Origin of the sequence: Cytobacillus sp. IB215316 (assembly GCF_033963865.1) — a bacterium.
GTDB classification, from domain to species: Bacteria; Bacillota; Bacilli; order Bacillales; family SM2101; genus Nanhaiella; species Nanhaiella sioensis.
The window spans coordinates 115,344-173,014 of the sequence record NZ_JAXBMC010000010.1 but is presented as its reverse complement, the minus strand read 5'-3'; the positions used below and the strand labels follow the sequence as shown (position 1 = coordinate 173,014).

Here is a 57,671-nt window from a genome sequence, read left to right as displayed (position 1 = left end):
TAAGATAGAAAAGTGGGTATACATCCTTTTAAGAATGTCTGCTTATCAAATGGTATACCTTGACCGAGTCCCTGACCGCGCGATCATTTTTGAAGCAGTAGAAATTGCCAAGCAACGGGGGCATAAAGGTATTTCTTCAATGGTAAACGGGGTTTTAAGAGCATATCAACGGGAAGGAGCTCCTTCCTTCGCAGAAATTACGGATCCTTATGAGCGTCTAGCTATTGAAACGAGTCACCCTAAATGGCTCATCAAACGCTGGGTTGACCAATTAGGTTATGAAGCTACTAAACAAATGTGTGAAGTAAATTTGATGCCTCCAGTTCAAACTGTTAGAGTGAATACGAATAAGTTGACGAAAGACGAGCTGTTAGCCCATCTAAATAATGAAGGATATGACGTTGTACAAGGTGATCTGTCAGACGATGCAATAAAAAGTATGAAAGGAAATCTTGCGAAAACAACAGCCTTCCAAGAAGGTTTGTTTACCGTCCAAGATGAAAGCTCTATGCTTGTAGCTAAATCTTTAAATGTAAAGGTGCATAACACTATTCTTGATGCGTGTAGTGCGCCAGGGGGGAAGGCTACACATATAGCGGAACTATTAAAAAATACAGGACGAGTTGTGTCGATTGATCTTCATAAACATAAGGTGAAGCTTGTTCAAGAGCAGGTAGATAGGTTAGAGCTGTCAAATGTTGAAACAAATGTGCTTGATAGCAGAGAAGTTCAGCAATATTATGCGCAAGAAAGCTTTGATAGAATTCTTGTTGATGCACCTTGTTCGGGGCTAGGAGTTGTTAGAAGAAAACCGGACATCAAGTATGCCAAGACAGAGGAAGATGTATTGAAGTTAGCGGAAATCCAAATGAGTATTTTAAAAGCTGTAGCACCTTTATTAAAAAAAGATGGGATATTGGTATATAGTACATGTACAATAGATAAAGCTGAAAATAGCGATGTCATCGATAAGTTCTTACTAGAACATGAAGATTATGAACAGGATTTAACAATTAATGAGAGGCTCCCAGAAAATGTACGTCCATATGTTCAAAATGGACAGCTTCAGCTTTTGCCTCATTATTTTAAAACAGATGGTTTTTATATAGCATGTTTAAGAAAGCGGGTGTAATGTAAATGGAAGATACAACAAAAACAGAACAAAAGAACAATACAACTAATGATGTGATTAAACCTTCTATTTACTCGTTGAAATTAGAAGAATTACAAAGCTGGCTCAAGTCGAATGGTGAAAAGTCTTATAGAGCTAAACAGGTTTTTGAATGGCTTTATATAAAAAGGGTTGATTCATTCGATGATATGACCAACTTATCAAAAAGTTTGAGAGAATTATTGGTGCAACATTTTTCGATCACTACTCTAAAAACGATTATTCAACAAACATCATCGGATGGAACGATGAAGTTTTTATTCGAATTGTATGATGGTTACTCAATAGAAACCGTGTTAATGACGCATAATTATGGAAATTCTGTTTGTGTAACTACACAGGTTGGATGTCGAATAGGTTGCACATTTTGTGCATCAACTTTAGGTGGTCTAAAACGAAATCTTACTGCCGGCGAAATCGTTGCACAAGTTGTAACAGTTCAAAAGGCGTTAGATGAATTAAATGAACGTGTCAGTCATGTTGTGATAATGGGTATTGGTGAACCATTTGATAATTATGATCAAATGCTATCCTTTCTAAAAATTATCAATGATGATGCAGGTTTAAACATAGGTGCGAGACACATTACAGTTTCAACGAGTGGTATTATTCCTAAAATTTATCAATTTGCAGATGAGAACATGCAAATTAATTTTGCTATATCACTACATGCACCAAATTCAGATATAAGAAGTAATTTAATGCCTATTAATAGGGCTTATAAATTGCCGGAATTAATGGATGCGGTACGTTATTATATTGACAAAACGGGAAGGCGCGTATCATTTGAATATGGTTTGTTTGGTGGGGTCAATGATCAAGTTGAACACGCAGAAGAGTTGGCCAAGCTGATAAAAGGAATTAACTGTCATGTGAACTTAATTCCAGTTAACTATGTGCCAGAACGCGATTATGTACGCACGCCGAAAAATCAAATATTTGCTTTTGAGAAAACGTTGAAGAAACGTGGAATCAATGTAACGATCAGACGTGAACATGGACATGATATCGATGCAGCCTGTGGTCAATTACGTGCAAAGGAACGTAAAGAGGAGACGAGGTGAACGTTGTGAATTCAGTATTTCTCACAGACAAGGGGAAAGTTCGTCCTCATAACGAGGATAATGGTGGGATATTCAAAAATCAACATGGAGATCTTCTTGTAATCGTAGCAGACGGTATGGGAGGTCATAGAGCAGGTGATGTTGCTAGTGAAATGACGAGTAATCAATTACGAGATTTTTGGGAGAACAATGAACGTATCAACACACCAGAAGAAGCTGAGAAGTGGATAATGGAGCATGTCGTGAAAGTGAACGAAGCCCTGTTTAAACATGCTCATGACAATCCTCACTGTAATGGAATGGGTACAACTTTAGTCGTAGCATTATGCACATCTAACTTTACAACAGTTGGGCATATTGGTGATAGTCGTTGTTACCTTCTAAATGATACGGGCTTTTCTCAGCTTACAGAAGACCATTCTTTAGTTAACGAATTGGTTCGTTCAGGTCAAATCACCAAAGAAGACGCAGAACATCATCCAAGAAAAAATGTTTTACTTAGAGCGTTAGGAACTGAGGAGGATATCAAACTCGACATAAAGACCATTATTTTAGAAGAGGATGATATACTCCTATTATGCTCCGATGGACTATCTAATAAAATATCAGAAGATGAATTTACCTCGACATTACAGTCTGACCTTTCGTTAAGTGAGAAAGCTCATGCATTCATCGATCTTGCTAACGAGCATGGGGGCGAGGACAATATAACGCTTTCGATCATCGAATATACATCGGAATATGAGAGCAGGTGATCTAAAATGTTAATTGGAAAACGTCTAAATGATAGATATGATATTGTTGAGGTGGTCGGTGGAGGGGGAATGGCTAACGTTTACCTTGCCAAAGATATGATTCTTGACAGGGAGGTTGCCATCAAAGTTTTGCGCTTAGATTTTTCTCATGATGAGGATTTCATAAGACGCTTTCGACGAGAAGCCCAAGCTGCAACGAGCTTATCCCACCCTAATATAGTGACGATTTATGATGTGGGAGAAGAGGATAATATTTATTACATTGTTATGGAGTATGTACGTGGAAAAACATTGAAGCAATATATTCAAGCATACGCTCCTTTGTCAGTGCAGGAAACTTTAAATATTATGGAACAATTGACATCAGCAATTTCTCACGCTCACCAAAACCAAATCGTTCACCGAGACATTAAACCACAAAATATATTAGTTAACAATAACGGAACAGTGAAAATTACGGACTTCGGTATAGCAATGGCATTAAGCTCAACTACGATTACACATACTAATTCTGTATTAGGTTCTGTTCATTATTTATCTCCTGAACAAGCGCGTGGTGGTTTGGCGAATAAAAAATCTGATATCTATTCATTAGGTATTGTCATGTTTGAATTGTTGACCGGAGAAATACCATTCTCTGGCGAGTCTGTAGTGTCTATCGCACTAAAACATTTACAATCAGAAACACCATCACCAAAAAGGTGGAATCCGGACATCCCTCAAAGTGTAGAAAATATTATTTTAAAATCTACTGCAAAAGATACGTTGCATAGGTATGATTCTGTAGACGACATGGAAGCTGATATAAGATCAGCTCTTGATCCACAGAAAATGACAGAAGAAAAATTCACACTGCCTGTTGAAGATGATGAGGTTACGAAAGCGATTCCGGTGTTAACTAACGAGAAGTTGTTAGCTAATGAAAAAACAAAGGTACAAGAGCCACAACAGCCACAACAGCCATCATCTGAGGAAACAAAACAACTTAAAAAAAACAAGCGAAAAAGACTTCCTATGATTATTACTACGACGTTTTTTATGTTAGTCATTGCGGCGGTCTTAGCTGTGACCCTTATTCCTTCTTTATTAACACCAGATGATGTTGCAGTACCCGACGTTAAAAATATGGAGTACGATGAAGCTGTAAAAAAGCTTGAAGCATTAGATCTTGTTATTACAAAAACAATAGATCAAACAAGTGATGAAGTCATTGAAAGCCTTGTTATTAAGACTGATCCTGAAGACGGTGCTATGGTAAAACCTGGTGCAGGAATAAATATTTATAGAAGCAGTGGGAAAGAAAAATTTGAGTTTGGTGATTATATAGGGGACGATTACAACAGAACAAAAGACCAATTGCAAGAAAAACATAATTTTACAGATGTTACTAAAAGGGAACAGTCAAGTGATGAATATGATGCTGGAATAATCATTGATCAATCCCCAGATCCGGATTCCCTTGTCATACCGGATGAGCAGGAAGTAATTTTTACTGTCAGTAAGGGACCCGAAAAAATAATATTGAAGGATTTGACTCTAAGATCACAAAAAGGAGTCAACGACTATGCTGAAGAAACAGGTTTAAATATTAAAATAGAAGATGAATTTGATGATGAAGTCGCAAAAGGTTTGGTTTTTAAACAATCACCACAAGAAGGTACAGAGTTAGATAAAGGTGCTGAAGTGATAGTTTATTTATCAAAGGGCAAAGAGGAAGAACCAGAAGAACCAGAAGAACCAGAAGAGACCATAAAGACGCTTGAACAAACTTTTATAATACCTTTTGAGCCTAAATATGACGGAGATACATTTAATGAAATTGTTATTTATATTGACGATGCGGAAAGATATATAAATGAGGTATACGATAAATTCGATATAACTGAAACGATTGATAAAAAAATTGAGTTTATTATAGAGAAAGGCGGCAAAGCAGAATATAAAATTTTGCGTGATAAAATAATTCTTTATGAAGAAACGATTCGATACAAAGATATTCAAGACTAGATAGTAGGAGTGAGTCAATGCTAGAAGGTAAAATCATCAAAGCTTTGAGTGGATTTTATTACGTGTATAACGATGGACAAACGGTTCAATGTCGAGGTAGAGGTGTATTTCGAAAAAAAAATATTACACCACTAGTTGGTGATCAAGTTGTCTATCAAGCAGATAATGATCAAGAAGGATATATATTGGACATTAAGGAACGGAAAAATGAATTGAACCGTCCGCCAATTGCTAATGTTGATCAGGCAATCTTAGTATTTTCTGCATTTGAGCCTGCTTTTAGCACAGCATTACTAGATCGTTTTTTAGTATTGATAGAGTCAAAGAATATTGAGCCGCTTATTTGTATAAGTAAAATTGATTTAGCCAGTGAGACATTGATTCAAGAAATTCACCAATATGCTGATGATTATCGCCAAATTGGATATGAAGTAGTTTTGACATCGTCGATTACAACGGAAGGTATTCAAAAGCTCACACCTTTCTTGAATAACCATATTTCTGTTTTTGCAGGCCAATCTGGTGTTGGGAAATCTTCATTACTCAATGCACTCAGGCCAGAGTTGGAATTAAAGACAGACGATATTTCTTCACATCTAGGGAGAGGAAAACATACTACACGTCATGTGGAGTTATTATCCATCGGTAATGGGTTAGTCGCCGATACCCCAGGATTTAGTTCTTTGGATTTTACCGATATTGAAGCGAATGAGCTTTCTTATTGTTTCCCCGAGATGAGCGACATAAGTTCACGTTGTAAATTTCGGGGATGCACTCATGTATCGGAACCTAAGTGTGCTGTAAAAGATGCTGTAAAATCCGGTACTATAGCTTCTTATCGCTATGATCACTATATTCATTTTTTACAAGAAATTAATGATAGAAAGCCGAGGTATTAATGTATGATAAAGGTAGCACCTTCAGTATTAGCAGCAGATTTTTCACGATTAGCGGATGAAATAACAGATGTGGTTGAAGGAGGCGCTGATTATATTCATATTGATGTGATGGATGGGCATTTTGTCCCAAACATTACGATAGGCCCTCTAATCGTTGATGCGATTCGTCCAATTACAAATATACCGCTAGATGTTCATCTAATGATTGAGAATCCAGATACATACATTCCATTGTTCGCAAAGGCAGGAGCTGATATTATTTCAGTTCACGTAGAAGCATGTCCTCATTTGCATAGGACCATTCACCTTATTAAAGAACACGGCGTGAAGGCTGGTGTAGTCCTTAATCCATCAACTCCAGTTGAATCAATTCAACATATTCTAGAAGATATTGATTTAGTATTACTAATGACAGTGAACCCAGGTTTTGGAGGTCAACAATTTATACGTTCAGTTGTTCCGAAAATAGAAGCAGTATCAAAGATGATCCAAGATAAAAGGTTACAAGTTGAAATTGAGGTTGACGGTGGTGTAAATGTTGAAACAGCCCCAATATGCGTAGAAGCAGGAGCAAACGTCTTAGTGGCTGGATCTGCAGTGTATAATAAACAAAATCGTAAAGAGGCTATTGAGAGTATCCGAGGGATAAACTAAACTCTCTTAATGGTAGCTTACATACGAACTTGAAAGGATATCTTTGGTGATATCCTTTTTTTACGTAGGCTACGGAGTTCTGCGTGTTATCCTAAAAACATAAACACATTTTCAGATCAATTTCGTGGTACTCTTTCTTCGATAAAACAATGATAATCGAATAAACAATAAATAGTTAAAATAATGTTGTAACAATTGTAACAAAGTTTATTAAAAGAGCTTTTACAAATATAACGTAATATAAAGATAGGTGATGGTAGGAATGATCATAAATATTGTAGGTGGAGGTCCTGTTCGTTATGTTCCGTCACTTCAGCAATATAACTGTGAAGAGTGCTTATGGGTTGGTGCTGACCGAGGTGTATTATATTTAATCCATTCAGATATTGTTCCGAGCCATGCATTTGGAGACTTTGATTCTATTACACCAGGTGAGATGAGGTATATTGAACAACAGCTAAAACACGTTCATATATTTCCGGAAGAAAAAGATTTAACTGATATAGAAATTGCTCTTCAATGGGCTCTAGCACAACAACCAACAACCATTCAACTGTTTGGCTGTTCTGGGGGGAGATTAGATCATCTGTTAGGCAATATACAGCTTCTCGTGAATGGACTGGCAAAAGACGTACAAATTCATTTAATTGATACCCAAAATAATGTGACGATGTATGAACCAGGTTCATACTCTGTAAAAAAACATGAAAGTTATCGTTACATATCTTTTCTTCCTTTTTCTAAAGAAATAGAGCAACTATCATTATCTGGGTTTAAATATCCATTAGAAAATTGTCATATTAAATTAGGGTCGACATTATGTATTAGTAATGAACTAAATGATGATCGAGGTACTTTTTCATTTACTAGTGGCATATTATTGATGGTAAGAAGCACAGACTGATACCGCTAATGAGAGTGTTAATAGGTACTTTTTTTGCATTCTTGAATATACTTATAGAGGAAATTATACAGAAAAATTACAGGCTTATTGAATCGAAATGTCATGCGTGGACCATTGGTGAGGAGGGAAACAATGAAATTTTATACGATTAAATTACCGAGATTTTTAGGTGGAATTATTAGAGCAATGCTTGGGACTTTTAAGAAAAAGGAATAGTAAAAAAAGCACCGATAGTCAGGTGCTTTTTTTACTGATGCAAACGGTTAATATACTTTATTAAACGCGTTCTACCTTACCAGATTTTAGAGCTCTAGCAGATACATATACACGTTTAGGTTTTCCGTCAACTAAAATACGTACTTTTTGAAGGTTCGCACCCCATTTGCGCTTTGTAGCGTTCATTGCATGGGAACGTGCATTACCTGAACGAGTCTTTCTACCAGTAACAACACATTTACGTGCCATGTCTATCTCCCTCCTAACTTCCATAAAGCTTTCAAAAAGACTTCAATATTTGCTATAAGAAATACTTATATAATTTACCACACATCAATTCATATTGCAACAGTTCAATAAGAAGCTTTCAAGAAAATCTACTTGACAGATACGTATTGGGGCAGATTATAATTAGCCGTCGGCTAATTTACAGTATTACTTTTAAAAAAATTGTTATTATAGTAAAATGACCTTAATCAGGTGTACAATTCCAAAGGAGGAACGTTTATGTCCATTGAACTAAAAACAAAATACGGGCAGATTGAAATCTTGAACGATGTGGTTGCAACGATTGCTGGCGGAGCTGCAATAGACTGCTACGGGATAGTTGGTATGGCATCAAAGAATCAAATTAAAGATGGCTTAACGGACATATTACGCAAAGATAATTTTACCAAGGGAGTCATTGTTCGACAAGAGGATGATAACCTTCAGATCGATATGTATATTATAGTTGGTTATGGAACGAAGATTTCCGAGGTTGCAAATAATGTACAAACAAAAGTGAAATATACGTTAGATCAAACAATCGGACTAGCAGTAGATGCTGTAAATATTTATGTACAAGGAGTTCGTGTTACGAACGCATAGTAAGGAGGAAACATCTTGTCTTTAACGAAATTAAGTGGAGAACGTTTTATTAAAATGGTCATCCAGGGGTCTAAAAATTTAGCTAATCATTCAAAACTAGTGGATGCACTAAACGTTTTTCCTGTTCCAGACGGTGACACTGGAACTAATATGAATTTATCTATGTCGTCTGGAGCAAAGGAAGTTTCCAACGTTACTTCCGACCATATTGGGAAAGTAGGAAAATCGCTTTCAAAAGGTTTGTTAATGGGCGCGAGAGGTAATTCTGGTGTTATATTATCTCAGCTTTTTCGAGGATTCGCTACAGCGATAGAACATAAGGAAAGTATTAACAGCGTGGAGTTTGCTGAAGCGTTTGCCTCGGGAGTTAAAACTGCTTATAAATCTGTGATGAAGCCTGTTGAAGGGACGATCTTAACAGTCGCAAAGGATGCTGCAAATCGAGGACTTTCAGCTGCTGAACATGAAACAGATATAATCCTGTTAATGGAAGAGATTGTGAAGGAAGCGAGATCTTCTCTTAGTAGAACGCCTGAATTGTTACCAGTATTAAAGGAAGTTGGGGTTGTTGACAGTGGAGGTCAAGGCCTTGTTTTTGTGTATGAAGGTTTTTTGGCGGAACTTAAAGATGAAACAATTATACAATCATCTACCATCCCTACTATGACTGAATTAATTAACGCAGAACATCATAAAAGTATACAAAGCCATATGGATACAGAAGATATTGAATTTGGGTATTGTACAGAATTTATGGTGAAGTTTAGTGAAGACAACCAAGATACGCCATCTTTTTCTCAAGAGCAATTTCGTAATGATTTAAGTGCACATGGTGATTCATTATTAGTTGTTGCTGATGAAGAGGTTGTGAAGGTCCACATTCACACTGAAGAACCAGGAGAAGTACTGTCATATGGGAAACGATACGGCTCTTTAATTAATATGAAAATAGAAAACATGAGAGAGCAACATAGTAATATAGTTAACACTACGGAAGAAATAATACAGCCAAGAGAGGTTGCTCAACAAAAGCCTTATGGAATTATTTCAGTAGCAATGGGGTCAGGAATTGCAGATTTATTTAAAAGCATTGGCGCACATTCTGTCATTGAGGGCGGACAAACGATGAATCCGAGTACTGAAGACTTTGTTAATGCGATAAATGAAGTAAATGCCGATAATATTATTATTCTACCGAATAATAAAAATATCATCTTAGCTGCTCAACAAGCAGCTACAGTTGTTGAAGGAAATGTAGTAGTCATTCCGTCTAAAACAGTACCTCAAGGTATGGTTTCATTACTGGCTTTTAACCCGACAATCGAATTAACTCAAAATGAACAGTTAATGACAGATGCACTAAGTGGTGTGAAAACTGGACAAGTTACTTATGCCATTCGTGATACGAATATTGATGGCTTAGATATATCCAAAAACGATTTTATGGGAATAAATGATGGCAAGATTGATGTAACGAATGAAGACAAAGTAGCTGTTGCGAAAGAATTGCTCGACAATATGATAGATGAAGATGATGAAATTATCACGATTCTCTTCGGTGAAGATGCTGCTGAAGACGAAGTAGAGGAGCTTGTCTCTTATATAGAAGCTCAGCATTCAGAAATTGAAGTTGAAGTGCATAATGGGAAGCAGCCTCTTTATTCATTTGTTTTTGCTATAGAATAAATGGCGTAGGTTAACAAATTATATCATTCATATACGCTCTTTCATTTTAATCTAGCTGATATTCTTCATCGCTAGAGTTTCTTCACCCATTCTCCAAAGATAAAGTCTTAGGTGAATGGGTGAAGCACTTATAATAGATAAAGCACTAAAAAGCAGCTACGTAATTATTATCGGCTGTTTTTACTTTGAATGTTTATTCATAGGCTGTTTTCGCATAGCTTGTCGTTCTAAAACGTATACGCTCGTAATCATCTAGCTTTTGTGGCATCTTTTCTGCTTTTAGAATGATGTTGAGCTCTCATAACATTGATTATATTGTCCAATTTTAGTAAAAATAGCAACCGTGTTTACAAAAAGAACTTTGTATAATTAGAAATTAACACGCATACAACTAGAATTCGGTGCATCCTTCGTGATAAGTGTTGTGGTAAATCACATCTTTATCCTGAATTATAGGAACAAGTATACGAATAGAAACTTATAATAATTAAAGGTGTTGCACTAGCTATGTTGTCTAGCACAGATGCTAATCCCATCGAGGTTGCTTCATCAATGCACTCGACATCAGAAAGCGCATTCATTGAAACGGCACCAGTATTGTCTTCTGGAAGCTACTTGTCTTTAGTGCATCTCAAATATGTTAATAAAGGGAGAAGTTTATTGTGAAATATAAAAGTGTATTTGATATTATTGGTCCTATTATGATTGGTCCATCAAGTTCACACACTGCAGGTGCTGCGAGAATAGGTAAAGTTGCGCGAAGTCTATTTGGGCGTCAGCCTAAATGGGCAAAAATATCTTTTTATGGGTCTTTTGCTGAAACGTATAAAGGACATGGTACTGACATTGCACTTGTTGGTGGATTGCTCGACTTTGAAACAGATGATGAACGAATAAAATCGTCGCTAGATATTGCCAATCAGTTAGGCATAAATATTATTTTCCGAAGAGCAGAAGCTATTACTGACCACCCTAATACTGCTAGGGTACGTATAGGAGATGATGATGGAGAATTAGAGCTAGTTGGTATATCCATCGGCGGTGGGAAAATTGAAATTATTGAACTAAATGGATTTGAACTTAAGCTATCTGGTCATCATCCAGCCATACTCATTGCTCATAATGACAAATTTGGAGCGATAGCTGCTGTTGCCAACGTATTAGCAAAATTTAAGATTAACGTTGGACATATGGAAGTTTCACGTAAAGAAAAAGGCAAGCTTGCATTAATGACAATCGAACTAGATCAAAATATTGAGCAATTTGTTTTAGATGAGCTTGATTCACTTCCGAATATATTACAAGTGACGAAAATTGTAGATTAAGAAAAGTATGTCCAGCTAAGTATATAAGGGGGAAATCTAAATGTTTCGTAACGTAGCTGAGTTAATTGAGTTAGCGAATGAGCAGAACGTAAAAATTTCTGAAGTGATGATTCAGCAAGAGATGGAAGTAAAGCAAAAGAGTCGTTCAGAAATACTCAATCAAATGGAAAAAAATTTAGAGGTTATGGAAAAAGCAGTTGAGAAGGGTCTTTCAGGAGTAAAATCATTTTCTGGATTAACAGGCGGAGACGCATTGTTATTACAATCATATATACAAAAAGGAAATTTCTTATCAGGAGAAACGATTTTGGATGCAGTAAGTAAAGCAGTAGCGACAAACGAAGTTAATGCTGCAATGGGAACGATATGTGCTACACCAACTGCTGGTTCAGCAGGAGTTGTACCAGGCACACTCTTTGCTGTCAAAAATAAGCTAAATCCATCTAGGGAACAGATGGTAGAGTTTTTATTCACTTCAGGAGCTTTCGGTTTTGTAGTAGCTAACAATGCATCAATTTCAGGTGCTGCAGGTGGATGTCAAGCTGAGGTGGGTTCAGCCGCAGGAATGGCAGCAGCAGCAATCGTTGAAATGGCAGGGGGAACACCTAGTCAATCAGCAGAGGCGATGGCTATTACGTTAAAGAATATGCTCGGCTTAGTTTGTGACCCAGTTGCAGGGTTAGTAGAAGTTCCTTGTGTGAAAAGAAATGCCATGGGGGCTGCAAATGCAATGGTTGCAGCAGATATGGCATTAGCAGGTATAACGAGTCGAATCCCTTGTGATGAAGTAATAGATGCTATGTATCAAATTGGTCAAAATATGCCAACTTCATTAAAAGAAACAGCGCGAGGAGGGTTAGCGGCAACGCCAACTGGTAAAGAGCTTGAACAAAAAATATTTGGCGTTTCGCTAGGTACAAGTGAGTAAGGAAATAACAGACTTAGTAACTTCAATTAAAGGAATTGGTGAAGAAACAGCACTATCATTAAATGATATGGGTATCCAAACCGTGTTAGATCTCCTTGAGTATTTTCCTTACAAATATGAAGACTATCAATTGAGGGATTTAGCTGATGTAAAACATGAAGAAAAAGTTACAGTGGAAGGGAAGGTCCATAGTGAACCTTCTCTAACTTATTATGGAAAAAAGAAATCTCGACTCACATTTCGTTTACTTGTCGGTAGGTATTTAATTACGGTAACCTGCTTTAATAGACCGTACTATAAAAAACAGCTTTCTATCAATGCAATCATCACCGTTACTGGCAAATGGGATCAGCACCGCCAAACAATAACAGTAAGCGAACTTTCTTTCTCACCTCATCAAAAAAATAGTGAGATAGAGCCAACCTACGCAATCAAAGGGAAGGTAACTGTTAAAGGAATGCGAAGATTTATGTCTTTAGCACTAAATCAATATAGCACATTAATTGAAGAAAATTTGCCTAGCTCTTTACTACAAAAGTATCGATTAGTTGGTAAGAAAGATGCTATACAAGCGATTCACATACCTTTATCACATGAAGATCTAAAACAAGCAAGAAGAAGGTTTGTTTACGAAGAATTTTTACTATTTCAATTACAAATGCAAACACTTCGAAAGTTCGAGAGGGAACAATCTATAGGAGTAGTCATGGAATATTCAAGAAATGAGCTTGACAGCTTTATTGATCAATTACCTTTTCCACTAACTACTGCCCAAAATCGTGTCGTCCACGAAATTACAAGTGACTTAGCGATACCCTACCGTATGAACCGGTTATTACAAGGTGATGTTGGGTCTGGAAAGACTGTTGTAGCAGCGATTTCGCTATATGCAACTGTGTTGGCAGGCTATCAGGGAGCCTTGATGGTTCCAACAGAAATATTAGCAGAACAGCATGAATCCTCATTAAAGCAGTTATTTAGTTCTTTTCCAATGCGTATTGAGCTGTTAACTAGCTCTGTAAAAGGGAAAAAGCGTAGAGCAATAATTGACCAACTAACACGCGGTGAAATAGATATTATCGTCGGAACACATGCATTAATTCAAGATGAGATTTCATTTAATAAATTGGGTCTTGTTATTACTGATGAACAGCATCGTTTTGGTGTAGCACAACGTAGAACGTTAAGAGAAAAAGGTGAAAATGCTCATGTTCTATTTATGACTGCTACTCCTATCCCTCGAACTCTAGCAATCACGGTTTTTGGAGAAATGGATGTTTCAGTAATAGACGAAATGCCAGCTGGAAGAAAAGAAATAGAAACGTACTGGGCAAGACACGACATGCTTGAGAGAGTCCTTGAGTTCATGAGGCAAGAACTGATCAAAGGGAGACAAGCTTATATTATCTGTCCGCTCATTGAAGAGTCTGATAAATTGGACGTGCAAAATGCGATAGATGTCCATAGTATTTTGACGCAGTATTTTAGCAATCAATATAATATTGGACTAATGCATGGTAAACTTCCTTCTGCTGAAAAGGAAGCTGTCATGAGAGACTTTAGTACAAATAACGTTCAAGTGCTTGTTTCAACAACTGTTGTCGAAGTTGGAGTAAATGTTCCAAATGCCACATTTATGTTGATTTACGATGCAGATCGTTTCGGGTTGTCACAATTGCATCAGCTTCGAGGCCGGGTTGGTCGTGGTGAGAATCAGTCTTATTGCATATTACTAGCGGACCCGAAATCAGAAGTAGGTAAAGAACGAATGAACATCATGACAGAAACAAATGATGGATTTAAGCTATCTGAAAAGGACCTAGAACTTCGTGGACCTGGTGATTTCTTTGGTAAAAAGCAAAGTGGCGTGCCAGAGTTTAAAGTCGCAGATATGGTACATGATTATCGTGCATTGGAAGTAGCGAGAGATGATGCTGCTAAGCTCATTCATTCAACGGCATTTTGGCAAAATAATGAGTATGAAGCGCTAAGAAATTATTTACAACAAACCGGTGCTTTACATGGAGAAAAACTGGATTAATAACAGATTGTTTATTTGCAAATTGAAGTAATTAATTATATACTACTATTAGTACCTAGTCATAATAATACGGATGGTGTTTTCTCATATGCGTAAAAATAAAAAAGTACGACAGGAGCAATTACAACAGACAATAACTGAAAATCCATTCGTCACCGACGAAGAATTAGCAGTACAATTTTCTGTGAGCATCCAAACGATACGACTTGATAGAATGGAATTATCGATTCCTGAATTACGTGAGCGAATTAAATATGTTGCAGAAAAGAATTTTGATGAACAAGTTCGTTCGCTTCCGATTGAAGAGGTAATTGGAGAAATTGTAGATATTGTTCCTGATGAAAGTGCTATTTCAATATTTGATGTAGAAAAGGAACACGTTTTTAAAAGAAATAAGATAATGCGTGGTCATCATCTTTTTGCTCAAGCTAACTCCCTTGCGGTTGCAGTTATTAACGATGAACTAGCGTTAACAGCCCAGGCAACAATCCGTTTCATGCGTCAAGTAAAAGAAACTGAGCGCGTGATAGCTAAAGCCAAAGTTATAGGTTTGGATAAGAAGAAAGGGAGAACAATAGTAGAAGTAACTAGCTTTGTCGGAGCAGAAATGGTTTTTTCAGGGGAATTTGAGATGTATCGTTCAAAAAGTAATTAAAAGGTAGGTCCAACAAATGAGAATCGCAATCGATGCAATGGGTGGTGACCATGCACCTAAAGAAATTGTTTTAGGCACACTAAAAGCACTAGAAGCTTTCCCTAACTTACATATTACTTTAATAGGGAATGAAGACAAAATTAAGACATATGTTTCTGAACAGAAACGTCTTTCCATAATACATGCCAATGAAATCATTGAAGCAACAGATGAGCCTGTAAGGGCAGTTCGTAGAAAGAAAAACGCCTCAATGGTACTTATGGCAAAAGAAGTGAAAGAAGGGCGTGCGGATGCTTGTATTTCTGCAGGGAATACGGGTGCTCTTATGGCAGCGGGTTTATTCATTGTCGGTCGAATCGATGGAATTGATCGCCCTGCATTAGCTCCCACATTACCAACTGCAGATGGACGTGGTTTTATTATGCTAGATGCTGGAGCTAATGTGGATGCCAAAGCTCAACATTTGCTCCAGTATGCAATTATGGGATCGATTTATGCTGAGAAAGTACGTGGTGTTCCATCACCTAGAGTGGGTTTATTAAATATTGGAACAGAAAAAAATAAAGGAAACGACCTTATGAAGCAAGTCTTTCCTTTATTAGAAAAAGCGTCATTACACTTTATTGGTAATGTTGAGGCGCGAGACTTATTAGAAGGGGTTGCAGATGTAGTCATAACAGACGGCTTTACGGGTAATGTTACATTAAAAGCAATAGAGGGAACAGCACAATCAGTTTTTTCTATGTTAAAAACAACATTAACAAGCAATTTTAAGAGCAAATTTGCAGCTTCTGTATTAAAGCCCCAACTGTTAGATTTAAAAGCTAAAATGGATTATTCAGAATATGGTGGAGCTGGGTTGTTTGGATTAAAAGCTCCAGTAATCAAAGCACATGGTTCTTCTGACGCCAATGCGATCTTCAACGCTATTCGTCAAGCAAAAGATATCGTTGATAACAATGTTACTGAATTAATAAAGAAACAAGTTGAATCTGATGATTGATAAGTAAAGAGAGGAATGATCATATGGGGAAAATTGCATTTGTTTTTCCAGGCCAAGGTTCACAAATTGTTGGTATGGGACAAAGCCTTGCACAAAAATATGACAATGTGGCAGCTGTTTTTAACAAAGCTGATGAAAAACTAGGTTTGTCACTAACTGACCTTATTTTCCAAGGTCCAGCTGATAAATTAACGCTAACGATGAATGCACAGCCAGCTTTATTAACGACGAGCATAGCTATTCTTGAACGGTTCAAAGAAGAAAATATACGACCTGATTATGTTGCCGGTCATAGTTTAGGAGAATATAGCGCACTTGTGGCTGCCGAAGCAATGTCATTTGAAGATGCAGTGTATGCAGTCAGGAAGCGAGGCGAATTAATGGAAGAAGCTGTTCCTGCTGGGGAAGGGTCAATGGCAGCTGTGTTAGGGATGGATCAAGGTCAGTTGCAAGAAATCACAACCCAAATTACAGCTGATGGATATCCAGTTCAACTAGCTAATTTGAACTGTCCTGGTCAAATTGTTATTTCTGGAACAGCTGAAGGAGTATCAATCGCAACAAAACAATGTAAAGAACATAGTGCAAAACGCGTCATCCCTTTAGTTGTAAGTGGGCCATTTCATTCATCACTCATGCAACCAGCTGCTAATAAATTCGATCACATACTGAACGAAATTACAATTAATCATGCAAAGGTTCCAGTAGTAGCAAACATTCATGCAACGCCATTAACGAAGAGCACAGATATAAAGCAAGCTTTAATTGAACAATTATATTCTCCAGTTTTGTGGCAACAGTCTGTAGAATACATGCTAGATAATGGTGTAGATACCTTTATAGAAATTGGTCCTGGTAAAGTTCTTTCAGGACTCATCAAAAAGGTAAACAGAAGGGTTAATGCCTATTCAATAAATGATGAAGAGTCAATGCTATTGACAATTGAAAGATTGAAAGGGGAATAAAAATATGACGTTGCAAGGAAAAATTGCCTTAGTGACAGGTGCATCTAGAGGGATTGGTCGTGCTATTGCATTGGAACTAGCGAAGCAAGGTGCTAGCGTAGTAGTTAATTTTGCAGGAAGTGAAGCTAGGGCTAACGAAGTAGTGGATGAAATTAAAGCACTCGGCTCTGAAGCAGTAGCGATGCAAGCTGACGTTGGAAATTCTGAAGCGGTATCTTCTATGATTAAAGACGTGATCGCTAAATTTGGAAAGTTAGACATTCTAGTAAACAACGCGGGAATAACGAGGGATAACCTGTTAATGAGAATGAAAGAAGATGAGTGGGATTCTGTCATTAATACAAATTTAAAGGGCGTATTCAATTGTACAAAGGCTGTTACACGCCAAATGATGAAGCAAAGAGCTGGAAGAATAATTAATATTGCTTCCGTCGTTGGAGTTGCAGGTAACCCTGGACAAGCAAACTATGTTGCTGCAAAAGCTGGTGTGATAGGTTTAACAAAAAGCTCTGCTAAGGAATTAGCTAGTAGAAACATTACAGTAAATGCGATAGCTCCAGGCTTTATTACAACTGATATGACTGATGAACTAAATGAAGATATTCGTAATGAAATGCTGAAACAAATTCCACTTGTGAAATTTGGTGAACCGACAGACGTAGCAGCTGTTGTGGCATTTATAGCTTCTGAAGCGAGTGGGTATATGACTGGACAAACATTGCATGTTGATGGCGGAATGGTCATGTAAAGAGCTTGGTAAAAAGGTGCTTTTAATATGGCTGTTATCGTAAAATTTGTTGATTTTTTAATTGAATATGAACAGCTAGATGATATTATTATCCGATTGTCCTAAAAAGAAGAGAAGGTACGACGAACGCTATATAAAGACGTGATCTCTTAAAATGAAAAACAACAATCGATACGAAAACAGCCTTTTAAAATAATACAACTAGTTTTTTGAATGAAAATACACTATAATATTTGAGGGGAGGTGAGCAATAATGGCAGATGTTTTAGAACGTGTAACTAAGATTATCGTTGATCGCCTTGGAGTTGAAGAGTCAGAGGTGAAATTAGAATCTTCATTTAAAGATGATCTTGGTGCTGATTCCCTAGATGTAGTAGAGCTAGTGATGGAGCTTGAAGACGAATTCGATATGGAGATTTCCGATGAAGATGCTGAAAAGATAGCTACAGTTGGTGACGCTGTTAACTACATAAACGGTCAGCAATAATTTTGTCTATTAAAAGTCCCGTTTAAGGCGGGACTTTATCATCATAATAGGTGCCATATTAGTACATAGGCAATAAAGTGCAATTGATCAACCTCTATAAGTGAACAATTCCTAACATCAAGTTTTGTTGGAGGTACCTAAAATAACATGAGAAAAACAGGTATTGAAAAGCATGCGAAATTTAATGAATTTCAAGAAAAAATAGGTTTTCAATTTCAAAATAAAAAATTGTTGTTGCAAGCATTTACGCATTCATCTTATGTGAATGAGCATCGAAAACGGCTCTATGAAGATAATGAGAGATTAGAGTTTTTAGGAGACGCAGTTCTTGAGTTAACTATTTCCCAATATTTGTATAAAAAATACCCATTGCTAAGTGAAGGCAAATTAACGAAACTTCGTGCTGCTGTAGTTTGTGAATCTTCTCTTGTTTCTTTTGCAAATGAGCTATCCTTCGGTAAGCTAGTTATGTTAGGTAAAGGAGAAGAATTAACTGGTGGGCGAGAACGACCGGCATTATTAGCAGATGTATTTGAGGCATTTATTGGAGCTTTATATTTGGATCAAGGAATTGACGCTGTTTGTTCCTTTCTAGATAAGGTTGTATTTCCTAAAATAAATGATGGTGCTTTTTCTCATACGATGGATTATAAAAGTCAGCTTCAAGAATTAATTCAGAGAGATGGAGCTGGTTCACTCGAATATAAAATCCTACAGGAAAACGGTCCTGCTCATAATCGAGAGTTTGTATCTTCAGTTTGTATAAATAACAAAACACTTGGTGAAGGTAGGGGAAAGTCAAAAAAAGAAGCGGAGCAAAACGCTGCGAAAAAGGCTTTGCAAAAAGTAAAAGAATCTTTATAACACCATTAATGCCCCCTTTATGGGGGTATTTTTAAAAAGGCTCTTTTCGTAATTTGTTACTATTCCAACATTTATTTCAAAGCTAAAGTTATGGAATTTATGATTATAAAAAATAAAATGCTAAAAAATTTTATTTGTGAAGTATTAAAGCACTAGCTAGGAAAGCTACAAAGATAGCTATTCATAAACAACACTTACCAATTAAAGTGAACTATAAGGCTGATCAAATGAAATGCTGCCTGTGCTAGGCAGAGATGATCAAATGTGCACACGTCATAATAAAAGAATTTTTACCTAATAGGAGGGATATTCATGTTCCTCAAACGGTTAGATATCGTTGGATTTAAATCGTTTGCAGAAAGAGTTTCCATTGATTTTGTGCCAGGTGTTACTGCAGTAGTTGGTCCGAACGGCAGTGGAAAAAGTAATATTACCGATGCTATAAGATGGGTATTGGGGGAACAATCCGCAAAATCTCTACGCGGAGCAAAAATGGAAGATATTATTTTTGCAGGTAGTGACTCAAGAAAGCCATTAAATATAGGAGAAGTAACGTTAACATTAGACAATGAAGATCAGTTTTTACCGATAGATTATCATGAAGTAAGTGTCACAAGGAGAGTTTTTCGTTCAGGAGAAAGTGAATTTTTAATAAATAAACAGCAGTGTCGACTAAAAGATATTGTTGATTTATTTATGGATTCAGGTCTTGGAAGAGAAGCTTTTTCAATTATAAGCCAAGGTAAAGTAGAAGAAATTTTAAGCAGCAAAGCTGAAGAAAGGCGCTCAATATTTGAAGAAGCTGCTGGAGTGTTAAAATACAAAACTCGTAAGAAAAAAGCAGAATATAAATTAGCCGAGACCCAAGAAAATTTACATCGTGTCTCTGATATCGTCCACGAGCTTGAAGGTCAAATAGAGCCATTAGAAATTCAATCATCAATTGCTAAAGATTATATTGAAAAAAAGGATGACCTCGAAAAAATTGAGGTTGCCTTAACAGTATTTGAAGTAGAAGACCTTCATAAAAAATGGGAGGATCTTCGTAACATATTTCAGCAACATAAAAATGATGAAATCGAATCCTCTTCTTCTTTACAGAAATTAGAATCTGAAATAGAGCACCACCGTGAGCAAATAATCGCGCTTGATGAATCTATAGATGATCTTCAAGAAGTACTACTGCTCGCTAGTGAAGAATTAGAAAAGCTAGAAGGCCGAAAAGAAGTACTTAAGGAGCGCAAGAAGAACGCCTCCCAAAATAGAACACAATTAGAAAAAATAATTGATGAATTTGAGATGAAAAGACACGAGCATATTGCTCAAAGAGATGAAGAAGCTCAGCTACTGAAACATTATGAAGAAGATGTGAATGTTAAGCAGCATGACTTAAAGCAGAAAACACAAATGTATGCATCTTATGATCAAAATATTGAAGACGTAATTGAAGGGTTAAAAAGTGACTATATTGAATTATTAAATAAGAAAGCTGCCTTGAATAATGAACTTACGAATATTGAAGATCAGCTGAAACAACAAAATGTCCGTAAATCAAACTTAGAAGAAGTAAATCAAAAATATATAATTCAACGAAAAGAAACGAATGATCAAAAGCTACTACTACAAGCTAAAATTTCGAAAGTTCAAGAAGAAATTAACGATCAAATTAGTACATTTCGAAACAAACAAACAAACCTTGAACACTCGAAGACCAAGTACCAAAAAAAAGAGAATTTACTTTATCAAGCATATCAGTACTTGCAGCAGACCAAATCTCGTAAAGAAATGTTGGAAGAAATCAAAGAAGATTATTCAGGATTTTTTCATGGTGTTAAAGAAGTATTAAAAGCTAGAGATAAACATTTGCAAGGTGTTGAAGGTGCGATCGCAGAATTAATTCATGTACCTCAGGAGTATGAAATTGCTATAGAAATAGCATTGGGAGCAGCAACACAGCATATTGTCGTTCATGATGAACAACATGCTAGGCAAGCTATTAGTTATTTAAAGAAAAACTCATATGGCAGGGCTACATTCTTACCATTATCAGTCATTAAAGAGCGTAAGATTTCAGACCTGCAACTGAATCAAATAAAAAACCACCCATCATATGTAGGGGTTGCTTCAGACTTAATAACATTTGATGAAAGGTATAGTGCTGTCTTAAAAAACGTACTAGGGACAGTAGTCATTACTACGGATTTAAAAGGTGCAAATGATTTAGCAAGACAATTACAGTTTAGGTATCGTCTCGTTACACTTGAAGGTGATGTAGTAAATCCTGGTGGGTCCATGACAGGTGGGGTAGTAAAGCAGAAATCAAATTCGTTATTAAGCAGAGGGCGTGAGCTTGAAGAACTTTCAGTAAAAGTACTTGATATGGAGCAAAAGACTTCACAGCTTGAAGCTCAAGTAAAGGAACTGAAGGACACCATTAAAGAAGATGAGGCAGGGCTTGAGGTATTACGTGAAACGGGTAATACGCTTCGTTTGAGTGAACAGTCGATAAAAGGAGAAATTCGAGAGCTTGAAATAGAAGAAAAAAATGTTAACGATCGTTTAACTGTTTACGACTTTGAAAAAGAAAATTTCTCACAACAGATGGATGAAATGAATGCAAGAACAAGAACGATTAAAGAACAAGTGAGCGTCATCGAAAACCAAGTGATGAATCTTGATCAAGAAATAGAAAAACTTACTTTAGAAAAGAATGACCAACAAATATCAAAAGAGTCACTACAAAAAGAAATAACGGAATTAAAGGTTGAATTAGCAAGCCAAGAGCAGCTGTTAGCGAATCATCAAGAGAAAGCAGGTCGCACATTACATGCTATTGCTGAAATTGAAGATAAATTGCAGGAAGCGAAGGAGGATCTTTCATTACTGCAAAATGAGATGAGTTCAAACTCATCGGGTGAAGAGGTTTTAGTCTCTGAAGCTGTAAAAAAGAAACAGGATAAATCAGCTACTGTTCAGCTTATCGCAGAACGTCGTGATCAACGCCTTCATCTACAGCAAAAATTAGAAGATCAGGAGCGCGAAGCGAAAGAACAAAAACGACAATATAAGCAGCTTGTAGAGGTTTTACGTGATGAAGAAGTAAAAATTAATCGTTTAGACGTGGAATTAGAAAACAGATTAACTCACTTGCGAGAAGAATATATGTTAACTTTTGAGGCTGCGAAAGAAAGGTATCCTTTGGAATTGGATATAGAGGAAGCTAGGCAGAAAGTAAAATTAATTAAGCTTGCAATTGATGAGCTTGGAAATGTAAATCTTGGTGCAATTGATGAGTTTGAGCGTGTAAATGAGCGTTATTCCTTTTTACAAGAGCAGAAGGAAGATTTACTACAAGCAAAGGACACATTATATCAGGTTATCGATGAAATGGACGATGAAATGAAGCGAAGGTTTCAAGCAACATTTAACAATATCAGTTCTCACTTCGAGCCTGTTTTCCAAGCATTATTTGGTGGTGGACGGGCAGAATTAAAGCTTACTGATCCAGGGGATTTATTAAATACTGGAGTTGAAATTGTTGCACAGCCACCAGGGAAAAAACCTCAAAATTTAAGTTTATTATCAGGTGGAGAAAGAGCTTTAACTGCTATAGCATTACTGTTTGCAATTTTAAAGGTTCGCCCTGTTCCATTTTGTGTTTTGGATGAGGTAGAAGCTGCGCTAGATGAAGCCAATGTGCATCGTTTTGCACAATATTTACAACGTTATAGCTCAGATACACAATTTATAGTTATTACTCACCGAAAAGGAACAATGGAAGAAGCTGATGTTCTTTATGGAGTTACGATGCAAGAATCGGGTGTGTCTAAGCTAGTTTCAGTTCGACTCGGTGAAACTGCTGAATTGGTTAAGTAAGGATCTTTTCGTAAACTTTGTGACTATTGTAATCAAATTATTGCTATAAAAAGTGGTTTATATAGTGATTCAACGTTATATAAAAGAAAAGAGGCCACCGATGCGAAAACAACCTAACTAAAGGATCTTTTCGTAAACTTTGTGACTATTGTAATCAAATTAGTTTTATAAAAAGTGGTTTATCTAGTTATTCAAAGTTATGCAATAGAAAAGATGCCACGAACGCTAATGGTGTACGTGATTAACTTTTAATACGAAAAGCAACAATTTATGCGAAAATAACCTAAAGTAAAGAAACGATTACTTGATATGAACTAAAGGAATTTTTTCGTAAACTTTGTTGCTATTGTAATTAAATTATTGCTATAAAAAGTGGTTTATAGTGATTCAACGTTATATAAAAGAAAAGATCCCACCGATGCGAAAACAACCTAACTAAAAGGTACGTGAGTAACGATTTTATGACATAAGAAGGGAAGAACAATTATGAGCTTTTTTAAAAAATTGAAAGAAAAAATTACTAAGCAGACAGATTCTGTAACAGAAAAATTTAAAGATGGTTTATCGAAAACAAGGAATTCTTTTTCAGAAAAGATGAATGACCTTGTTGCGAGATACAGGTCTGTAGATGAAGATTTTTTTGATGAGTTGGAAGAAATCTTAATTGGAGCAGACGTAGGTGTAGCAACTGTAATGGAATTAATTGATGAATTAAAAATGGAGGTAAAGCGTAGAAATATACAGGACACGAGAGAAGTTCAAGATGTTATTACGGAAAAGCTAGTTGATATTTATGAAGGACAGGACGATTTATCTGCAAATATAAATATTCAAGAGCAGTCTTTAACTGTCATTTTGTTCGTTGGAGTTAATGGTGTTGGGAAAACAACTACGATTGGGAAGCTTGCAAATAAATTTAAAAATGAAGGAAAATCAGTATTATTAGCAGCAGGAGATACATTTCGTGCTGGTGCTATAGACCAACTGGAAGTATGGGGAGAAAGAGTTGGTGTGGATGTAATTAAGCAATCTCCAGGCTCTGACCCTGCTGCTGTTATGTACGATGCTGTTCAGGCAGCTAAAGCTCGTAACGCTGATATTTTATTATGTGACACAGCCGGTAGATTGCAAAACAAAGTCAATCTAATGAAAGAACTTGAGAAGGTGAAGCGTGTGATCGAACGGGAAGTTCCTGGGGCTCCCCACGAAGTCTTACTCGTTTTAGATGCTACCACAGGTCAAAATGCTATGAGTCAGGCCAAGCAATTTGCAGAATCAACAGATGTGTCAGGCATTGTTTTAACAAAGTTAGACGGTACTGCAAAGGGAGGTATCGTATTGGCTATTCGAAACGAGCTATCGATTCCTGTTAAATTGGTCGGTCTTGGGGAACAAGTTGATGATTTACAACAATTTGATCCAGAACAATATGTCTTTGGCTTGTTTGCTGGTTTAATCGCAGATACTGAAGCATAAAAGAGCTGTTAAGAAAAAAACTTGACATTAATGATTCGACCTAGTACAATTTGTAAAGGTAATTCACTTAACATAGGGGGAAAGACTATGCTTGAAAAAAAGACAAGAATGAATTATCTATACGATTTTTATCATTCGTTGTTAACGGAAAAACAACAAAGCTATATGTCTTTATATTATTTAGACGACTTTTCCCTTGGTGAAATTGCTGAACTGTTTAATGTTAGTCGCCAGGCAGTATATGATAACATTAAACGTACAGAAACGATGCTTGAACAGTATGAAGAGAAGTTGTTGTTATTTCAAAAATTTCAGCAACGTCAACAACTTTTTTCTGATCTGAAAGAAATCATGTCAAGTAGCGTTCAAGATAATACAAAACAGCTTGCAGTACTTAATGAACTCGAGAAATTAGAGTAAGGGAGCGGCACATAAATGGCATTTGAAGGATTAGCCGACCGACTGCAAAATACAATTAAGAAAATCACAGGCAAAGGAAAAGTAACGGAAGCGGATGTAAAAGCGATGATGCGAGAAGTGCGTCTTGCATTATTAGAAGCGGACGTTAACTTTAAAGTTGTTAAGGATTTTGTGAAACGAGTCAGTGAAAGAGCCGTCGGTCAAGAGGTTATGAAGAGCTTAACCCCTGGTCAACAGGTTATTAAAGTAGTAAAAGAAGAGCTGACTGAACTGATGGGTGGAGAGCAAAGTAAAATTGCAGTAGCAAATCGTCCACCAACTGTTATTTTAATGGTAGGGTTACAAGGTGCAGGTAAAACAACTCATACTGGGAAAATAGCAAATTTACTTAGAAAGAAATATAACAAAAATCCACTTCTAGTAGCTGCTGATATTTATCGACCTGCTGCTATAAAACAACTACAAACGTTAGGGAAACAGCTGAATATGCCGGTTTTCTCTCTTGGTGACCAAGTGAGCCCGGTGGAAATAGCTAAACAGGCAATCGCGCAAGCAAAAGAAGAACATAATGATTATGTTCTTATTGATACTGCTGGGCGACTCCATATCGATGAAGCATTAATGGATGAGTTAGCTCAAATCAAAGAGGTAACAAACCCTCATGAAATTTTCTTGGTCGTCGATGCAATGACAGGTCAAGACGCTGTTAACGTAGCTGAAAGCTTTAATAGCCAACTTGGAATTACAGGTGTAGTTTTGACGAAGCTTGATGGAGACACACGTGGTGGTGCAGCATTATCGGTAAAGGCTGTTACAGGTAAACCAATTAAGTTTGTTGGTTTGGGAGAAAAGCTTGATGCGCTTGAAGCATTTCATCCTGAACGCATGGCATCTCGTATACTAGGTATGGGGGATGTACTAACATTAATTGAAAAAGCTCAAGCTACAGTTGATGAAGATAAAGCCAAAGAGTTAGAACAAAAAATGAGGACAATGTCCTTTACTTTTGATGACTTTTTGGAACAACTATCCCAAGTTCGTTCAATGGGCCCTCTAGATGACTTAATTAATATGTTACCTGGAGCAAACAAAATGAAAGGTCTAAAGAACGTTCAAGTGGATGAAAAGCAAATTGGTCATGTTGAGGCTATTATTCGCTCGATGACCAAAGCTGAAAAAGTTCAGCCAGAGATTATTAATGCAAGTAGAAAGAAGCGAATTGCAAAAGGAAGCGGAACTTCTGTTCAAGAAGTTAACCGTTTGTTGAAGCAGTTCGAGGACATGAAGAAAATGATGAAACAAATGACGAACATGTCTAAAAGTAAGAAAAAGGGTATGAAATTCCCTTTTATGTAGGGAAAATAATACTGTTAAGAAAAAACACTTTACAAACATATTGATTTTTTGATAATATACTATTCTGTGTGAAATATTTTCGGAGGTGCTTATAATGGCAGTAAAAATTCGTTTGAAACGTATGGGAGCAAAAAAATCTCCTTTTTATCGTATTGTAGTAGCAGATTCACGTTCACCACGTGATGGTAGAATCATCGAAACAGTTGGAACATACAACCCAGTTGCAGAACCAGCTCAAGTAAACATCAATGAAGAGTTAGCTCTTAAGTGGATGCAAGATGGAGCAAAACCATCTGATACTGTTCGTAATCTATTCTCAAAACAAGGGATTATGGAAAAATTCCATAATGCTAAAAACAGTAAGTAACAGTTGTGAATCGGATGAGACAGTTAATTGAAACGATCGTAAAAGCCCTTGTCGATTATCCGGATGATGTATTGGTGAAAGAAACATCTGATGAACGCAACATAACATACCATTTATCTGTTCATAAAGAAGACATGGGGAAAGTAATTGGTAAGCAAGGTCGAGTGGCAAAAGCGATACGCACTGTTGTTTATGCAGCGGGTGCAAGTGAAAAGAAACGAATTCATCTAGAGATTAATGACTAATAGCAATGTTAAGCAAATCACATGAACGGGATTTACGTGGGATCAAGCCAACGCAGTAATTCTACAAACATATTTCCCAGACGATTTGAACATCCGTATATAGAGAAAAGGGTGGGGGGTAACCTCCTCCCTTTCTTTACATTTTAGACGTGCTTTGTTTAGGGACGAGAAAACTACTAACAAAGGTCGTCACTTCACCCATCCATATGAAGGTCAAATGGTTTCGTGTGTATGGGTGAAGTACTAAGCTTGAATGAGAACGATATATTTCTTTGTTATAATTGTGAGTATACAAGTGTAGTTAACATGAGTTTCAATGTACAATTAGGCTAGAACGAACCTATCAAAGGGATGGTTGCGATGAAAATTATACAAAATATAATTGTAAAGCAAGTTCTCACTGAGAAAAGTAAAGACGGTCTACTAGATAAGTTTCAACAGTCAAAATTTCAATTACAAAAAGAATGTGATCAGCTACGATTTGAACGAAAGAAAATGGAAAATAATAAGAAGTATCAGGCATCAACACTACATACATATTTTGAACGAGAAATAAATTCGAGACTGGAAAAAATTAAAGTTTTGGATTTTCAAATTGAACAGCTAGAAATTTTACCTATTGGCAGTGAATTAAGAGAAAAAGAAGTGCAGGCCATTGTCGATATAAATGTTGGTGATAGTTGGGACGACATATCTCATGAGAAAACAATTATTATCAAGGAAGGTATCGTAGTAGAAATGAGATAGAGGGTGAAGTTAAATGGGTAAGTGGTATAATGTTGGGAAAATTGTTAATACTCATGGTATTAAAGGAGAAGTAAGAGTCATTTCTAAAACTGATTTTGCTGAAGAACGTTATGAACTAGGGAATAAGCTGTATATTTTCACAGGTGAAGATAATCAACCTATCGAGGTTGTAGTTAAAAGCCATCGCTTGCATAAAAATTTTGATCTGTTGACTTTTGAGGGCTACCACAACGTAAATGAAGTTGAGAAATATAAGGGCTCCTTACTAAAAGTGCCTGAGGATCAATTAAGTGAACTTGATGAAGGTGAATTTTATTTCCATGAAATTATCGGTTGCCATGTGTATACAGATGAGGCGAAAGAACTAGGTACGGTTAAGGAAATATTAACACCAGGGGCAAATGATGTGTGGGTCGTCAAAGGACATAATAATCAAGAAATACTCATTCCGTATATCGATGACATTGTGCTAGATATTAACATTCATGACAAGAAGATTGTTATTAAACCTTTAGAGGGGTTACTTTAAATATGAAGATTGACATACTTACATTGTTCCCTGAAATGTTTGAAGGCGTATTCGGTCAGTCTATATTAAAAAAAGCACAAGACAAAGAAGCTGTATCATTAAAAGCAACTAATTTTCGTGATTATACGACTAATAAGCATGGGAAAGTTGATGATTATCCATATGGTGGTGGGGCAGGCATGGTATTAACCCCACAACCTATTTTTTCAGCTATTGAAGACTTGAGCAAAGATATAAATACGAATCCTCGAATTATATTAATGTGCCCTCAAGGTGAGAAGTTTAATCAAAGTAAGGCAAAAGAACTATCAACAGAGGATCATCTAGTGTTCATTTGTGGCCATTATGAAGGGTACGATGAAAGAATACGCGAACAACTAGTTACTGACGAAATATCCATTGGTGATTTTGTATTGACAGGTGGAGAATTGGCTTCGATGGTCGTTATTGATAGTGTTGTAAGACTCCTTCCTGGAGTGTTAGGAAATGATGAATCAGCTGTTGAGGAGTCATTTTCAATGGGTTTGCTTGAACACCCTCAATATACAAGACCAGCAAACTTCCAAGATCATCAAGTGCCAGAAGTTTTATTATCTGGGAATCATCAAAAAATTTCAGAGTGGCGTCAAAAAGAATCTTTGAGACGTACACTGCTTCGCCGACCAGATTTATTGAATCAAGCTGACCTTACACCTCAACAAGAAAAATGGTTAGAAGAGTTAAAAAAACAATAAAGCTAGTTATTGCATGTCATTCATTTTTATGCTATGATGTTTTTTGTGACTAAGGATGAATATCCTTATGTTACTGATGACTGATGTTCCGCTGTAATGTAAAACATTGGAATGAACATCTGTGGAAGGAGTTGAAAACGATGCAACAATTAATTGAAGAAATCACAAAAGAACAGTTAAGATCAGATCTTCCTGAATTCCGTTCTGGTGACACTGTACGTGTACACATTAAAGTTGTCGAGGGTAGCCGTGAGCGTATCCAGGTGTTTGAAGGTGTAGTAATTAAGCGTCGTGGTGGCGGGATTAGCGAAACATTTACTGTCCGTAAAGTATCTTACGGTGTAGGTGTTGAACGTACATTGCCATTACATTCACCTAAAATTGCTAAACTTGAAAGAATTCGACGTGGTAAAGTACGCCGTGCAAAACTTTACTACTTACGTAACCTTAGAGGTAAGGCTGCGCGTATTAAAGAAATTCGATAATAGAACTAAAAAGGAGCTTGTCTATCAAGCTCTTTTTTCATATAGAAGATTAAAAAAGTATAGGTGGTAGCGTTATGACAACTAAAAAAAATGAATTATTTGAGTGGGTTAAAGCCTTAATTATTGCCATATTGTTAGCTGCGGTCATCAGATACTTTCTATTCGCTCCAATCGTCGTTGATGGAGAGTCAATGATGCCAACCTTAAATAATACAGACAGAATGATTGTCAATAAAATCTCATACACAATCGGCGAGCCTCACCGCTTTGATATCGTTGTTTTTCATGCTAATGCTGAAAAAGATTACATTAAAAGAGTGATTGGTTTGCCAGGTGATCATGTAGAATACAAAGATGATACACTTTTTATTAATGGTGAAAAGTTTGAAGAGCCATATTTAGATGAGAAAAAGAAAGAGCTAATAGCAGGTACACCTCTTACGGACCCATTTGAAGTCACAGTTCCGGATGGAGAGTTATTTGTTTTGGGAGACAATCGTCGTGCAAGCAGAGACAGCCGTCATATTGGAACGATACCTATTGACGAAGTCCTTGGAAAAACTAGTGTTGTGTATTGGCCGTTTTCTAAAATAAGGATAGCAAACTAGTAAGAGAGGATGAAATGAAAAAATGACAATTCAATGGTTTCCGGGGCATATGGCTAAAGCAAAACGCCAGGTCATTGAAAAAATAAAACTCATAGATATCGTCTTTGAGCTTGTAGATGCACGTATTCCAGCTTCTTCAAGAAATCCAATGGTTGATGAAATGATTAGTAATAAGCCAAGGCTTATACTACTTAATAAAGCTGATATGGCCGACCCGAGTAAAACAAAAGAATGGATTGATTACTTCCAACAACGAGGGGATCGAGCTATACCAATTGATTCTCAGTCAGGTAAAGGAATGAAGCAGATTGTTGCCATTTCCAAAGAAATGCTGCAAGACAAATTTGATAAGATGAGACAAAAAGGCGTGAAACCACGTCCGATTAGAGCTGTTATAGTAGGAATTCCTAATGTAGGTAAATCAACGTTAATCAATCGTCTTGCAAAGAAAAAAATTGCACAGACAGGTGATAGACCGGGAATAACAAAAGCACAACAGTGGATTAAAGTTGGTAAAGAATTAGAACTCTTAGATACTCCGGGTATTTTATGGCCGAAGTTTGAGGACGAAGCTGTTGGGTTAAAGCTTGCTACAACAGGTGCTATAAAAGATACGATATTAAACTTACAAGATATTACTGTATACGCTTTAAGATTCTTAAGCCATCAATATCCAAATCGGCTGAAAGATAGATACAATTTGCAAGAAATTCATGATGACATCGTCATAACATTTGATGAAATCGGCAAAAGACGAGGCTGTATCATGGCTGGTGGGATAATAGATTACGATAAAGTATCTGAGTTAGTGTTAAGAGAAATACGTTCAGAAAAACTAGGACCATTAACATTCGAAAGTCCTGCCGAAAATGAATAACATAGTGTTTTAAGAGGTGATATACATATCTCCTCATGTCAATTGACATGAAGTCTCTTCAGGGTAGCACGAGGTCACTAGCCCTGTTCTTTGTGTAACAAATGTCTTCGATTGACGTCGCTCAGTTAAGGCCTTACCTTATCTGAGTTTATCTTGCCTTGCTCGCTTATGTTAGCGAGCCTTTATTTTTTTTATTTAGAACCGATATAATGACTATGCTGTTTGCTATTGATTGTTGTACTTCGTACGAATAAATAAGTACGGATACAACGATCGTTTCGTGGAATCTTTACTACTATAAAATGTTGATAATCACATAAGAACTTCTTTATAATGTGGTATTTAGTATAAATATCAATAAAGTTTACACAGATAGTCTTATATAAAGAGTCTACTTCTAAGCAGTATTGACTCGGGTCAATAACAGCTGTATACGTAGCGCGTTGATTTTTTCTTACAAAAGATCAACACATGTAAAGTGTTATGGCGTTTGTTTCCACAAACATATTACTACATAATAATAATTTTGAAAGAATGATAAAGTTTACGCAGAGAGCCATATTGAAAGAGTGATTGAGAATGAATAAACTTACAGTAAAACAAATAAAGCAAATTTTAGATGGGACGACTAATATAGAGGATCCAATTATTAAAAAATGCGAGGATGATGATCGAAAAGGTGTTCACCAACTACTGACTAGGTGGTTGAAACAACAGGAGGAACATCACACTCAACAACAGCTATTTATTGAGATGAGTACATATGAGCAAAGCCTATATAAACAAGGGTATAATAGCATTGCAGGTATAGATGAGGTTGGTAGGGGACCACTTGCTGGTCCAGTTGTAGCTGCAGCTGTAATATTACCTAAAGACTTTTATTTACCAGGGTTAAATGACTCCAAAAAGCTATCATTTAAGAAGAGGGAATATTTGTATGATTATATTATGGAGCATGCGGTTGCAACAAGTATTGGCATTGTTTCTGCACAGAAAATAGATGAAATAAATATATATCAAGCAACAAAATATGCCATGAAACAGGCAATTGAAGACCTTAACGTACAGCCTGATTTTCTATTGATCGATGCCATGGAATTGTCAACGGACTTACCACAGTTATCGATTATAAAAGGTGACTCAAAAAGTATTGCAATAGCAGCTAGTTCTATTGTAGCTAAAGTGACACGAGACAGGATAATGATTAACTTAGCAGAAGAGTTTCCTCAATATCAATTCGAAAAGCATATGGGGTACGGCACAAAAGAGCATATGACAGCGTTGCAACAATTTGGCGTAACGAGAGAACATCGTAAAACATTTAGCCCGGTGCGTGAGACATTAGAAATGGTCAGTGAGGTGTAAACAATAATGATTCATCCGTCGCTTATACACACTTTTATTAACGATACACAGATTCAACAAACTAAAGCGGTATCAATAAATCAAGGAGATATTTTTCAAGGGAAAGTAACGAAGCTTTTTCCTAATGATATTGCTGCTGTTCAAATTGGTGGAATGAAATTATTGGCTTCATTTGAAGTACCGTTATCGGTAGGTGTAGACTATTGGTTTCAGGCTACAAATCATGAGGGGCAATTAAATTTAAAAGTAATAGGAAATGCCACATCTACAAAAAATCAAATGAACGAATCTAGTATGATCACCCAACTCCTCAGTCAATTTCAATTGGATGACTCAAAGGCTAATATTGCTCTTCTCCGTTTTTTGATGAAAGAAAACATGCCCTTCACGAAAGGGGAGATCAACCATGCTAGTAATTGGTTTCTACAATCTACTGACCGTGAAGGAACGTTACAAACGATTAAAACGATGCTCGTTAATGACCTCCCATTTACGGATGAAGTTTATCATTCAATTTCTTCTACATACGGCAAAGAGCCGTTAAGCAAACAGTTGCATCAAATTCAAGAATTATTAGGAGCTCAACAGTTCCAATCAGCAGAGAATAAACTGCTGCAAGCGAAAATAGCGTCGATTATTTCGGTAAATAGTCAATCGCAAGAAACCACTTTAAGTAAGCTTCTGCAGACGCTCGTTGATGACAATACTCACATAGCGGACAAACAAACTATATTGTCAATACTTGATAAACTTACTGTACAAACAAACAAATCCAACAATACTATACAAGTAGATATTGATTCTTCCAAGGAGCTAGTGAACAGGTCTAATTTATTACCAAGTGTTGAAAAAGTGGTTGCTCAACTACATACGATATTAACGGTGGAGGGAATAACCGACAAAGATAAAAGTATCATCGGAACAATTTCTTCACGTCTAGGATCAAATATGGATGTGAGTGGCATAGGCAATAAATTAAATGAAATTGTTGAGCAAATAACAAAAGGTAAAGATGATTTAATAGGTTTTAGTACTAAGGAGAAACAGCTTTTTTTCCAACTTGGTCAATCAATTCAAAATAATGATGGTTGGGAAAATGGAACGGCAGTTAAAATGGCATTTCAACAAATTAGTAATTCGATGGGCTTAGACTATGAATCACTATTAAAAGACTTTACAAAAACCCCTCACGAAATTGAAAGATTAGAGTCAATAAAACCATTGCTGTTAACTATTTTACAACAGTCTATTTCTAAGCAGCTAAATGAAAGCATTGAGGGCGTTTTATACAGATTAAATGCTCAACAGTTGTTAAGTCAGGAACAAGGTCCATTTCAACATATAATGATGCAGCTACCTGTACCGTTATACGATCGGTTGACTGATGTATCAATTCAATGGAGTGGAAAAAAACAACAGAGTGGCGAAATTGACCCGAATTTTTGTCGAGTCATCTTTTTTGTGGAGTTAGAATCAATAAAGGAAACAGTTATAGATGTACACATTCAAAATCGTATTATTAATATTTCAATTATTAATGATACGGAAGGATTGGCTAATCTCATTAAAAGTATGCAAAATGTTTTGAAAGAAAATTTACTTTCGTTAGACTATCAGCTATCTTCAGTTAAAGTTTTGCAATCGGCTGAAGGAAAACAAAATGTGTCAATCACTCAATCTATAGCAGAGAAAAAGCATGTCGATAACAACTATTATGGAGTAGATATACGTATATGAGTGAAAAAGTAGATTTAATTAAAGAAGCGATTGCACTTAAATATGATAGCGAAAAAAAATCTTCCCCAACGGTTGTTGGCAAGGGAAAAGGGATTGTTGCAGAGAATATTATTTCTCTAGCTGAAGAGCATAATATTCCTCTTCAGGAAGACCCTACACTCGTAAATTTGTTAAGTCAGCTAAATATAAATGAAGCAATTCCTGAAGAATTATATGAAGCAGTAGCAGAAATATTTGCCTTTATTTACCGTGTGGATAAACAACAAGGTGAAAGATAAAAATAATAATTTTGTTGGAATGCTAGACAATATACTAGCCATTATATAAAATGAAAGCGCAGTCTATTTTATTTTGTTATTTAGTAGGAGGATGGGAAATGAATATCCATGAATATCAAGGGAAAGAAATCCTCAGAAGTTACGGGGTAGCCGTTCCGAATGGCAAAGTTGCCTTCTCAGCTGAAGAGGCAGTTGAGGCAGCGAAGGAACTAGGAACGGAAGTTTGTGTTGTGAAAGCGCAAATCCACGCTGGTGGTCGTGGTAAAGCAGGTGGCGTAAAAATTGCGAAAAGTATTGATGAAGTTCGTACATATGCAAATGACCTTTTAGGTAAAATACTTGTTACTCATCAAACGGGTCCAGAAGGTAAAGAAATCAAACGCCTATTAGTTGAAGAGGGCTGCGATATTAAAAAGGAATACTATATAGGGCTTGTATTGGATCGTGAAACTTCCCGTGTCGTCTTAATGGCATCAGAGGAAGGCGGTACAGAAATTGAGGAAGTAGCAGAAAAAACACCAGAGAAAATTTTTAAGGAGTACATTGATCCTGTAGTTGGATTAACTGGCTTCCAAGCACGACGAATTGCATTTAATATTAATATTCCTAAAGAACTAGTGAACAAGGCTGTCAAATTTATGATAGGTCTTTATACAGCATTTATCGAAAAAGATTGTTCCATTGCTGAAATTAACCCACTTGTTGTAACAGGTGATGGGAACGTTATGGCGCTAGATGCAAAATTAAACTTTGACTCAAATGCTCTCTATCGTCAAAAAGATGTTTTAGCTTACCGTGATCTTGATGAGGAAGACCAAAAAGAAATTGAAGCTTCGAAATATGACTTAAGTTATATTTCATTAGACGGTAATATCGGTTGTATGGTTAACGGAGCGGGCCTTGCTATGGCGACGATGGATATTATTAAACATTACGGCGGTGACCCAGCAAACTTCCTTGATGTTGGTGGTGGTGCAACTGCTGAAAAAGTAACTGAAGCTTTCAAAATCATTCTATCTGATGAAAGTGTTAAAGGGATTTTTGTTAATATTTTCGGAGGAATTATGAAATGTGATGTTATTGCAACGGGTGTTGTAGAAGCAGCTAAACAAGTAGAATTAAGCGTTCCTCTTGTTGTCCGTTTAGAAGGAACAAACGTCGACCTAGGGAAGAAAATTTTACAAGAGTCTGGTTTAAATATTATTGCAGCAGAATCAATGGCTGATGGTGCTCAAAAAATCGTAGAACACGTAGGGTAAGAAAGGCAGGGGAACGAAATGAGTGTATTTATTAATAAAGATACAAAAGTAATCGTCCAAGGTATCACAGGTTCAACAGCTCTTTTTCATACTAAGCAGATGTTAGAATATGGCACGCAAATCGTTGCTGGTGTGACACCAGGTAAAGGTGGAACTGAAGCTGAAGGCGTTCCAGTATTTAACACGGTTGAAGAAGCAGTGAAGGCAACAGGCGCTAATGTATCTGTCATATATGTGCCAGCTCCTTTTGCAGCTGATGCAATTCTAGAAGCAGTAGATGCTGAGCTTGACCTTGCGATTTGTATTACTGAACATATTCCAGTTCTTGATATGGTAAAGGTTAAGAAGTATATGGAAGGTAAAAAGACCCGTTTAGTTGGGCCAAATTGTCCAGGGGTTATTACTCCTGAGGAATGTAAGATCGGTATTATGCCTGGATACATTCATACAAAAGGGCATGTAGGTGTAGTGTCTCGTTCTGGAACATTAACCTATGAAGCAGTACATCAGCTATCACAAGCTGGAATTGGTCAATCTACTGCAGTAGGGATTGGTGGAGACCCTGTGAATGGGACGGATTTTATCGATGCTCTCAAAGCATTTAATGAAGATCCAGACACATATGCTGTAATTATGATCGGGGAAATCGGTGGTACAGCTGAAGAAGAAGCTGCATTATGGGTGAAGGAAAATATGACAAAACCTGTAGTCGGATTTATCGGTGGAAGAACAGCGCCTCCAGGAAAACGTATGGGACACGCTGGTGCCATTATTTCTGGTGGAAAAGGTACTGCTGACGAAAAGATTAAAGTGATGAACGAGTGTGGAATTCAAGTTGCTGATACTCCAGCTGTAATGGGAGAAACTTTAATTTCTACCCTTAAGGAAAAAGGCATTTACGAAAAATGTAAAACTCATTAATCTATAAATAAATAGTCCCATACCACTCGGTTTGGGGCTATTTAGTCTGAAAGGAAGGAGCTCATGGACACTTTTCGCAAAAGATTAATACATTTACATCATTGTAGAGGCATCGGGTGGAGGTCAATAAAAAACCTCTTAACTTACGATCCAAATTTAACAAGAATCTATCAATCTTCTTTTACAGATCTTCAACCACATCTCCCAATCTCCACTTCTCAGCTGAAAAATCTCATGAAAGATTTGCATTCTTCTAACATCCAAAGTATGCTAAATAAGTATAGTGATTACAATATTCACATTGTTACAATATTTGACGATGAGTATCCAAACATGCTAAAACAAATATATGATCCCCCTTGGGTAATCTATGCCAAAGGAGATATTCGATTACTTTCAGATCAAAAATGTCTTAGTGTTGTGGGGGCGAGATATCCTTCTTCATATGGTTTGAAAAGTATAGAAAGGGTCATTTTACCTTTAATTCAATCGGGGTGGACCATTATTAGTGGCTTAGCAAAAGGCATTGACTCTAAAGCACATGAGTTAGCTTTATTAAACAAGGGAAAAACTATCGCTGTTATTGCAGGTGGTTTTCAATATATTTATCCAAAAGAGAATGCAAAACTTGCAAATATGGTAAGTAAGGAAAATTTATTATTATCAGAATACCCGCCCTTCGTAAGGCCTGAACGATGGCAATTTCCTATGAGGAATAGAATTATTAGCGGTTTATCGTTCGGTACAGTTATTATAGAAGCAAGAGAATCGAGTGGTTCGCTCATTACAGCTGATCAAGCTTTAGAGCAGGGGAGAGAGGTATTTGCTATACCAGGTTCAATTTTTGCTGAGCATTCAATTGGAACAAATAAGCTCATTCAACAAGGTGCAAAGCTCGTTATGTCGAGCAACGATATTGAAGCTGAAATGATATCACAAATATAAGGTTTGTTAACTTTTTTGAGAGTAGAGTTTGACAAACTGTATGTGAATATTTAATAATAGTGAAGATTTTATAAATCAGAAAAAATTATATTAATATTGAGAGTTGAGAAAATAGATAGGCCATTTATGAACGCCTAGAGAATTATTATCATTACCCTCTTGAGGAGGACATTTGAATGTCAGATTATCTAGTTATTGTGGAATCGCCTGCTAAGGCGAAGACGATTGAACGATATTTAGGAAAAAAATATAAAGTAAAAGCTTCCATGGGACATGTTAGAGACTTACCTAAAAGTCAAATGGGTGTCGATATAGACAAAAACTTTGACCCAAAGTATATTACGATAAGAGGTAAAGGGCCAGTCTTAAAGGAATTAAAAAATGCTGCTAAAAAAGCAAAAAAGATTTACTTAGCGGCTGACCCTGATCGTGAAGGAGAAGCGATCGCTTGGCATCTTGCTCACAGCCTAGCAATCGATGTTAATTCAAACTGCCGTGTCGTATTTAATGAAATAACGAAGGATGCGATTAAAGAGTCATTTAAGCATCCCCGTGCGATAAACATGGATTTAGTCGATGCCCAGCAAGCTCGAAGAGTACTTGACAGATTAGTAGGGTATAATATTAGTCCTTTATTGTGGAAAAAAGTAAAAAAAGGATTAAGCGCCGGAAGAGTACAGTCAGTAGCGGTTAGATTAATTATTGATCGAGAAAAAGAAATAGGGGAATTTATCCCAGAAGAATATTGGTCAATCAGATCCGATTTTGTTAAAGGCAAAAAACAGTTCGAAGCTTTCTTTCATAGTATCGAGGGTGAAAAGTTAGAGTTAAAATCGGAAGACGATGTAAAAAGTGTACTTAGTAAAATAAACGGGAATGAATTTAAAGTAAATAACGTGACAAGAAAGGAACGAAAACGTAATCCAGCGCTGTCATTTACGACATCATCATTACAACAAGAAGCTGCACGAAAGCTAAATTTCCGTGCAAAAAAGACAATGATGCTTGCACAGCAACTCTATGAAGGGATTGAGCTTGGTAAGGGTGGTACGGTCGGTCTCATTACATACATGCGTACTGATTCTACAAGGATTTCTGACACTGCCCAAAATGAGGCTGCTGCTTACATAGAAGATAAATATGGAACACAATATTTATCCGAGGATAAACGCAACAAAAAAAAGAAAGCTAATACTCAAGACGCACATGAAGCAATAAGACCAACTGGTACACATCGAGATCCAGCTTCAATTAAACAGTATTTAAGTAGAGATCAATTTCGTTTATACAAGCTTATTTGGGAACGGTTCGTTGCGAGTCAAATGGCTCCAGCAACGATGGATACGATGACTGTTGTGCTAGAAAATGAAGGAGTGATGTTTAAAGCACATGGCTCAAAAGTAAAATTCCCTGGGTTTATGAAAGTGTACGTTGAGAGTACAGATGATCAAGAAGAAGAAAAAAATCATATGTTACCTGATCTACAAAAGGGTGATACAATCATTTCGAAGGACCTAGAGCCAAAGCAGCACTTTACACAACCACCCCCGAGATATACAGAAGCAAGGCTAGTAAAGACGCTCGAAGAGTTAGGGATTGGAAGACCATCAACGTATGCGCCTACCTTAGACACCATTCAAAGACGTGGTTATGTTGCGCTAGAAAATAAGCGGTTCACTCCAACTGAATTAGGTGAAATAGTATTGGACCTCATAGTTGAATTCTTCCCAGATATTATTGATGTAGAATTTACAGCTAATATGGAACGAAATCTTGACGAAATTGAAGTTGGAGATGTTGAATGGATTTCGATTATTGATAAATTTTATCAAGACTTTGAAAAGCATTTAACAAAAGCAGAGAAAGAAATGGAGAAAGTGGAGATTAAGGATGAACCTGCAGGTGTTGATTGTGAGCTTTGTGGGAATCCAATGGTCATAAAGATGGGAAGATACGGTAAGTTCATGGCCTGCTCAAATTTTCCTGATTGTCGAAACACGAAGCCAATCGTAAAAGAAATTGGTGTTCAATGTCCAAAATGTAATAAAGGGAGTATCGTTGAACGTAAAAGTAAAAAGAAAAGAGTATTTTATGGGTGTAACTTATACCCAGAATGCGATTTTGTTTCTTGGGATAAACCGATTGCACGTATGTGTCCTAAATGTGACCACATGCTTGTTGAGAAAAAACTGAAAAAAGGTATGCAAGTTCAATGTGTAAATTGTGACTATAAAGAAGAGCAACAGAAGTAACCATAAAGGTGAGCTAACTTGATGCTCACCTCTTTTGGATAGCAAAAAACTGTGAAAGCTTATGCAATAATGGAGGAAAAAGAATGACTACAAAAGCTATAAACGTAATTGGTGCAGGACTTGCTGGAAGTGAAGCTGCTTGGCAAATTGCTAAGCGTGGTTTTCAGGTGAATTTATATGAGATGAGGCCTGTTAAACAAACTCCTGCACACCATACAGATAAATTTGCTGAACTAGTTTGTAGTAACTCTCTGAGAGGAAACAGCTTAACAAACGCTGTAGGCGTACTTAAAGAAGAGATGCGTATGTTAGATTCAGTTATAATTAAAGCAGCGGACGAATGCGCTGTGCCAGCAGGTGGAGCGTTAGCTGTTGACCGCCACGAATTTGCGGGCAAGGTCACAGATTATGTGAAAAATCATCCGAATGTTACAGTGTTTAACGAGGAAATGACTAATATAGATGATACCCCTACAGTTATCGCAACAGGACCTTTGACATCAAAGGCATTGTCGAACAACATAAAAGAGCTAACGGGTCAGGATTATTTTTATTTTTATGATGCTGCTGCACCGATTATTGACAAAGAAAGTATTAATATGGACAAGGCTTATTTGAAATCTCGCTATGATAAAGGTGAGGCTGCTTATATTAACTGTCCTATGAACGAAGAGGAATTTAATACATTTTACGAGGCATTAATCAATGCAGAAGTAGTTCCACTAAAAGAATTTGAAAAGGAAATTTATTTTGAGGGCTGTATGCCAATTGAGGTTATGGCACAACGTGGTCACAAAACAATGCTTTTTGGCCCGCTAAAGCCTGTTGGTTTAGAAGATCCACGTACGGGAAAAAGACCGCATGCTGTTGTTCAACTTAGACAAGATGATGCAGCAGGAACGTTATACAATATAGTGGGCTTTCAAACGCATTTAAAGTGGGGAGCACAAAAAGAAGTGTTACGACTTATTCCTGGTTTAGAAAATGCTGAGATCGTTCGGTATGGGGTGATGCACCGAAACACATTTATTAACTCACCTCACTTACTTAAGCCAACATATCAATTCCATAATAAGCCGAATTTGTTTTTTGCAGGACAAATGACAGGGGTAGAAGGATATGTTGAATCTGCTGCTTCAGGTTTGGTAGCTGGAATTAATGCATCCAGATCAGTGGACGGAAAGAACTTGTTAGTATTCCCAGAAGAAACAGCGATAGGAAGTATGGCTAAGTATATTACAACGACAAATGAAAAAAACTTCCAACCAATGAATGCGAATTTTGGCTTGTTTCCTGACCTAGGTGTAAGGATAAAGAATAAAAAAGAACGCTATGAAAGCTATGCAAATCGCGCGTTAGAAACAATTCAGAATTTTATAAAAAATGTATAGAAATTGTTTGCAAGGGGCTACTAAAGTATGTTACTATTTAGTAGCCCTTGCGAGGTGTATGGCGAATTGAAAAATGTGAACAAACAATTACAATTATTTATTGAATATTTACAAATTGAAAAAAACTATTCAGAATATACCATTATGCATTATAAAAATGATATCTTGCATTTTCTTCAGTTTATGAATCAACAGGCGATTGATAAGCTTTTGGATGTTTCATATGCTGATGTTCGTATCTATTTGACTGAACTTCACAGCAAGAAATATGCAAGAAAGTCTATAGCAAGAAAGGTTTCGTGCCTGCGTAGCTTTTTCGCCTTTTTGTTAAGAGAAGAATTAGTGAACGAAAATCCCTTTTCCATCGTTTCTTTACCGAAGCAGGAACAAAGGATACCACAATTTTTATATGAAGAAGAGCTAAAACAATTATTTGCTGTCAGTGATATTTCAACGCCTTTAGGGCTGCGTAATCAAGCAATACTAGAATTGTTGTATGCTACTGGTATTCGTGTTAGTGAGTGCTGTAATATTCAAATACAAGACTTGGATTTTTCAATTGGTACAGTATTAGTTACTGGAAAAGGAAATAAACAACGATACGTGCCATTTGGTAGCTTTGCTCATGAATCAATAGAAAAATACATTTCTGAAGGTAGGCAAATCTTGCAGGATAAGTCGCAAGTAAAAACAGGACATCTGTTTTTAAATTACAGAGGTGAGCCTTTAACTGCAAGAGGAGTTCGTGTCATACTCGATAAGATGATAAAGCAGGCTTCCATAACTATACATATAAGTCCACACGTTCTTAGGCATACATTCGCCACACATTTATTAAATGAAGGTGCGGATATGCGATCTGTTCAAGAACTTTTAGGGCATGAGCATTTGTCATCAACACAAATATATACGCATGTAACTAAAGATCATTTGCGTAATATTTACATGAAGCACCATCCTAGAGCCTGAGTGAGTGTAAAAAAGGAGGATATGTCATGTCAACGTTTCATGCTACAACAATTTTTGCTATTCACCACAATGGGCAATGTGCGATGGCAGGTGATGGTCAAGTGACTTTCGGTAATGCCGTTGTAATGAAACACACTGCCAAAAAGGTTCGAAAACTATTTCAAGGAAAAGTTATAGCAGGCTTTGCTGGCTCTGTTGCAGATGCCTTTACGCTGTTTGAGCTATTCGAAGGAAAGCTTGAAGAGTATAATGGAAATATTAAAAGGGCAGCGGTTGAACTCGCGAAAAAGTGGAGGTCAGATAAAGTTCTCCATAAATTAGAAGCGATGCTAATTGTAATGGATAAAACGCATTTGTTACTTATTTCGGGCACCGGTGAAGTGATCGAACCTGATGATGGAATTTTAGCTATTGGGTCAGGTGGTAATTATGCATTATCTGCAGGCAGAGCACTTAAAAATTATGCCGGTGATAATTTATCAGCTGAAGAAATCGCCAAAGCTGCTTTAGAAATTGCTGGTGAAATTTGTGTGTATACAAATGATCAGATTATCGTTGAACAACTTTGAGCAATGAAGGAGGGTTTTTAATGAGAAAGAATCTCACTCCGAGACAAATTGTAGAGCAGTTAGATAAGTTTATTATAGGTCAAAGTGATGCAAAAAAAGCTGTTGCTGTTGCTTTAAGAAATCGTTTCCGTCGAAGTCTTCTCGATGAGAAGCTTAGAGATGAAGTTGTACCGAAAAACATCTTAATGATAGGACCCACTGGCGTTGGTAAGACTGAAATTGCTAGACGTTTAGCTAAGCTTGTTGGAGCTCCATTTGTTAAAGTAGAAGCGACTAAGTTTACTGAAGTAGGTTATGTTGGTCGTGACGTTGAATCTATGGTCAGAGACCTTGTGGAGACGTCAGTCCGTCTTGTTAAAGAGGAAAAAATGTTAGCAGTGAAGGAAAGAGCGGAAGAAAACGCCAACAAACGTCTTGTTGAGCTGCTAGCTCCAGGGAAATCTAAACAAACAAATTATAAAAATCCATTTGAGATGTTATTTGGAGGTCAATCTTCCCAAAGTGACAATGAGGAACAAGCTGACGAGGTTTCAGTAAAAGAAAAACGCAAGCAAATTGCCCATAAGCTTGCATTAGGAGAGCTTGAAGATTATTATGTGACTGTTGAAGTAGAGGAACAGCAACCGTCAATGTTCGACATGCTTCAAGGCTCAGGTATGGAACAAATGGGCATGAACATGCAGGATGCTTTGAGTGGGCTGATGCCAAAGAAACGGAAAAAGCGCAAATTAACTGTACGTGAAGCTCGCAAAGTATTAACACATGAAGAGGCCCATAAGCTTATTGATATGGATGAAGTAACACAAGAAGCCGTTCAAAAGGCAGAGCAAACAGGAATTATATTTATTGATGAGATTGATAAAATCGCAAGTAAAAGTCAACAATCATCGTCTGGTGACGTATCTCGTGAAGGTGTGCAGCGAGACATTTTACCAATTGTTGAAGGTTCAACCGTCGTTACAAAATATGGATCGGTAAAAACAGACCATATATTATTTATATCAGCTGGAGCATTCCACATCGCTAAACCGTCGGATTTAATTCCAGAGTTACAGGGGAGATTTCCGATTCGTGTAGAATTAACGAAGTTGACGATTGAAGACTTTGTTAAAATTTTAACAGAGCCAAATAATGCCTTATTGAAACAATATTCAGCATTATTAGGCACAGAAGGTATACAACTTGAATTTTCTGACGATGCTATTCGTAAGCTTGCTGAAATCGCATTTGACGTAAATCAAAACACTGACAATATAGGAGCACGAAGACTTCATACAATCTTAGAGCGACTTCTTGAAGAATTATCTTTTGAAGCTCCTGATATTACGATGGAGAGCATTACGATAACACAACAATATGTTGAAGAAAAACTGAGCATGATAGCAAAAGATAAAGACTTAAGTCAATTTATATTATAACTAGGTGTTCTAACGGAGGATGAAAAGATCGGATTAGAACAGAAAATTCTACTATGATCTTCTTAGTATTATCGTTCTGCACCCGACTTTTTACATAACCTCTGAAGTTGATGAATGCAAAGTACAGGAGGAAGAAAGAAATGAATTTGTTAGAAAAAACGAGAAAAATTAATGCTATGCTCCAAAGAGCGGCTGGAAAACCAGTAAATTTTAAAGAAATGTCTGATACGCTACGTGATGTAATTGAATGTAATATTTTTATTTTAAGTCGCCGTGGTAAACTACTTGGCTTTTCAATTAATCGATTAATTGAAAATGAGCGCATGAAGAAAATGCTAGAAGATCGCCAATTTCCAGAAGAGTATACGAATAACTTATTCAATATTACTGAAACATCTTCTAATTTAGATGTACAAAGTGAATATACAGCCTTCCCTGTAGAAAATAGAGAATTATTTAAATCTGGGCTAACTACGGTCGTGCCAATTAATGGTGGTGGAGAACGTCTTGGAACATTGATTTTGGCTCGCGTTGAAGCAGAGTTCCATGATGATGATCTCATTCTTGCTGAGTACGGAGCAACTGTTGTAGGAATGGAGATTTTACGTGAGAAAGCTGAAGAAATTGAAGTAGAAGCGAGAAGTAAAGCTGTCGTACAAATGGCTATCAGCTCACTTTCTTATAGTGAATTAGAAGCGATTGAGCATATCTTTGAAGAGTTAAATGGCAACGAGGGTCTATTAGTCGCTAGTAAAATCGCTGACAGAGTAGGGATTACCCGATCTGTTATTGTAAATGCATTGAGAAAATTAGAAAGCGCTGGTGTAATAGAGTCTCGTTCACTAGGAATGAAAGGTACGTATATTAAGGTGTTAAATGATAAGTTTTTAGTAGAGCTAGAAAAGCTTAAATCTAATTAATTTCATTGGAGAAGGCTGTACGTTAACTAGTTAACAAATAAAACAGCTAAAGAAAAATTACCTATTTTTCTTTAGCTGTTTTTGTGTTATTTAGGAGAGTAAGGAAGTACACTTGAATTTCTTGTCATGATGCGTAGGATCATAATAGTAACTAAAGGCTATTTTCGCATTGATTATTGTTCATCTTACTAATAAACGCAATACCACTATAGTATTGCAGCATCTTTTCTTTTATATAATGAAAATAATCACATAAGACTTCTTTTTCTATAGGTATAAATAACAACTAAGAAGTTAGCATGTCATAGTTTCCTCTTACAATATATTAATTATCTTATTGATAGCTTAATGGTGATAATACGACAAGTGCCGTTTCTGAAAATTATTCTATTGCTTTTTCTGTGCTGCTACTTTTCGTTCATTCGTTGTAGCGGTGTCCTGTAAATCTTTTCATCCTACCTATCCTATCCCAATTAATCTTCCCCTTAAATATCTTCGAACTGTTTCACTAAGTGGATTTTTTCAAGCCTTGCACTCATTCAATAATAAGTCCTTTTATCATTACTATGAGTTCAGATTAACGTTGTTATCTCTTGCACAAAGATCAAATGATACACTAGCTATTTATAATAAAACCTCCTGAATATGTATCCGCACTTCATAAACATAACGTAGAGTATATATGACATTTTTAAGAAATTTTATACTTATAATGAAATTAGGTGGAATAAAGGGTAAATTTACCCAGTTTTAAAACGACAAAAAATAGTATATTCGACTTTTATCGCCATTTTTATGGGGGTAATTTGTCGTTTTTTTAGACATTCCGTATAGACATGCAATACAAAGCTGTTATAATGAAATCATGTTATTTATTTGGTAATTTATCCTACAAATTTTAAATAGGATTTTCCAGATTAACCAATAAACTATGTGCGTTACTACATTATTCAACACAGAATAGAGGGGTTAAAATGAAGCTATTTTCTAATACGGTTAATGCTTTAGAGTCGGGGTTGAATTATTCATCTTTAAAAGAAAAAGCAATTTCAACTAATATTGCTAACGTTGACACTCCGTATTATAAAGCTAAATCTGTTAGTTTTAAACTGAATCTAGAAAATGCGATGGAGGAGTTTCAAGGCAACGCAACAAATGCTAGACACTTTAATATCTCCTCGTCTTCTGGACAACATCCAATGTCAGTTTCAAGCAGGGGTGATTTAATCTTTAACCACAATGAGAATAACGTAGATATAGACAAAGAAATGACCCTGTTAGCTGAAAATCAAATCTATTTTTATGCTTTATCAGATTTAATTAACGGAAAGTTTGCATCATTAAAATCGGTTATAAAAGGGGGTAGGTAATACATGTCTATTTTTCAAAGTATGAATACAACTGCTTCAGCACTGACTGTACAACGGCTTAGGATGGATGTCATTTCATCGAATATGGCAAATGTAGATACGACACGCGGGAAATTAGTAGATGGTGAATGGCAACCCTATAAAAGAAAAATGGTTTATATAGAAGAAAATGGTGGTCAATTCTCATCATTTTTAAATAAGGCGATGAATAATGAAGATATTAGCAGTGGTGTAAAAGCTACAAAGATTATTGAAGACGAGACGCCGTTTCGATTGGTTTATGACCCTGAACATCCAGATGCAAATACTGAAGGCTATGTTGAGCTACCAAATGTTGACCCGTTGAAGGAAATGGTCGATTTAATGAGCGCAACTAGATCTTATGAAGCAAATGTTACTGTTATGAATGCTTCTAAAGGGATGCTAATGAAGGCATTAGAAATAGGAAAGTAGGTGAATTATAATGATTAGTGCAACCCCAATTGTAAGTACTGCTGTCACACCTGAACAAAACATGAAGACAACCATCACACCTGCTCAAGCACAACAAAACTTCTCTACTATGTTGAAAAGTGCTATTAATCGGGTAAATGATGCTCAAATTGCTTCAAATAATGCAATTGAAAGCCTTGTAAACGGTGAAAATGTTGATTTGCATACAGTAATGATTACAGCTGAAAAAGCGAGCATAACTTTACAAACGTCTCTCGAAATACGAAATAAAGCAGTAGAAGCATATCAGGAAATTATGCGAATGCAAGTGTAAAATACAAATACATAATATTCTTAACCGTTAAATGGATAGAAGACTGATGATATAAAACAGTAACGGTTATTTACTCAACCGAGAATTCGCTAGAATAACCGGAGGAAAATGATGAACGAGACAATGAATAAATATAAAGAGAAATTATCACAATTTTGGAATGCAAGATCAAAAACCCAAAAGGGTGGTATGATCGGAGCCATTGCTCTTTTTGGAATAGCAATTGTAATTATATTATTTTTAGCTAATAACACAAGTCTTCAACCGCTGTATGTAAACTTGTCACCACAAGAGACTGGGCAGATTAAGGCAACATTAGACTCTAGAGGGATAGAATCAACAGTTGCTGACAATGGAACATCAATATTGGTACCTACAGAGATTGTCGATACGCTAATGGTTGAATTAGCAGCAGAGGGAATCCCTGAAAGTGGCAGCTTTGACTATGGTGATTTCGGTAATAATTCAGGTTTAGGAACAACTGAAAACGAATTTAATATGTTGAAGCTAGATGCTACTCAAAATGAATTGGCAAGGTTAATTGAAGGCATCGATGGCGTAGATGATGCCAAAGTAATGATTAATCTTCCGCAACCGACATTATTTGTGAATGAGGTTGGAGAGGAAGCATCTGCATCTATTGTACTACAAACAAAACTAGGATATAAGTTCGATCAGGAAAACGTGAGAGCGCTTTATCACTTAGTTTCAAAAAGTGTACCAAACCTTCCTACTGATAATATCGTCATAATGAACCAAAATTTTGAGTATTTTGACCTAAATAAAGAAAATAATTTTTCTGATGGTGCAATTATCGCTAATCAATTGGAGATTAAACGGGAAGTTGAGCGTGATATTCAACGACAAGTTCAGCAAATGCTCGGCATGATGATGGGGCAAGATAAAGTAGTTGTTTCTGTGACAGCTGACCTAGACTTTACTAAAGAAAATCGGATAGAAAACAGGGTTGAAGCTACGACTGATGATAATGAAGGAATTGCAATCAGTGCTAAAACCATTAGAGAAACGTATTCTGGAGAAGGTGCTCAAGCTGGGGGGATACCGGCTGGTGATAATGACCTTACGACCTTACAAAGTTCAGCTAATAATGAGAATGCCGGTGAATATGAACGTATTGAAGAAACAATTAACAATGAAGTAGACCGTATAACTAAAGAAATAGTTGAAAGTCCGTATAAGGTAAGAGATCTAGGTATTCAAGTAATGGTTGAGCCCCCAGTAGCTAGTGAAGATAGTACTACTGCTGTGCCAACAGGTGACATTCAAGATATACTAAGCTCAATCGTACGTACTTCAATCGTATTAGACGACGGTGACAAATTGACAGTTGATGATGCGAAAAATAAAGTAGTCGTTTCAGTTGCTCAATTTAATGGTAAACCTGTATTTAGTGCGCCATCTAAACCGTTAATTCCGCCTTGGATTTACATCGTTGGAGCGCTATTATTAGCTATCATTATCTTACTTGTCGCTTTATTACTATATAACAGATCACGAGCTACAGAGGAAATTGATATGACGGACCAATCAAAGATTTTCCTTCCAGATGTTAATGATGAGAAAGAAACTGAAACGAATGTGAGAAGAAAACAGTTAGAAAAGATGGCAAAAGACAAACCAGATGATTTTGCAAAGCTATTAAGATCTTGGTTAGCTGAAGATTAGGAGGAAAAAAGATGGCTAATAAAGAAGGAAAAACAATACTAACAGGAAAACAAAAGGCTGCCATTCTTTTAATCTCTCTTGGTCCAGATGTATCAGCATCTATTTATAAGCATTTATCAGAAGAAGAAATTGAGAGGCTAACATTAGAGATTTCTAATGTGAAAAAGGTCGATTCTAAAGCCAAAGAGAAAATTATGGAGGAATTTCATAACATCGCCCTTGCGCAGGATTATATAGCACAAGGGGGAATTGGCTATGCAAAGACAATCCTTGAGAAAGCATTAGGGAGTGAGCAAGCAGCGATTATTATTAATCGCTTAACATCCTCCTTACAAGTTAGACCTTTTGATTTTGTCAGGAAAGCCGATCCTAGTCAAATATTGAATTATATTCAGGAAGAGCATCCGCAAACAATTGCGTTAGTCTTATCCTACTTAGATCCTGCACAAGCAGGACTAATATTGTCAGAATTACCACAAGAGTTACAAACAGAGGTGGCAAGAAGAATTGCATTAATGGAAGGTACATCTCCTGAGATTATAAATGAAGTTGAACAAGTATTGGAAAGGAAGCTTTCGGCAACCGTTACACAAGACTATAATCAAACCGGTGGGATTGAGTCTGTAGTTGATGTATTGAATGGTGTTGATAGAAGCACTGAGAGAACGATACTTGATGCATTAGAAATACAGGACCCAGAGCTAGCAGAAGAAATTAAAAAGAGAATGTTTGTCTTTGAAGATATTGTTACTCTTGATAACCGTGCAATACAGAGAGTAATCAGAGAGGTTCAAAATGATGATCTCATTCTTGCTCTTAAAGTATCTAGTGAAGAGGTCAAAGACGTTGTATTTAGAAATATGTCTAAACGTATGGTTGAATCCTTTAAGGAAGATATGGAATATATGGGACCTGTTCGCTTACGTGATGTTGAGGAAGCCCAAACCAAAATTGTTGAAGTTATTCGTAGACTAGAAGAAACAGGAGAAATCATTGTGGCTCGTGGTGGAGGAGATGATATTATTGTCTAACGTCATAAAAGCACCATTTACTTCAGTCACTTCTAGAGACAAAAAGGTGATAGGACTCCAAACTTTTTCAAATGAAGGAGGAGCCGACAATGTTAGCAATGATTCGGAAAAACAGCTAGCTCAACAACTGATAACTGATGCGAAACAAGAAGCGAAAGAATTGCTGGAGAATGCCAATAAACAACTTAAGCAAGTAAATGAAGAAATTGAACAAACAAAACAAGCATGGCTAAAAGAAAAACAACAGCTAGAAGCTGAGGCGAAAGAGACTGGCTATAAGGCAGGTTTTCAGTCTGGTGAAGAAGCTGGCTACACCGAATATAGTGAAAAATTGAGTGAAGCAAAACACATAGTCAGTTTAACAAAAAAAGATTACCATGAAATCTTGGATTCAGCTGAGGAAAAAATGCTGCTTATCGGCATAAAAGTAGCTGAACGGATCCTGGGAGAAACTCTAGACGGAGACGAAGGGCAATTCGTACATATTGTTAAGCGAGCCTTAAAAGAAGTAAAGGAACATACTGATATTAAAATATATGTTCACCCATCGCAATATGACCTAGTTATAAGTCGCAAAAATGAGTTGTTCGATCTTTTAAACCATATGACTGAATTATATATCTACCCAGACGAGGATAGAAAAGAAACTGGCTGTATTATAGAATCATCATTTGGCAAAATTGATGCAAGTGTAGATAGCCAGTTAGAAGAAATAAAGGCTAAACTAATTGAACTTTTAGTAGAGGAATGATAGTAGTTGAAATTAGCTAGCTTAATGAATGACATCCATTCAATAGACACATATAAACGATATGGGAAAGTAACAAGAGTTGTAGGTTTAATGATCGAGTCTAAAGGTCCCGAAAGCTCAATAGGAGACGTATGTTACATATACGTTGATTCAAACAAGAACAATAAAATCATGGCAGAGGTTGTTGGATTTCGGGATGAATTTGTAATACTAATGCCTTATATGGGTGTTAGTAGTATATCGTCAGGCAGTGTTGTAGAAACAACGAAAAATCCACTACAAATAAAAGTAGGTTCAGCATTAATAGGGAAGGTGCTAAATTCGTTAGGACATCCTTTAAATGGTGGGGAGCTACCAAAAGGATTAGCGACGGTTAAGACGGAAAAGTCTCCTCCAAACCCAATGGAGAGACCGCCTATTGACGAAGAAATAGAAGTCGGTGTTCGCATGATAGATGGCCTGTTAACAGTTGGGAAAGGGCAACGTGTTGGCATTTTCGCTGGATCAGGTGTTGGGAAAAGTACATTGATGGGCATGACTGCTCGATATACTAGCGCAGATTTAAACATCATCGCGTTGATTGGTGAACGTGGAAGAGAGGTTCGTGAATTCATCGAAAGAGATCTTGGAGAAGAGGGTCTAAAGCGATCAATCGTTATTGTAGCAACTTCCGATCAGCCTGCTTTAATGAGAATAAAAGGCGCTTATACAGCTACAACGATTGCCGAATATTTTCGAGATCAAGGGCTAAATGTTATGTTAATGATGGATTCAGTTACTAGAGTCGCGATGGCACAAAGAGAAATTGGCTTAGCTACTGGTGAGCCACCAACGACTAAGGGGTATACCCCGTCCGTATTTGCAATACTTCCAAAGTTATTAGAGAGAACTGGTACAAATCAACTCGGTTCTATTACATCCTTTTATTCTGTATTAGTTGACGGAGATGATATGAACGAGCCAATTGCGGATGCAGTCAGAGGGATCTTGGATGGCCACTTCGTGTTAGATCGTAATCTTGCGAATAAAGGACAATTTCCTGCTATTAACTTATTAAAAAGCGTAAGTCGTGTGATGAACCAGATAGCACCAAACGAACAAATAGTAGCTGCAGAAAAATTTAGAGAACTTCTATCAACATATATGAATTCCGAAGATTTAATTAATATTGGAGCATATAAAAGGGGTTCATCAAAGAATATAGATGAAGCCATTCGTTTTTATCCGAAACTTGTTGATTACTTGAAGCAGAATACAAATGATAAGATTAATAGCAAGGATAGTGTATCGTCATTACTTCGTTTAATAGAGACAGGTGAATAAAAATACAATGACATATTCTTATAAATTTCATCAAATATTATCGATTAAGGAACATGAGAAAGAGGCTGTTCTTGTTGAGTATAATAAATCAATTGAGAATTTTGAAATAATAGGTAAGAAATTATATGAATTGTTAAAGCAAAAGGAAGAACGTCAGGCAGGGCAATCTGAAAAAATAACGAGAGGATCGTCCATTGAGGATATCCAAAAATATCAACGCTTCATGTTAAAAATCGATCAAGATATTAACAATTTGCAACAGTTAGTTGCTGAAGCACGTGCCCAAATGCAAGCAAAAGAAAAGTTGCTCCTTGAGGCTAATATTGAAATGAAAAAATATGAAAGAATGAAAGAAATTGACTATGAAAACTTCGTTACGACTAATAAGTGTAACGAAAATAAATTAATGAATGAAATTTCGGTGCAGCAATTTTTAAGAACGAGGGTGAATACAGAGTGAAAAAGAAAAAAGAACTCAGTAAGTTCCGAAGGTTTCTATTCATAATAGTTATCCCGTTCGCATTAGCTTTTAGCATTGTGCTCATCATCATCAGTTTGAAGGGCGGTAATGTCTTTGAAGATACAAAGCAATACGCTGCACAAATACCATTCATTGCTAATGTTGTAAGCACAACGGGTACAACGGATCCTGATATGAATGAGAACCAAGATACAATTATAGAACAAAAAGCCACTATAGCTGATTTGGAAGCGAAAATTGAAAACCAACAGGCTGAGGTAGATGATCATAAAGCTACAATCGCAAAACAAGAAGATCAGATAAATAAGTTAGAAGCAGAATTAAACAATTTAAATGTGAAAAAGAATGATGAAAAAAAAGATGATTTAATCGTCAGTCCATATGAGAATATGACAGCAAAAAACGCTGCTGCAATTATGCAAAAGATGGATGATGACTATGTGATAGACATATTGGCGTCAATGGAAATGGAAAAAAGAGCAGCAGTCTTAGAAAAAATGGAACCTAAATCTGCAGCGGAGTTTACACAGCTACTAGCAGAAGAATTTAATGGTGAGTAAAAATTCAGTCATTACATGAGAGGAGGTGAAAACGATGAGTGTACAACTAATACAGCCAGTTTCTGTTAGTCAAAAGAAGGCTAAAGACAATTTTCTGGATACAACATCAAACGACTCTGGTTTTAAAGAAAAACTATCAGGAGCAATTTCAAGTAAAGATCAAGGCAATAGTACTAACGTAACAAAAGAGGATCAAGACAAAGGTGTTAACGTTAACGGAAATAATAATGGTGTAGATCAACATAATGAAAAAGCTCATGTTGCCCAGGAAATGAAAGAGCAGGACATTGATTATATTAATGAACAACTTGATCAGTTATTAGTAGCAGATGTAAGCGAATTATCTAATGAAGAACTTCTATTATTAATAGATAATATGGCCAATAATTTAACCATCCGCCAAGATTTATTACTAACTCTTCAAGGACAAGGTAAATTATCGGAGGATATTCTTACAGCTATAGAACGTGTTGCTAATTCGCTGAAAAATGATGGTACAGTATCACAACAATTACTCATGAATGTTGTAGAGAATTTGAAGAATTTAACAAATCAACTACAGGGCGCGTCAGGTCGTAACAATGATAGTTTATCGACCTTGCAGCAACTATTAAATTCACTAGTAAATGCATCTTCTGAAATGGTGAAGGAACAAAACAAAACGAGTAATCATGACGTGAAAACAAATGGCCGTCATCAATTTTTTATCGGTGCAGATAATCGATTAAATATTGAGCTCACGAAGGGTAATTCAACCGTCCCTGCTTCACAAAACAATCATCTATTATTATCTGGAATGACCTTGAAGCAACCGATAGAAGCTATAACACAACCTGTAGTGAATGTTGACATTCCACAAGGGCAAATGGATAAAATTCAACAATTTGTCTTATTTGTCGGGCAACCAGATAAAGGTGCTAATGAAGAGCAATTTATTAAAGATTTTCAGAACATATTAGCAAAAGGTAATCTATCATTTTTAAATGGGAATAAAACATTACAAATAAAACTATTCCCTGAGCATCTCGGTTCATTAAAAATTGAATTACAACAGACCGAAGCTGGTATGCTAGCTAGAATTATTACGTCTTCAACTGCTGCTAAAGAATTAATAGAGTCTCAATTATTTAACTTAAAGCAATCGTTTCAGGCTCAAAATATTCAAGTAGATAAACTAGTCATTTCTGATCAACTAGAACAACAATTTATGAGATTCCTTAACCGTGATCAAAATGACCAACAGAGACAAAATCAAAGCGAGCAAGATGACCAAAATGATAATCAAGCAAATGATGAACCATTATCTTTTGAAGAAGTTTTACTTAATCTACAAGTATAGGTAAAGGTGATGAATATGGCTACTACAATTCCAGCAGATTATTATTTATCCTCATATCAAAATGAAGAGAGAAATACAGGGTCTGATATATTAGGAAAAGACGATTTTCTAAAAATTTTAATGACACAATTGCAAAATCAAGACCCACTTAATCCAATGCAGGATAAGGATTTTATTGCCCAAATGGCTACGTTTTCTTCATTAGAGCAAATGATGGCTATGTCAGAATCGATGGAACTTATGCTACAACAGAGCATACAATCCAATCTTGTTAGTTACAATCAATTTGTCGGTAAAGATGTAACATATCATAAAGAAGTGATAGATGAGGATGGTTCAACGATTGTTGAAGGGACAGGAGTTATTAGTTCAATTCAATATATTAACGGTGAAGTTTATTTTGAGCTAGAAGATGGTTCAACTTTGGAATTAGGTAATATTTCTGGAATTAACCATACTACTACAGACAATCACATATTACAAGGTAGTGAATTAATAGGGAAGTCAGTTATGTGGCAAAGAGATGATGGGACTGAAATGTCAGCGACAGTTCTTTCTGTTTTGTTTAACAATGGACAAACGACATACCAGCTTGATGATGCAGATGGAACTACTATTTCTGCTTCACAAATTCTCAAAATTTCTGCATAAACGTGAAAATTTGTCCCTCTTAATAATCGGAGGTGAATAATTGACACAGCGTATCATTCATGCTTATCAACAGCATCAAATTAGTCCTAAAAATAACCATGTTTCAACTACTAAGCAAACTGCTTCAGCTGATTTTAAAACACAATTCGGTCTTGCACTAGCATCTACTAATGAACTCAAAATTAGTAAACATGCGAGTCAGCGAATAATGGAGCGCAATATTACGATTGATAATCGGCAATGGAACAAGATAAGTGAAAAAGTTGACGAAGCGAAACAAATGGGTATCCAAGATTCACTCGTATTATTAAATAATGCTGCATTAATTGTCAGTGCAAAAAATAACACAGTAGTTACAGCGATGGATAGAAATGAAGCAACAACGCAAATATTTTCGAATATAAACGGAACAATCATTATTGATTGATTGGCTGGACCATATGGAGGCCAAGGTTACGGAATGACAGATGTAACCGCATAGAAAGGAGATCGTATATATGTTACGTTCGATGTATTCAGGAATTTCAGGAATGAAAAACTTCCAAACAAAGCTAGATGTAATCGGTAATAATATCGCAAATGTTAACACTTTCGGCTTTAAAAAAGGTCGTGCTATGTTTAAAGACCTTGTCAGCCAGCAAGTAGCAGGTGCTTCAGCACCGGTACAGAATGGAAGAGGGGGAACAAACCCTAAACAAGTGGGCTTAGGGGCGCAATTGGCTTCCATTGATACGATTCATACCCAAGGTAGTCTACAAACAACGAATCGAACTTTAGATTTATCGATATCAGGAGACGGTTACTTTGTCGTAACTGATGGTGCAAATGACTATTATACTCGTGCAGGTAATTTTTATTTGGATGAAAATGGGGATATTGTAAATAACGATGGATTTTACTTAAAGGAAGTAAATGGTAATGGTACAGATTATCCTATTAACATACCTGATACTGCGTCTGAATTTAGTATTGGACAAGATGGTAGTGTGACGTATACAGACCCCTCAAATACGACCAACCCATTAGTAGTTGAGGGAACCATAGCTTTAGCAAAATTCCCTAATAATGGAGGTCTTCAAAAAGTGGGGAATAATCTTTATATCGAAACGATAAATTCAGGTGATGTTAGTATAGCTTTACCTGGTAGTGGTGGTACTGGAAGTATCGAACCTGGTACGCTAGAAATGTCCAATGTTGATCTTTCTGAGGAATTTACAGAAATGATCGTTGCTCAGCGTGGATTCCAAGCGAACACTCGAATTATTACAACATCGGATGAAATTTTACAAGAACTTGTTAACCTAAAACGTTAAATTTAAAAAGGGGAAAGGGCAAATAGAATTTTACATATCTAGTTAATACATAGCTTGCTGTTAATCTTGAAGGTGAATTCTATTTGCCCATATTTGAAAATATGATTGCACTCACCAGGCTAAATGGAAAAACATATATGTTAAATGCGATTTACATTGAGCAGGTTGAAGCATTTCCTGATACGACGATTACTTTAACAAATGGGAAAAAATTTGTTGTTAAAGAAGACGTAGATGATGTTGTACAACAAATTGAACAGTATTATACAAAGATAAATATAATTGGGACTCATCGAGAGACGGAAGGTGAGGAAAGTGAATAAAAATAGATTATATACACTTATGATAATAATGCTTGCAACCTTTACGATCGTAGGTTTGATATTGCTATTCGTTTTGCTTGATATAGGAGATAAAGATGTAGAAGCAGCTCCTACTATTGATGAAATAATAGATAACTCTATGGATATGGATGACATTACCACCAATCTACTTGATGAAGGGTTTATCCGTGTCTCCTTTAAAATAGAAACTGATAGTAAAGGTTCGAAAAAAGAACTGCAGAAACGCGATTTTCAAGTGCGTAATATTATAATCCAAGAGATTTCTGAAATGAAAGCAGAGCAATTCAGTGGTAAAGAAGGCAAAATATATCTTGAGGAGAAATTAATGAACAAAATCAATGAGTTAATGCAAGATGGAAATGTAAATAGAGTTTACATTACCTCCTTTCTTCTTCAATAACTCTTTATCAATTGGTGGAGTCAGATCGAAGATGGAGGTGAACAAATTTGTCAAGTGAAGTGTTATCCCAAAGTGAAATTGATGCTTTATTGTCTGCAATATCAACAGGCGAGATGAATGCGGAGGAGTTAAAAAAGGAAGAATCCGAAAAGAAAGTAAAAGTTTATGATTTTAAAAGAGCTTTACGCTTCTCCAAAGATCAAATTCGTAGTTTAACCCGAATTCATGAAAATCTAGCAAGATTATTTACTAATTATTTTTCAGCACAGTTACGTACATATATTCAAATTACAGTCGCGTCTGCAGATCAAGTCCCATATGAGGAGTTTATCCGTTCAATACCTAAGATGACTGTGTTGAACGTGTTTGAGGTACCTCCTTTAGAAGGTAGAATCTTGATGGAAGTGAACCCGAATATCGCATACTCGATGTTAGATCGCGTGTTAGGTGGAAGTGGACATAATTTTAATAAGGTAGATCGATTAACCGAAATTGAAACAACGATCATGTCTAACCTTTTTGAAAAATCTGTAGATAATTTAAAGGAAGCATGGAGTAATATTGTTGAAATGGAGCCTGCATTAGTTAATTTTGAAGTGAATCCTCAATTTTTACAAATGGTTTCACCAAATGAAACAGTAGTGGTCATTTCGATGAATACCCAAATTGG

Annotated in this window: 60 protein-coding genes (2 of these 60 cut by a window edge); 59 read left to right on the top strand and 1 reads right to left on the bottom strand. The window is 36.4% G+C overall.

Going from position 1 to position 57,671, the window contains the following annotated elements; translation table 11 throughout:
- The 8 genes from rsmB to spoVM all read left to right on the top strand — a co-directional run.
- Positions 1-1,132, top strand: partial view of a 16S rRNA (cytosine(967)-C(5))-methyltransferase RsmB gene (gene rsmB, locus SLH48_RS15955; protein WP_320258959.1) — the 3' portion only. The gene continues 212 nt to the left of window position 1, outside the view; the window shows 1,132 of its 1,344 coding nt (coding positions 213-1,344); its start codon lies beyond the left edge, outside the window; its stop codon occupies positions 1,130-1,132.
- 5 nt (positions 1,133-1,137) lie between these two features.
- The gene (gene rlmN / locus SLH48_RS15950) at positions 1,138-2,235 is read left to right on the top strand and encodes a 23S rRNA (adenine(2503)-C(2))-methyltransferase RlmN (RefSeq protein WP_214482637.1); all 1,098 of its coding nucleotides are present in this window, start codon (positions 1,138-1,140) and stop codon (positions 2,233-2,235) included.
- 5 nt (positions 2,236-2,240) lie between these two features.
- Positions 2,241-2,990, top strand: a complete 750-nt coding sequence (locus SLH48_RS15945) for a Stp1/IreP family PP2C-type Ser/Thr phosphatase (RefSeq protein ID WP_320258970.1) — start codon at positions 2,241-2,243, stop codon at positions 2,988-2,990.
- 6 nt (positions 2,991-2,996) lie between these two features.
- Positions 2,997-4,997 carry a Stk1 family PASTA domain-containing Ser/Thr kinase gene (gene pknB, locus SLH48_RS15940; RefSeq protein WP_320258958.1) on the top strand — a complete coding sequence of 667 codons (2,001 nt, stop codon included), beginning with the start codon at positions 2,997-2,999 and terminating at the stop codon, positions 4,995-4,997.
- Between the two features lie 17 nt (positions 4,998-5,014).
- The gene (gene rsgA, locus SLH48_RS15935; protein ID WP_214482639.1) at positions 5,015-5,896 is read left to right on the top strand and encodes a ribosome small subunit-dependent GTPase A; all 882 of its coding nucleotides are present in this window, start codon (positions 5,015-5,017) and stop codon (positions 5,894-5,896) included.
- Between the two features lie 3 nt (positions 5,897-5,899).
- The gene (gene rpe, locus SLH48_RS15930; RefSeq protein WP_214482640.1) at positions 5,900-6,550 is read left to right on the top strand and encodes a ribulose-phosphate 3-epimerase; all 651 of its coding nucleotides are present in this window, start codon (positions 5,900-5,902) and stop codon (positions 6,548-6,550) included.
- Between the two features lie 262 nt (positions 6,551-6,812).
- A complete protein-coding gene (locus SLH48_RS15925; RefSeq protein ID WP_320258957.1) occupies positions 6,813-7,454 on the top strand; it encodes a thiamine diphosphokinase in 642 nt (213 codons plus the stop codon).
- A gap of 132 nt (positions 7,455-7,586) precedes the next feature.
- A complete protein-coding gene (gene spoVM / locus SLH48_RS15920) occupies positions 7,587-7,670 on the top strand; it encodes a stage V sporulation protein SpoVM (protein ID WP_214482780.1) in 84 nt (27 codons plus the stop codon).
- 60 nt (positions 7,671-7,730) lie between these two features.
- Here the strand turns inward: spoVM and rpmB are convergent, their stop codons facing one another.
- On the bottom strand, positions 7,731-7,919 hold the full coding sequence (rpmB, locus tag SLH48_RS15915; RefSeq protein ID WP_214482642.1) for a 50S ribosomal protein L28: 189 nt from the start codon (positions 7,917-7,919) through the stop codon (positions 7,731-7,733).
- 258 nt (positions 7,920-8,177) lie between these two features.
- Between rpmB and SLH48_RS15910 the strand changes: the two genes are divergently transcribed.
- The 51 genes from SLH48_RS15910 to fliM all read left to right on the top strand — a co-directional run.
- A complete protein-coding gene (locus SLH48_RS15910) occupies positions 8,178-8,540 on the top strand; it encodes an Asp23/Gls24 family envelope stress response protein (protein ID WP_320208655.1) in 363 nt (120 codons plus the stop codon).
- Positions 8,541-8,555: 15 nt separating this feature from the next.
- Positions 8,556-10,226, top strand: a complete 1,671-nt coding sequence (locus tag SLH48_RS15905) for a DAK2 domain-containing protein (RefSeq protein ID WP_320258956.1) — start codon at positions 8,556-8,558, stop codon at positions 10,224-10,226.
- A 662-nt stretch (positions 10,227-10,888) separates the two neighbouring features.
- Complete coding sequence (gene sdaAB / locus SLH48_RS15900; RefSeq protein ID WP_214482645.1) at positions 10,889-11,551, top strand: L-serine ammonia-lyase, iron-sulfur-dependent subunit beta; 663 nt, start codon at positions 10,889-10,891, stop codon at positions 11,549-11,551.
- A 40-nt stretch (positions 11,552-11,591) separates the two neighbouring features.
- A complete protein-coding gene (gene sdaAA / locus SLH48_RS15895) occupies positions 11,592-12,479 on the top strand; it encodes an L-serine ammonia-lyase, iron-sulfur-dependent, subunit alpha (protein ID WP_320258954.1) in 888 nt (295 codons plus the stop codon).
- Positions 12,472-14,520 carry an ATP-dependent DNA helicase RecG gene (recG, locus tag SLH48_RS15890; protein ID WP_320258953.1) on the top strand — a complete coding sequence of 683 codons (2,049 nt, stop codon included), beginning with the start codon at positions 12,472-12,474 and terminating at the stop codon, positions 14,518-14,520. The genes sdaAA and recG overlap by 8 nt, the downstream gene beginning before the upstream one ends.
- A gap of 88 nt (positions 14,521-14,608) precedes the next feature.
- Positions 14,609-15,175 (top strand): transcription factor FapR, encoded by a 567-nt coding sequence (gene fapR, locus SLH48_RS15885; protein WP_214482648.1) that lies wholly within the window; start codon positions 14,609-14,611, stop codon positions 15,173-15,175.
- Positions 15,176-15,191: 16 nt separating this feature from the next.
- Positions 15,192-16,178 carry a phosphate acyltransferase PlsX gene (gene plsX, locus SLH48_RS15880; protein WP_320258952.1) on the top strand — a complete coding sequence of 329 codons (987 nt, stop codon included), beginning with the start codon at positions 15,192-15,194 and terminating at the stop codon, positions 16,176-16,178.
- 23 nt (positions 16,179-16,201) lie between these two features.
- Complete coding sequence (gene fabD, locus SLH48_RS15875) at positions 16,202-17,143, top strand: ACP S-malonyltransferase (RefSeq protein ID WP_320258951.1); 942 nt, start codon at positions 16,202-16,204, stop codon at positions 17,141-17,143.
- Between the two features lie 4 nt (positions 17,144-17,147).
- Positions 17,148-17,891, top strand: a complete 744-nt coding sequence (gene fabG / locus SLH48_RS15870; protein WP_214482651.1) for a 3-oxoacyl-[acyl-carrier-protein] reductase — start codon at positions 17,148-17,150, stop codon at positions 17,889-17,891.
- A gap of 253 nt (positions 17,892-18,144) precedes the next feature.
- Positions 18,145-18,378: an acyl carrier protein gene (gene acpP / locus SLH48_RS15865; protein WP_214482652.1), complete on the top strand. Its 234-nt coding sequence runs from the start codon at positions 18,145-18,147 to the stop codon at positions 18,376-18,378.
- Between the two features lie 147 nt (positions 18,379-18,525).
- The gene (gene rnc, locus SLH48_RS15860) at positions 18,526-19,242 is read left to right on the top strand and encodes a ribonuclease III (RefSeq protein WP_214482653.1); all 717 of its coding nucleotides are present in this window, start codon (positions 18,526-18,528) and stop codon (positions 19,240-19,242) included.
- A 312-nt stretch (positions 19,243-19,554) separates the two neighbouring features.
- On the top strand, positions 19,555-23,118 hold the full coding sequence (smc, locus tag SLH48_RS15855; RefSeq protein WP_320258950.1) for a chromosome segregation protein SMC: 3,564 nt from the start codon (positions 19,555-19,557) through the stop codon (positions 23,116-23,118).
- Between the two features lie 486 nt (positions 23,119-23,604).
- A complete protein-coding gene (ftsY, locus tag SLH48_RS15850; RefSeq protein WP_214482655.1) occupies positions 23,605-24,594 on the top strand; it encodes a signal recognition particle-docking protein FtsY in 990 nt (329 codons plus the stop codon).
- 87 nt (positions 24,595-24,681) lie between these two features.
- The gene (locus SLH48_RS15845; protein ID WP_214482656.1) at positions 24,682-25,014 is read left to right on the top strand and encodes a putative DNA-binding protein; all 333 of its coding nucleotides are present in this window, start codon (positions 24,682-24,684) and stop codon (positions 25,012-25,014) included.
- Between the two features lie 15 nt (positions 25,015-25,029).
- Positions 25,030-26,370, top strand: a complete 1,341-nt coding sequence (gene ffh, locus SLH48_RS15840) for a signal recognition particle protein (RefSeq protein WP_320258949.1) — start codon at positions 25,030-25,032, stop codon at positions 26,368-26,370.
- A 94-nt stretch (positions 26,371-26,464) separates the two neighbouring features.
- Positions 26,465-26,737, top strand: coding sequence for a 30S ribosomal protein S16 (gene rpsP, locus SLH48_RS15835; protein ID WP_214482658.1), 273 nt, complete (start codon positions 26,465-26,467; stop codon positions 26,735-26,737).
- Between the two features lie 14 nt (positions 26,738-26,751).
- Positions 26,752-26,982, top strand: a complete 231-nt coding sequence (locus SLH48_RS15830; RefSeq protein WP_214482659.1) for a KH domain-containing protein — start codon at positions 26,752-26,754, stop codon at positions 26,980-26,982.
- Between the two features lie 360 nt (positions 26,983-27,342).
- Positions 27,343-27,729 carry a YlqD family protein gene (locus SLH48_RS15825; protein ID WP_320258948.1) on the top strand — a complete coding sequence of 129 codons (387 nt, stop codon included), beginning with the start codon at positions 27,343-27,345 and terminating at the stop codon, positions 27,727-27,729.
- 13 nt (positions 27,730-27,742) lie between these two features.
- A complete protein-coding gene (rimM, locus tag SLH48_RS15820) occupies positions 27,743-28,258 on the top strand; it encodes a ribosome maturation factor RimM (protein ID WP_320258947.1) in 516 nt (171 codons plus the stop codon).
- A 2-nt stretch (positions 28,259-28,260) separates the two neighbouring features.
- Positions 28,261-28,992: a tRNA (guanosine(37)-N1)-methyltransferase TrmD gene (trmD, locus tag SLH48_RS15815; RefSeq protein WP_214482662.1), complete on the top strand. Its 732-nt coding sequence runs from the start codon at positions 28,261-28,263 to the stop codon at positions 28,990-28,992.
- Positions 28,993-29,132: 140 nt separating this feature from the next.
- Entirely contained in the window at positions 29,133-29,477 is a 345-nt protein-coding gene (rplS, locus tag SLH48_RS15810) for a 50S ribosomal protein L19 (protein ID WP_214482781.1), read from the top strand.
- Positions 29,478-29,551: 74 nt separating this feature from the next.
- On the top strand, positions 29,552-30,085 hold the full coding sequence (gene lepB / locus SLH48_RS15805) for a signal peptidase I (RefSeq protein WP_214482663.1): 534 nt from the start codon (positions 29,552-29,554) through the stop codon (positions 30,083-30,085).
- A gap of 22 nt (positions 30,086-30,107) precedes the next feature.
- Positions 30,108-30,962, top strand: a complete 855-nt coding sequence (ylqF, locus tag SLH48_RS15800; RefSeq protein ID WP_320258946.1) for a ribosome biogenesis GTPase YlqF — start codon at positions 30,108-30,110, stop codon at positions 30,960-30,962.
- A gap of 579 nt (positions 30,963-31,541) precedes the next feature.
- Entirely contained in the window at positions 31,542-32,327 is a 786-nt protein-coding gene (locus SLH48_RS15795) for a ribonuclease HII (RefSeq protein ID WP_320258944.1), read from the top strand.
- Positions 32,328-32,333: 6 nt separating this feature from the next.
- Positions 32,334-34,064, top strand: a complete 1,731-nt coding sequence (locus SLH48_RS15790) for a hypothetical protein (protein ID WP_320258943.1) — start codon at positions 32,334-32,336, stop codon at positions 34,062-34,064.
- Positions 34,061-34,342, top strand: coding sequence for an EscU/YscU/HrcU family type III secretion system export apparatus switch protein (locus SLH48_RS15785; protein ID WP_320258942.1), 282 nt, complete (start codon positions 34,061-34,063; stop codon positions 34,340-34,342). The genes SLH48_RS15790 and SLH48_RS15785 overlap by 4 nt, the downstream gene beginning before the upstream one ends.
- 98 nt (positions 34,343-34,440) lie before the next feature.
- Positions 34,441-35,601, top strand: coding sequence for an ADP-forming succinate--CoA ligase subunit beta (sucC, locus tag SLH48_RS15780; RefSeq protein ID WP_320258941.1), 1,161 nt, complete (start codon positions 34,441-34,443; stop codon positions 35,599-35,601).
- An 18-nt stretch (positions 35,602-35,619) separates the two neighbouring features.
- Positions 35,620-36,522: a succinate--CoA ligase subunit alpha gene (gene sucD, locus SLH48_RS15775; protein WP_214482669.1), complete on the top strand. Its 903-nt coding sequence runs from the start codon at positions 35,620-35,622 to the stop codon at positions 36,520-36,522.
- 63 nt (positions 36,523-36,585) lie between these two features.
- Positions 36,586-37,467, top strand: a complete 882-nt coding sequence (dprA, locus tag SLH48_RS15770; protein WP_320258940.1) for a DNA-processing protein DprA — start codon at positions 36,586-36,588, stop codon at positions 37,465-37,467.
- Between the two features lie 176 nt (positions 37,468-37,643).
- The gene (gene topA / locus SLH48_RS15765) at positions 37,644-39,719 is read left to right on the top strand and encodes a type I DNA topoisomerase (RefSeq protein WP_320258939.1); all 2,076 of its coding nucleotides are present in this window, start codon (positions 37,644-37,646) and stop codon (positions 39,717-39,719) included.
- Between the two features lie 83 nt (positions 39,720-39,802).
- A complete protein-coding gene (gene trmFO, locus SLH48_RS15760; protein ID WP_320258938.1) occupies positions 39,803-41,110 on the top strand; it encodes an FADH(2)-oxidizing methylenetetrahydrofolate--tRNA-(uracil(54)-C(5))-methyltransferase TrmFO in 1,308 nt (435 codons plus the stop codon).
- A gap of 66 nt (positions 41,111-41,176) precedes the next feature.
- The gene (xerC, locus tag SLH48_RS15755) at positions 41,177-42,079 is read left to right on the top strand and encodes a tyrosine recombinase XerC (protein ID WP_214482782.1); all 903 of its coding nucleotides are present in this window, start codon (positions 41,177-41,179) and stop codon (positions 42,077-42,079) included.
- A 26-nt stretch (positions 42,080-42,105) separates the two neighbouring features.
- Positions 42,106-42,648, top strand: coding sequence for an ATP-dependent protease subunit HslV (hslV, locus tag SLH48_RS15750; RefSeq protein ID WP_214482673.1), 543 nt, complete (start codon positions 42,106-42,108; stop codon positions 42,646-42,648).
- A gap of 20 nt (positions 42,649-42,668) precedes the next feature.
- Positions 42,669-44,066, top strand: a complete 1,398-nt coding sequence (gene hslU / locus SLH48_RS15745; RefSeq protein WP_214482674.1) for an HslU--HslV peptidase ATPase subunit — start codon at positions 42,669-42,671, stop codon at positions 44,064-44,066.
- A gap of 140 nt (positions 44,067-44,206) precedes the next feature.
- Positions 44,207-44,986, top strand: coding sequence for a GTP-sensing pleiotropic transcriptional regulator CodY (gene codY, locus SLH48_RS15740; protein ID WP_214482675.1), 780 nt, complete (start codon positions 44,207-44,209; stop codon positions 44,984-44,986).
- A gap of 974 nt (positions 44,987-45,960) precedes the next feature.
- Positions 45,961-46,356, top strand: a complete 396-nt coding sequence (gene flgB, locus SLH48_RS15735; RefSeq protein WP_214482676.1) for a flagellar basal body rod protein FlgB — start codon at positions 45,961-45,963, stop codon at positions 46,354-46,356.
- A gap of 3 nt (positions 46,357-46,359) precedes the next feature.
- Positions 46,360-46,809, top strand: a complete 450-nt coding sequence (gene flgC / locus SLH48_RS15730) for a flagellar basal body rod protein FlgC (RefSeq protein ID WP_214482677.1) — start codon at positions 46,360-46,362, stop codon at positions 46,807-46,809.
- Positions 46,810-46,819: 10 nt separating this feature from the next.
- Positions 46,820-47,122 (top strand): flagellar hook-basal body complex protein FliE, encoded by a 303-nt coding sequence (fliE, locus tag SLH48_RS15725; protein WP_214482678.1) that lies wholly within the window; start codon positions 46,820-46,822, stop codon positions 47,120-47,122.
- Between the two features lie 111 nt (positions 47,123-47,233).
- Entirely contained in the window at positions 47,234-48,808 is a 1,575-nt protein-coding gene (gene fliF / locus SLH48_RS15720) for a flagellar basal-body MS-ring/collar protein FliF (protein WP_320258936.1), read from the top strand.
- A gap of 11 nt (positions 48,809-48,819) precedes the next feature.
- Positions 48,820-49,839 (top strand): flagellar motor switch protein FliG, encoded by a 1,020-nt coding sequence (gene fliG / locus SLH48_RS15715; RefSeq protein WP_214482680.1) that lies wholly within the window; start codon positions 48,820-48,822, stop codon positions 49,837-49,839.
- Complete coding sequence (gene fliH / locus SLH48_RS15710) at positions 49,832-50,590, top strand: flagellar assembly protein FliH (RefSeq protein WP_320258935.1); 759 nt, start codon at positions 49,832-49,834, stop codon at positions 50,588-50,590. The genes fliG and fliH overlap by 8 nt, the downstream gene beginning before the upstream one ends.
- Before the next feature lie 6 nt (positions 50,591-50,596).
- Entirely contained in the window at positions 50,597-51,913 is a 1,317-nt protein-coding gene (gene fliI / locus SLH48_RS15705; protein WP_320258934.1) for a flagellar protein export ATPase FliI, read from the top strand.
- Positions 51,914-51,920: 7 nt separating this feature from the next.
- Positions 51,921-52,373, top strand: a complete 453-nt coding sequence (gene fliJ, locus SLH48_RS15700; RefSeq protein WP_320258933.1) for a flagellar export protein FliJ — start codon at positions 51,921-51,923, stop codon at positions 52,371-52,373.
- On the top strand, positions 52,370-52,954 hold the full coding sequence (locus SLH48_RS15695) for a MotE family protein (RefSeq protein ID WP_320258932.1): 585 nt from the start codon (positions 52,370-52,372) through the stop codon (positions 52,952-52,954). The genes fliJ and SLH48_RS15695 overlap by 4 nt, the downstream gene beginning before the upstream one ends.
- Before the next feature lie 34 nt (positions 52,955-52,988).
- On the top strand, positions 52,989-54,293 hold the full coding sequence (locus SLH48_RS15690; protein WP_320258931.1) for a flagellar hook-length control protein FliK: 1,305 nt from the start codon (positions 52,989-52,991) through the stop codon (positions 54,291-54,293).
- A gap of 15 nt (positions 54,294-54,308) precedes the next feature.
- Positions 54,309-54,944, top strand: coding sequence for a flagellar hook assembly protein FlgD (gene flgD, locus SLH48_RS15685; protein WP_214482686.1), 636 nt, complete (start codon positions 54,309-54,311; stop codon positions 54,942-54,944).
- A 40-nt stretch (positions 54,945-54,984) separates the two neighbouring features.
- Complete coding sequence (locus SLH48_RS15680; RefSeq protein ID WP_320258929.1) at positions 54,985-55,371, top strand: TIGR02530 family flagellar biosynthesis protein; 387 nt, start codon at positions 54,985-54,987, stop codon at positions 55,369-55,371.
- Positions 55,372-55,441: 70 nt separating this feature from the next.
- Positions 55,442-56,257, top strand: a complete 816-nt coding sequence (flgG, locus tag SLH48_RS15675) for a flagellar basal body rod protein FlgG (protein WP_320258928.1) — start codon at positions 55,442-55,444, stop codon at positions 56,255-56,257.
- A gap of 101 nt (positions 56,258-56,358) precedes the next feature.
- The gene (locus SLH48_RS15670) at positions 56,359-56,580 is read left to right on the top strand and encodes a flagellar FlbD family protein (RefSeq protein WP_214482783.1); all 222 of its coding nucleotides are present in this window, start codon (positions 56,359-56,361) and stop codon (positions 56,578-56,580) included.
- A complete protein-coding gene (gene fliL / locus SLH48_RS15665) occupies positions 56,573-57,001 on the top strand; it encodes a flagellar basal body-associated protein FliL (protein ID WP_320258927.1) in 429 nt (142 codons plus the stop codon). The genes SLH48_RS15670 and fliL overlap by 8 nt, the downstream gene beginning before the upstream one ends.
- A gap of 47 nt (positions 57,002-57,048) precedes the next feature.
- Positions 57,049-57,671, top strand: the 5' portion of a protein-coding gene (fliM, locus tag SLH48_RS15660) for a flagellar motor switch protein FliM (RefSeq protein WP_214482690.1). Its footprint extends 376 nt past the window's final position; 623 of the gene's 999 nt are visible here — the first part of the coding sequence; the start codon lies at positions 57,049-57,051; its stop codon lies off the right edge, out of view.

What these genes read in the sequence shown, in the direction of transcription:
- rlmN (WP_214482637.1), top strand. Translation starts at nt 1,138, where the DNA reads ATGGAAGATACAACAAAAACAGAACAAAAGAACAATACAACTAATGAT.
- pknB (WP_320258958.1), top strand. Translation starts at nt 2,997, where the DNA reads ATGTTAATTGGAAAACGTCTAAATGATAGATATGATATTGTTGAGGTG.
- rsgA (WP_214482639.1), top strand. Translation starts at nt 5,015, where the DNA reads ATGCTAGAAGGTAAAATCATCAAAGCTTTGAGTGGATTTTATTACGTG.
- rpe (WP_214482640.1), top strand. Translation starts at nt 5,900, where the DNA reads ATGATAAAGGTAGCACCTTCAGTATTAGCAGCAGATTTTTCACGATTA.
- SLH48_RS15925 (WP_320258957.1), top strand. Translation starts at nt 6,813, where the DNA reads ATGATCATAAATATTGTAGGTGGAGGTCCTGTTCGTTATGTTCCGTCA.
- spoVM (WP_214482780.1), top strand. Translation starts at nt 7,587, where the DNA reads ATGAAATTTTATACGATTAAATTACCGAGATTTTTAGGTGGAATTATT.
- rpmB (WP_214482642.1), bottom strand. Translation starts at nt 7,919, where the DNA reads ATGGCACGTAAATGTGTTGTTACTGGTAGAAAGACTCGTTCAGGTAAT.
- SLH48_RS15910 (WP_320208655.1), top strand. Translation starts at nt 8,178, where the DNA reads ATGTCCATTGAACTAAAAACAAAATACGGGCAGATTGAAATCTTGAAC.
- sdaAA (WP_320258954.1), top strand. Translation starts at nt 11,592, where the DNA reads ATGTTTCGTAACGTAGCTGAGTTAATTGAGTTAGCGAATGAGCAGAAC.
- fapR (WP_214482648.1), top strand. Translation starts at nt 14,609, where the DNA reads ATGCGTAAAAATAAAAAAGTACGACAGGAGCAATTACAACAGACAATA.
- plsX (WP_320258952.1), top strand. Translation starts at nt 15,192, where the DNA reads ATGAGAATCGCAATCGATGCAATGGGTGGTGACCATGCACCTAAAGAA.
- fabD (WP_320258951.1), top strand. Translation starts at nt 16,202, where the DNA reads ATGGGGAAAATTGCATTTGTTTTTCCAGGCCAAGGTTCACAAATTGTT.
- fabG (WP_214482651.1), top strand. Translation starts at nt 17,148, where the DNA reads ATGACGTTGCAAGGAAAAATTGCCTTAGTGACAGGTGCATCTAGAGGG.
- acpP (WP_214482652.1), top strand. Translation starts at nt 18,145, where the DNA reads ATGGCAGATGTTTTAGAACGTGTAACTAAGATTATCGTTGATCGCCTT.
- rnc (WP_214482653.1), top strand. Translation starts at nt 18,526, where the DNA reads ATGAGAAAAACAGGTATTGAAAAGCATGCGAAATTTAATGAATTTCAA.
- smc (WP_320258950.1), top strand. Translation starts at nt 19,555, where the DNA reads ATGTTCCTCAAACGGTTAGATATCGTTGGATTTAAATCGTTTGCAGAA.
- ftsY (WP_214482655.1), top strand. Translation starts at nt 23,605, where the DNA reads ATGAGCTTTTTTAAAAAATTGAAAGAAAAAATTACTAAGCAGACAGAT.
- SLH48_RS15845 (WP_214482656.1), top strand. Translation starts at nt 24,682, where the DNA reads ATGCTTGAAAAAAAGACAAGAATGAATTATCTATACGATTTTTATCAT.
- ffh (WP_320258949.1), top strand. Translation starts at nt 25,030, where the DNA reads ATGGCATTTGAAGGATTAGCCGACCGACTGCAAAATACAATTAAGAAA.
- rpsP (WP_214482658.1), top strand. Translation starts at nt 26,465, where the DNA reads ATGGCAGTAAAAATTCGTTTGAAACGTATGGGAGCAAAAAAATCTCCT.
- SLH48_RS15830 (WP_214482659.1), top strand. Translation starts at nt 26,752, where the DNA reads ATGAGACAGTTAATTGAAACGATCGTAAAAGCCCTTGTCGATTATCCG.
- SLH48_RS15825 (WP_320258948.1), top strand. Translation starts at nt 27,343, where the DNA reads ATGAAAATTATACAAAATATAATTGTAAAGCAAGTTCTCACTGAGAAA.
- rimM (WP_320258947.1), top strand. Translation starts at nt 27,743, where the DNA reads ATGGGTAAGTGGTATAATGTTGGGAAAATTGTTAATACTCATGGTATT.
- trmD (WP_214482662.1), top strand. Translation starts at nt 28,261, where the DNA reads ATGAAGATTGACATACTTACATTGTTCCCTGAAATGTTTGAAGGCGTA.
- rplS (WP_214482781.1), top strand. Translation starts at nt 29,133, where the DNA reads ATGCAACAATTAATTGAAGAAATCACAAAAGAACAGTTAAGATCAGAT.
- lepB (WP_214482663.1), top strand. Translation starts at nt 29,552, where the DNA reads ATGACAACTAAAAAAAATGAATTATTTGAGTGGGTTAAAGCCTTAATT.
- ylqF (WP_320258946.1), top strand. Translation starts at nt 30,108, where the DNA reads ATGACAATTCAATGGTTTCCGGGGCATATGGCTAAAGCAAAACGCCAG.
- SLH48_RS15795 (WP_320258944.1), top strand. Translation starts at nt 31,542, where the DNA reads ATGAATAAACTTACAGTAAAACAAATAAAGCAAATTTTAGATGGGACG.
- SLH48_RS15790 (WP_320258943.1), top strand. Translation starts at nt 32,334, where the DNA reads ATGATTCATCCGTCGCTTATACACACTTTTATTAACGATACACAGATT.
- SLH48_RS15785 (WP_320258942.1), top strand. Translation starts at nt 34,061, where the DNA reads ATGAGTGAAAAAGTAGATTTAATTAAAGAAGCGATTGCACTTAAATAT.
- sucC (WP_320258941.1), top strand. Translation starts at nt 34,441, where the DNA reads ATGAATATCCATGAATATCAAGGGAAAGAAATCCTCAGAAGTTACGGG.
- sucD (WP_214482669.1), top strand. Translation starts at nt 35,620, where the DNA reads ATGAGTGTATTTATTAATAAAGATACAAAAGTAATCGTCCAAGGTATC.
- dprA (WP_320258940.1), top strand. Translation starts at nt 36,586, where the DNA reads ATGGACACTTTTCGCAAAAGATTAATACATTTACATCATTGTAGAGGC.
- topA (WP_320258939.1), top strand. Translation starts at nt 37,644, where the DNA reads ATGTCAGATTATCTAGTTATTGTGGAATCGCCTGCTAAGGCGAAGACG.
- trmFO (WP_320258938.1), top strand. Translation starts at nt 39,803, where the DNA reads ATGACTACAAAAGCTATAAACGTAATTGGTGCAGGACTTGCTGGAAGT.
- hslV (WP_214482673.1), top strand. Translation starts at nt 42,106, where the DNA reads ATGTCAACGTTTCATGCTACAACAATTTTTGCTATTCACCACAATGGG.
- hslU (WP_214482674.1), top strand. Translation starts at nt 42,669, where the DNA reads ATGAGAAAGAATCTCACTCCGAGACAAATTGTAGAGCAGTTAGATAAG.
- codY (WP_214482675.1), top strand. Translation starts at nt 44,207, where the DNA reads ATGAATTTGTTAGAAAAAACGAGAAAAATTAATGCTATGCTCCAAAGA.
- flgB (WP_214482676.1), top strand. Translation starts at nt 45,961, where the DNA reads ATGAAGCTATTTTCTAATACGGTTAATGCTTTAGAGTCGGGGTTGAAT.
- flgC (WP_214482677.1), top strand. Translation starts at nt 46,360, where the DNA reads ATGTCTATTTTTCAAAGTATGAATACAACTGCTTCAGCACTGACTGTA.
- fliE (WP_214482678.1), top strand. Translation starts at nt 46,820, where the DNA reads ATGATTAGTGCAACCCCAATTGTAAGTACTGCTGTCACACCTGAACAA.
- fliF (WP_320258936.1), top strand. Translation starts at nt 47,234, where the DNA reads ATGAACGAGACAATGAATAAATATAAAGAGAAATTATCACAATTTTGG.
- fliG (WP_214482680.1), top strand. Translation starts at nt 48,820, where the DNA reads ATGGCTAATAAAGAAGGAAAAACAATACTAACAGGAAAACAAAAGGCT.
- fliJ (WP_320258933.1), top strand. Translation starts at nt 51,921, where the DNA reads ATGACATATTCTTATAAATTTCATCAAATATTATCGATTAAGGAACAT.
- SLH48_RS15690 (WP_320258931.1), top strand. Translation starts at nt 52,989, where the DNA reads ATGAGTGTACAACTAATACAGCCAGTTTCTGTTAGTCAAAAGAAGGCT.
- flgD (WP_214482686.1), top strand. Translation starts at nt 54,309, where the DNA reads ATGGCTACTACAATTCCAGCAGATTATTATTTATCCTCATATCAAAAT.
- flgG (WP_320258928.1), top strand. Translation starts at nt 55,442, where the DNA reads ATGTTACGTTCGATGTATTCAGGAATTTCAGGAATGAAAAACTTCCAA.
- SLH48_RS15670 (WP_214482783.1), top strand. Translation starts at nt 56,359, where the DNA reads ATGATTGCACTCACCAGGCTAAATGGAAAAACATATATGTTAAATGCG.